Origin of the sequence: Chitinophaga skermanii, assembly GCF_003259335.1 — a bacterium.
GTDB classification, from domain to species: Bacteria; Bacteroidota; Bacteroidia; order Chitinophagales; family Chitinophagaceae; genus Chitinophaga; species Chitinophaga skermanii.
The window spans coordinates 288357-346027 of record NZ_QLLL01000006.1; the positions used below are offsets into that span (position 1 = coordinate 288357).

50 protein-coding genes and 5 tRNA genes (2 of these 55 cut by a window edge) are annotated in these 57671 nt (G+C 40.3%); 19 read left to right on the forward strand and 36 right to left on the reverse strand.

Annotated features, from left to right (window positions below):
- Window positions 1-1433: the 3' portion of an alkaline phosphatase PafA gene (gene pafA, locus LX64_RS16885; protein WP_111598860.1), read on the forward strand. 196 nt of this gene lie to the left of the window's left edge; 1433 of the gene's 1629 nt are visible here — the last part of the coding sequence; its start codon lies beyond the left edge, outside the window; the stop codon is at window positions 1431-1433.
- A gap of 65 nt (window positions 1434-1498) precedes the next feature.
- Here the strand turns inward: pafA and LX64_RS16890 are convergent, their stop codons facing one another.
- Window positions 1499-2341 (reverse strand): universal stress protein, encoded by an 843-nt coding sequence (locus LX64_RS16890; RefSeq protein ID WP_111598861.1) that lies wholly within the window; start codon window positions 2339-2341, stop codon window positions 1499-1501.
- Between the two features lie 225 nt (window positions 2342-2566).
- A tRNA-Met gene (locus tag LX64_RS16895) sits at window positions 2567-2638 on the reverse strand.
- Window positions 2639-3077: 439 nt separating this feature from the next.
- On the opposite strand from LX64_RS16895, the gene LX64_RS16900 reads away from it, so the two are divergent.
- The 5 genes from LX64_RS16900 to LX64_RS16920 all read left to right on the forward strand — a co-directional run bounded on the left by LX64_RS16900 (window position 3078) and on the right by LX64_RS16920 (window position 6523).
- Window positions 3078-3560 (forward strand): RidA family protein, encoded by a 483-nt coding sequence (locus tag LX64_RS16900; RefSeq protein WP_111598862.1) that lies wholly within the window; start codon window positions 3078-3080, stop codon window positions 3558-3560.
- A gap of 217 nt (window positions 3561-3777) precedes the next feature.
- Complete coding sequence (locus LX64_RS16905) at window positions 3778-4485, forward strand: DUF6090 family protein (RefSeq protein WP_111598863.1); 708 nt, start codon at window positions 3778-3780, stop codon at window positions 4483-4485.
- A gap of 51 nt (window positions 4486-4536) precedes the next feature.
- Window positions 4537-5355 carry a DUF5694 domain-containing protein gene (locus tag LX64_RS16910; RefSeq protein ID WP_111598864.1) on the forward strand — a complete coding sequence of 273 codons (819 nt, stop codon included), beginning with the start codon at window positions 4537-4539 and terminating at the stop codon, window positions 5353-5355.
- A gap of 128 nt (window positions 5356-5483) precedes the next feature.
- A complete protein-coding gene (locus LX64_RS16915) occupies window positions 5484-6056 on the forward strand; it encodes a Crp/Fnr family transcriptional regulator (protein WP_111598865.1) in 573 nt (190 codons plus the stop codon).
- Window positions 6057-6142: 86 nt separating this feature from the next.
- Complete coding sequence (locus LX64_RS16920; protein WP_111598866.1) at window positions 6143-6523, forward strand: nuclear transport factor 2 family protein; 381 nt, start codon at window positions 6143-6145, stop codon at window positions 6521-6523.
- 107 nt (window positions 6524-6630) lie between these two features.
- Here LX64_RS16920 and LX64_RS16925 read toward each other — a convergent pair.
- From LX64_RS16925 to LX64_RS16935, 3 genes are all read right to left on the reverse strand, one after another.
- Window positions 6631-6702 (reverse strand) — tRNA-Met (locus LX64_RS16925).
- A 209-nt stretch (window positions 6703-6911) separates the two neighbouring features.
- Entirely contained in the window at window positions 6912-10547 is a 3636-nt protein-coding gene (locus tag LX64_RS16930) for a M43 family zinc metalloprotease (RefSeq protein WP_111598867.1), read from the reverse strand.
- Window positions 10548-10759: 212 nt separating this feature from the next.
- Window positions 10760-11488, reverse strand: coding sequence for an IclR family transcriptional regulator (locus LX64_RS16935; RefSeq protein ID WP_111598868.1), 729 nt, complete (start codon window positions 11486-11488; stop codon window positions 10760-10762).
- A gap of 104 nt (window positions 11489-11592) precedes the next feature.
- On the opposite strand from LX64_RS16935, the gene LX64_RS16940 reads away from it, so the two are divergent.
- Both LX64_RS16940 and LX64_RS16945 read left to right on the forward strand, forming a co-directional pair.
- Window positions 11593-12768 carry an MFS transporter gene (locus LX64_RS16940; protein ID WP_111598869.1) on the forward strand — a complete coding sequence of 392 codons (1176 nt, stop codon included), beginning with the start codon at window positions 11593-11595 and terminating at the stop codon, window positions 12766-12768.
- Between the two features lie 773 nt (window positions 12769-13541).
- Window positions 13542-18851 carry an AAA domain-containing protein gene (locus tag LX64_RS16945; RefSeq protein ID WP_245952714.1) on the forward strand — a complete coding sequence of 1770 codons (5310 nt, stop codon included), beginning with the start codon at window positions 13542-13544 and terminating at the stop codon, window positions 18849-18851.
- A gap of 4 nt (window positions 18852-18855) precedes the next feature.
- Here LX64_RS16945 and LX64_RS16950 read toward each other — a convergent pair whose 3' ends face one another.
- The 9 genes from LX64_RS16950 to LX64_RS16990 form a co-directional block, all read right to left on the reverse strand.
- The gene (locus LX64_RS16950) at window positions 18856-20181 is read right to left on the reverse strand and encodes a BatD family protein (RefSeq protein WP_158538655.1); all 1326 of its coding nucleotides are present in this window, start codon (window positions 20179-20181) and stop codon (window positions 18856-18858) included.
- Between the two features lie 26 nt (window positions 20182-20207).
- Window positions 20208-21932 (reverse strand): VWA domain-containing protein, encoded by a 1725-nt coding sequence (locus LX64_RS16955; RefSeq protein ID WP_158538656.1) that lies wholly within the window; start codon window positions 21930-21932, stop codon window positions 20208-20210.
- A 5-nt stretch (window positions 21933-21937) separates the two neighbouring features.
- Window positions 21938-22927, reverse strand: coding sequence for a VWA domain-containing protein (locus LX64_RS16960; RefSeq protein WP_211324839.1), 990 nt, complete (start codon window positions 22925-22927; stop codon window positions 21938-21940).
- Complete coding sequence (locus LX64_RS16965) at window positions 22917-23414, reverse strand: DUF4381 domain-containing protein (RefSeq protein WP_111598873.1); 498 nt, start codon at window positions 23412-23414, stop codon at window positions 22917-22919. The genes LX64_RS16960 and LX64_RS16965 overlap by 11 nt, the downstream gene beginning before the upstream one ends.
- On the reverse strand, window positions 23411-24361 hold the full coding sequence (locus LX64_RS16970) for a DUF58 domain-containing protein (protein ID WP_111598874.1): 951 nt from the start codon (window positions 24359-24361) through the stop codon (window positions 23411-23413). Before LX64_RS16970 ends, LX64_RS16965 begins: the two co-directional genes overlap by 4 nt.
- Window positions 24358-25320, reverse strand: a complete 963-nt coding sequence (locus LX64_RS16975) for an AAA family ATPase (protein WP_111598875.1) — start codon at window positions 25318-25320, stop codon at window positions 24358-24360. Before LX64_RS16975 ends, LX64_RS16970 begins: the two co-directional genes overlap by 4 nt.
- Before the next feature lie 74 nt (window positions 25321-25394).
- Window positions 25395-26957, reverse strand: coding sequence for an arylsulfatase (locus LX64_RS16980; protein WP_111599099.1), 1563 nt, complete (start codon window positions 26955-26957; stop codon window positions 25395-25397).
- A gap of 136 nt (window positions 26958-27093) precedes the next feature.
- Window positions 27094-27531, reverse strand: coding sequence for a putative periplasmic lipoprotein (locus LX64_RS16985; protein ID WP_111598876.1), 438 nt, complete (start codon window positions 27529-27531; stop codon window positions 27094-27096).
- A 25-nt stretch (window positions 27532-27556) separates the two neighbouring features.
- Entirely contained in the window at window positions 27557-29821 is a 2265-nt protein-coding gene (locus LX64_RS16990; protein ID WP_158538657.1) for a serine hydrolase, read from the reverse strand.
- 155 nt (window positions 29822-29976) lie between these two features.
- Between LX64_RS16990 and LX64_RS16995 the strand changes: the two genes are divergently transcribed.
- From LX64_RS16995 to LX64_RS17015, 5 genes are all read left to right on the forward strand, one after another.
- Window positions 29977-31404: an amidohydrolase family protein gene (locus LX64_RS16995; RefSeq protein WP_111598878.1), complete on the forward strand. Its 1428-nt coding sequence runs from the start codon at window positions 29977-29979 to the stop codon at window positions 31402-31404.
- Between the two features lie 128 nt (window positions 31405-31532).
- Entirely contained in the window at window positions 31533-32120 is a 588-nt protein-coding gene (locus LX64_RS17000; RefSeq protein ID WP_111598879.1) for a TetR/AcrR family transcriptional regulator, read from the forward strand.
- Window positions 32121-32143: 23 nt separating this feature from the next.
- A complete protein-coding gene (locus LX64_RS17005; RefSeq protein WP_111598880.1) occupies window positions 32144-32497 on the forward strand; it encodes a GIY-YIG nuclease family protein in 354 nt (117 codons plus the stop codon).
- Window positions 32498-32894: 397 nt separating this feature from the next.
- On the forward strand, window positions 32895-33776 hold the full coding sequence (locus tag LX64_RS17010) for a phytanoyl-CoA dioxygenase family protein (RefSeq protein ID WP_111598881.1): 882 nt from the start codon (window positions 32895-32897) through the stop codon (window positions 33774-33776).
- 52 nt (window positions 33777-33828) lie between these two features.
- A complete protein-coding gene (locus LX64_RS17015; protein ID WP_111598882.1) occupies window positions 33829-34659 on the forward strand; it encodes an SDR family NAD(P)-dependent oxidoreductase in 831 nt (276 codons plus the stop codon).
- Window positions 34660-35612: 953 nt separating this feature from the next.
- On the opposite strand, the gene trxA is transcribed toward LX64_RS17015, so the two are convergent.
- The 4 genes from trxA to LX64_RS17035 form a co-directional block, all read right to left on the reverse strand.
- Window positions 35613-35930, reverse strand: a complete 318-nt coding sequence (gene trxA / locus LX64_RS17020; protein ID WP_111598883.1) for a thioredoxin — start codon at window positions 35928-35930, stop codon at window positions 35613-35615.
- A gap of 287 nt (window positions 35931-36217) precedes the next feature.
- Complete coding sequence (locus tag LX64_RS17025) at window positions 36218-37624, reverse strand: MBL fold metallo-hydrolase (RefSeq protein WP_111598884.1); 1407 nt, start codon at window positions 37622-37624, stop codon at window positions 36218-36220.
- 80 nt (window positions 37625-37704) lie between these two features.
- Window positions 37705-38487 (reverse strand): sulfite exporter TauE/SafE family protein, encoded by a 783-nt coding sequence (locus LX64_RS17030; RefSeq protein ID WP_111598885.1) that lies wholly within the window; start codon window positions 38485-38487, stop codon window positions 37705-37707.
- Between the two features lie 59 nt (window positions 38488-38546).
- The gene (locus LX64_RS17035; protein WP_111598886.1) at window positions 38547-39185 is read right to left on the reverse strand and encodes a Crp/Fnr family transcriptional regulator; all 639 of its coding nucleotides are present in this window, start codon (window positions 39183-39185) and stop codon (window positions 38547-38549) included.
- Window positions 39186-39364: 179 nt separating this feature from the next.
- On the opposite strand from LX64_RS17035, the gene LX64_RS17040 reads away from it, so the two are divergent.
- Window positions 39365-41341 (forward strand): GH116 family glycosyl-hydrolase, encoded by a 1977-nt coding sequence (locus tag LX64_RS17040; protein WP_148707357.1) that lies wholly within the window; start codon window positions 39365-39367, stop codon window positions 41339-41341.
- 55 nt (window positions 41342-41396) lie between these two features.
- On the opposite strand, the gene LX64_RS17045 is transcribed toward LX64_RS17040, so the two are convergent.
- Window positions 41397-41801, reverse strand: a complete 405-nt coding sequence (locus LX64_RS17045; RefSeq protein WP_111598888.1) for a hypothetical protein — start codon at window positions 41799-41801, stop codon at window positions 41397-41399.
- 379 nt (window positions 41802-42180) lie between these two features.
- Here LX64_RS17045 and LX64_RS17050 point away from each other — a divergent pair.
- The 3 genes from LX64_RS17050 (at window position 42181) to LX64_RS17060 (ending at window position 42587) form a co-directional block, all read left to right on the forward strand.
- A tRNA-Gly gene (locus LX64_RS17050) sits at window positions 42181-42253 on the forward strand.
- A gap of 55 nt (window positions 42254-42308) precedes the next feature.
- A tRNA-Gly gene (locus LX64_RS17055) sits at window positions 42309-42381 on the forward strand.
- A 133-nt stretch (window positions 42382-42514) separates the two neighbouring features.
- A tRNA-Gly gene (locus LX64_RS17060) sits at window positions 42515-42587 on the forward strand.
- A gap of 146 nt (window positions 42588-42733) precedes the next feature.
- Here LX64_RS17060 and LX64_RS17065 read toward each other — a convergent pair.
- Together LX64_RS17065 and LX64_RS17070 are read right to left on the reverse strand one after the other, a co-directional pair.
- The gene (locus LX64_RS17065; RefSeq protein ID WP_111598889.1) at window positions 42734-43009 is read right to left on the reverse strand and encodes an acylphosphatase; all 276 of its coding nucleotides are present in this window, start codon (window positions 43007-43009) and stop codon (window positions 42734-42736) included.
- Between the two features lie 73 nt (window positions 43010-43082).
- Window positions 43083-43382 carry a hypothetical protein gene (locus tag LX64_RS17070; RefSeq protein ID WP_111598890.1) on the reverse strand — a complete coding sequence of 100 codons (300 nt, stop codon included), beginning with the start codon at window positions 43380-43382 and terminating at the stop codon, window positions 43083-43085.
- Window positions 43383-43717: 335 nt separating this feature from the next.
- Between LX64_RS17070 and LX64_RS17075 the strand changes: the two genes are divergently transcribed.
- Window positions 43718-44119 carry a hypothetical protein gene (locus LX64_RS17075; RefSeq protein ID WP_148707358.1) on the forward strand — a complete coding sequence of 134 codons (402 nt, stop codon included), beginning with the start codon at window positions 43718-43720 and terminating at the stop codon, window positions 44117-44119.
- Between the two features lie 102 nt (window positions 44120-44221).
- Here LX64_RS17075 and LX64_RS17080 read toward each other — a convergent pair whose 3' ends face one another.
- The 12 genes from LX64_RS17080 to LX64_RS17135 form a co-directional block, all read right to left on the reverse strand.
- Window positions 44222-44815: a 2'-5' RNA ligase family protein gene (locus LX64_RS17080; protein ID WP_158538658.1), complete on the reverse strand. Its 594-nt coding sequence runs from the start codon at window positions 44813-44815 to the stop codon at window positions 44222-44224.
- Window positions 44816-44965: 150 nt separating this feature from the next.
- Window positions 44966-45724: a triose-phosphate isomerase gene (gene tpiA / locus LX64_RS17085; RefSeq protein WP_111598893.1), complete on the reverse strand. Its 759-nt coding sequence runs from the start codon at window positions 45722-45724 to the stop codon at window positions 44966-44968.
- Window positions 45725-45754: 30 nt separating this feature from the next.
- A complete protein-coding gene (locus LX64_RS17090; RefSeq protein WP_111598894.1) occupies window positions 45755-46936 on the reverse strand; it encodes a putative sugar nucleotidyl transferase in 1182 nt (393 codons plus the stop codon).
- A 69-nt stretch (window positions 46937-47005) separates the two neighbouring features.
- Window positions 47006-47257 (reverse strand): type B 50S ribosomal protein L31, encoded by a 252-nt coding sequence (locus tag LX64_RS17095; protein ID WP_111598895.1) that lies wholly within the window; start codon window positions 47255-47257, stop codon window positions 47006-47008.
- Between the two features lie 143 nt (window positions 47258-47400).
- Window positions 47401-47892, reverse strand: a complete 492-nt coding sequence (locus LX64_RS17100; RefSeq protein WP_111598896.1) for a YajQ family cyclic di-GMP-binding protein — start codon at window positions 47890-47892, stop codon at window positions 47401-47403.
- 105 nt (window positions 47893-47997) lie between these two features.
- Entirely contained in the window at window positions 47998-48729 is a 732-nt protein-coding gene (locus LX64_RS17105; RefSeq protein ID WP_148707359.1) for a GIN domain-containing protein, read from the reverse strand.
- A 122-nt stretch (window positions 48730-48851) separates the two neighbouring features.
- Entirely contained in the window at window positions 48852-49937 is a 1086-nt protein-coding gene (locus LX64_RS17110; protein ID WP_111598898.1) for a DUF4097 family beta strand repeat-containing protein, read from the reverse strand.
- Window positions 49921-50487 carry a hypothetical protein gene (locus tag LX64_RS17115; RefSeq protein ID WP_111598899.1) on the reverse strand — a complete coding sequence of 189 codons (567 nt, stop codon included), beginning with the start codon at window positions 50485-50487 and terminating at the stop codon, window positions 49921-49923. The genes LX64_RS17110 and LX64_RS17115 overlap by 17 nt, the downstream gene beginning before the upstream one ends.
- Window positions 50484-51032, reverse strand: a complete 549-nt coding sequence (locus tag LX64_RS17120) for an RNA polymerase sigma factor (RefSeq protein ID WP_111598900.1) — start codon at window positions 51030-51032, stop codon at window positions 50484-50486. Before LX64_RS17120 ends, LX64_RS17115 begins: the two co-directional genes overlap by 4 nt.
- Window positions 51033-51193: 161 nt before the next feature.
- A complete protein-coding gene (locus LX64_RS17125; RefSeq protein WP_111598901.1) occupies window positions 51194-52225 on the reverse strand; it encodes a DUF4421 domain-containing protein in 1032 nt (343 codons plus the stop codon).
- 30 nt (window positions 52226-52255) lie between these two features.
- A complete protein-coding gene (locus LX64_RS17130) occupies window positions 52256-52747 on the reverse strand; it encodes a metallophosphoesterase family protein (RefSeq protein ID WP_111598902.1) in 492 nt (163 codons plus the stop codon).
- 105 nt (window positions 52748-52852) lie between these two features.
- A complete protein-coding gene (locus tag LX64_RS17135; RefSeq protein ID WP_111598903.1) occupies window positions 52853-53461 on the reverse strand; it encodes a hypothetical protein in 609 nt (202 codons plus the stop codon).
- Window positions 53462-53751: 290 nt separating this feature from the next.
- Between LX64_RS17135 and LX64_RS17140 the strand changes: the two genes are divergently transcribed.
- A complete protein-coding gene (locus LX64_RS17140) occupies window positions 53752-54591 on the forward strand; it encodes a CHAD domain-containing protein (protein WP_111598904.1) in 840 nt (279 codons plus the stop codon).
- Here the strand turns inward: LX64_RS17140 and hutG are convergent.
- From hutG to hutU, 3 genes are all read right to left on the reverse strand, one after another.
- Entirely contained in the window at window positions 54574-55575 is a 1002-nt protein-coding gene (hutG, locus tag LX64_RS17145; protein ID WP_111598905.1) for a formimidoylglutamase, read from the reverse strand. The two genes, LX64_RS17140 and hutG, sit on opposite strands and share 18 nt — an antisense overlap.
- Before the next feature lie 31 nt (window positions 55576-55606).
- On the reverse strand, window positions 55607-56833 hold the full coding sequence (gene hutI, locus LX64_RS17150) for an imidazolonepropionase (RefSeq protein WP_111598906.1): 1227 nt from the start codon (window positions 56831-56833) through the stop codon (window positions 55607-55609).
- Between the two features lie 82 nt (window positions 56834-56915).
- A protein-coding gene (gene hutU, locus LX64_RS17155; protein WP_111598907.1) for a urocanate hydratase crosses the window boundary here: on the reverse strand, window positions 56916-57671 show its end. The gene runs 915 nt beyond the window's last position; only the last 756 of its 1671 coding nucleotides appear in the window; the start codon falls outside the window, past its right edge; it ends in the stop codon at window positions 56916-56918.

Here is a 57671-nt window from a genome sequence, read left to right on the forward strand (position 1 = left end):
GTGAAAATACATTGATCAACTACGCTCCCACTGTAACTGCATGTGGTCATACCTGTGTTTACACCGGCTCTGTACCGGCTATTCATGGCATTGTTGGGAATGAATGGTATAACAGGTCGACCGACAAAATCGTTTATTGTACTGACGATTCTACTGCCAAGCTTGTAGGCGGTAACAAGGAAAAGATTTCTATGAGCCCACGCAATATGTTAGCTACAACTGTAGGCGATGAATTACGTATGTCGACAAACTTTAAAAGTAAAGTAGTTAGTATTGCCTTGAAAGACCGTGCAGCAATTTTACCCGGTGGACACAGTGCGAATGCGGCCTTTTGGTATGATGATGCTTCTGGTCATTTCGTTACAAGTACCTATTACATGCCTACCTTGCCGCAATGGGCAACCAACTTCAATAACGCTAAAAACGTTAACAAATACCTCGCTAAAAACTGGGAAACATTATATCCTATCAACACATACGTTGAAAGTACAGCCGACGATAAACCATATGAAATTCCCAATAAAGGAGAAAACAAGCCCGTATTCATCCACAAGCTCGACAACTTTATTGATAAGGACTTCGGGATGATCAAAAACTCTCCATACGGCAACTCCCTTACATTCGATTTTGCAAAAGCTGCCATAGAGGGATTTCAACTAGGTGCAACCACTACGGATATGTTGGCAATTAGTTTTTCTAGTCCTGACATTATTGGCCATGCATTTGGTCCTAATTCCGTGGAAGTACAAGACGTTTACTTGCGTTTAGATAAAGAATTAGCTGCTTTCTTAACATACTTAGATGGAAAATATGGTAAGAATAATTACTTGATGTTCATCACAGCTGATCATGGTGTAGCGGAATCACCTGGGTATTTAAAGGAAAATGCATTACCTGGCGGCGCTTTGGAGCTTTCATTGGCCAACTCGTTAAATGAGAAATTAGCGAAGCGATTTGGTATTCCAAAAGCCATCTTATCTGATGAAGGAGCACAGATCTACTTAGATAAAGTAGCCATTGCAGCCGCTAAATTGAACCAGGTGGAGATCGAGAACTTCATCATCGACGAACTTCGTACGTATAACGATATCGCAGACGCAGTAAGTGTACAACAGCAACAGTTAAACTCATTACCGGCCCCATTTGCCCAGATGTACATCAATGGTAGAAATGCGAAACGTTGTGGCGACATCTTCATCATCCAAGCACCGGGGGTGAAAAACGGTTCTGCCATGGGTGCAACACATGGCAGCATGTATCCTTATGATGCACATATTCCATTATTATGGTTTGGTTGGAAAGTACCTACAGGTAAAAGCAACAGAACCATGGGCATGACAGACATTGCACCTACTGTAGCCGCATTTCTTCAAATACAAATGCCCAGCGGTAACGTAGGGCATCCTATCACAGAAATATTACCTACGAAATAAAATTGAAAAGCGGCTTCTACAATAAGTAGCGGCCGCTTTTCTTTATACAACAATCAACAACTATGTTATTTATTATGTGCCACGAATAATGGTGTATGTAGTTTTTCCATCAGTATATCGGCCATACTAGCACGGAACCAGCGGGAAACATTACTTCTACGGTAAGCGCCTAATACTACGAGAGTATTGCCTGTTTGGGATGCAAGATGCTTAATAATAGCGCCTTCAGGTTCGCCAGTAAAAACAGTGAACGTAGCATCTTTGAAGTGACGCACCATAAATTCCTTCATTAATTGGCCATCATCGTATTGTAGAAAATCTTCAGCAGCCTCGTTCACAGAGATCACTTCTGTTGTTAGGCTTTTCATAGCAGGTGCAAGATAGCTGTACATTTTAATAGCATACACTGCTGAGGGTGCTCCATCGTATAGCAACACCACTTTATCGATCGGTTTGTACTCCCCTTTAACCGCCAATACAGGACATTGCACATCGGATAATAAATTTCGAAGGAACGTGGTAGGTGGATTTTCTTTTTTCAGTTTAAAGGTTTCCTTTTGATCGATAATGAGCAGATCGGCATATATACTTTCGTGGATGATTTCTTGAATTGCGGGGTTCGATTTTCTATGTACTGCGTATGAAATACCAGCTTCTTTACATGCATTTTCGAACCTTTGTACTGATTCATTGCGTGTTTGATCGTCTTCTATTTCAAGCGACATAATATCGTTCGTAGCTGCACCTTGCTGTTTTACAATTTCGTAGATATCGAAACTATTGTATAGTTTATCATCTAGGAAAACGCCTACTAAGTGCGAATTAAGCTGTTTCGACATGGCCAGTGCATAATCGAGCGTTGTGGTTGAAAAAAAGAGTCCGTCAAAAACTGCAATAATTTTTTTCATACGATGTATATTAAATGATACTCAAAAATAGAAGCTAGCCCTGCGGCGAAGAATGACGTTAATGGGTATGTGGGCTGATTATGATCATGATTTTATCAATAGAATAACTGATTAATGGATGATTTGTTGTGTGCAGGCTGTGAAAGTTATGATAATATCAGTTAGCGGGAGAAGAATTGGGTTAAAACAAAAAAGGTTTCCATGTAGCATGAAAACCTTACTTAGTAGCGAGAAGCGGATTCGAACCACTGACCTTCGGGTTATGAGCCCGACGAGCTACCTCTGCTCTATCTCGCAATGTGGGTGCAATATTAGGCTTCTTTTTTGAAATAAAAAATAAAAACTCTTGAGAATGAAAAAATTATTGTGATTTAATCAACAAAAAGCTTCAATCAATACCTACAACTACATGCTAAAAACATTGCTAGCACACGATTTAACCATAGAATATGGTTACTAATGAAAGAAAGCGAAATATACGTGCAGTGGCAAATATTGTTGTAAGTGATTGAATTAGCGGGCTTTAATTTTATGGAAAAGCTATTTATAATATCCTTTAATGTTAGTCTAATGTTCTTCCAATGTTTGTTCAATGTTATCCCAATGTTTGGGATATATCCTGGATATATAGTGGATACATGTAGGAACCATCTCTAAAGAATCTATTCCTACCCTGCCCGTAAAACCTCTTAAATGATCATAAAATGCGCTATTTTAAAATAAACTATCCATTGCCATGAGAAAATACCATCTACTAAGTTTTATTTCTATGCTATTGGTTACCATGTTCGCCAATGCTCAAACTGCTACATCACCCGTTCAATTCGTAAATCCTGCTGGAGTGGCTAAGCCAAATGGGTACTCGCAATGTGCTGTTATCGACATGGGGAACAGTAAAATGCTTATCCTATCTGGGCAAGTGCCGCTGAATAATAAAGGTGAACTGGTTGGAAAAGACAATTTTGAACAACAAGCAGAGCAAGTATTTATCAATATCCAAAAAATTGTAGCAGCAGCCGGGGGTAAGATGCAAGATGTAGTAAAGCTTTCTTACTTCATAAGAGATACAAAAGATTTGAAAACACTTCGAGCCGTTCGGGATAGGTATATAAATACGCAACAGCCTCCGGCTAGCACCTTGGTTCAAGTAAATGGGTTGTATCGCGATGATATTTTATTAGAGATCGAGGCAACTGCCGTTATTGCCAAACAGCCCTAAATAAGGGGGAGATGCAATTAAAATACTACACAACCGTGTAAATTACACGGCCTTTATAATAATTTATAGTTGAAAATTATATTTTTGATACGAAATAATATCACACGTACCTAGCTAAGATTGGTCATTACGAGGGAATTTGCAGCCGAATTAATCATAAGTGTGCTATTTGAAAAAAAAGCAAATTAACTAAACAATATTTTAACAACTAAAATCTATGCACGAAGAAGTAAAAAAACATACAAAGAAAATCTATAATACTATGAAAAACCCTAAGCACACTTTTGCTGAAAAAATAAAAGAAGTGTTTATTGAAATATTCATCATCGTTTTTGCTGTAACACTCTCCATCTGGCTACATAGTTGGAGTGAACATAAACACCAACAACAAGAAGTTGCTGTTTTTCTTGGTAATCTAAAAAACGATTTGCAAGATGATATAAATGTGTTGGATCAAGAAAAAGAGGCATATGAAGAGGCTAATCTTGGTTATGAAACAATTTTAGGGTATACACCGATGCAACTCGACAGTATAGAAAAGGCTGCCGGTAAAGTTCATTTCCCAGTTCACTCTCAAGGCCCCAAAATAAATATTGGTAATTACGAAGGTTTTAAATCAAGTGGTAAAATCGGATACATTGAAGACGAGAAATTAAAACAAAAAATCTTGAATTATTACCAACGTTCCGTACCATCAATCAACGAAGTTGATAAAGTATATAATGATTTTCTCTTCAAGTGTTTTGATAAAATGATTGACAATGCAGACAAATCAGAAGTAAAACTGTATTCAGACCCCAAATTTAAAAAGTCGATCAGTTTTCTTATTATGATCGGTAAGAACAACATAAGGGTGTACGATAAAAATGTAAAACCAGATGCCAAGGAGTTGATTGAAGCAATTGAGAAAGAATTGAAAAACTAGCATGGGATACTCATTCTTATTTACATTTTTAAGAAACGACAATAATAAAAAATGACTTTCGTTAAAACAGTATCTACCTTTCTAGTTGCGCTTTTAATAGTAAACTCCGCTTGGGCACAAGCACCGAAACATAAGACTAAAATCTTATTAATTGGAACAATCCATTTCGAAACACCTCATACAGATGAATTTGAATTAAAGACAGACAATTTCCTATCTCCCAAAAGACAGTTGGAACTGGAAGCATTGACTGACATTTTAAAACGAACGAATGCTGATAAAGTAATGATCGAAAAGCCCTTAAAACAACAAGGGACAATCGATAGTTTGTATAATGCGTATGCACAAAACAAGTATAAACTAACCCTTTCCGAAAGAGAACAAATTGGATTTAGACTAGCGAAAAAATTAAACTTACAGCATATCAATTGTATTGATGCTTTTTATGGAATGACGCGTGACAGCTTGCTGGGCGTTACTGCAAAAGAAAAAAACCAGTTGTATCTATTCAATGATTTAAAAACTCATGGCAATGAGTTGCTAAAAGAAATTGACAGTGTTCTAAAACGAAATTCAATAACAGAAGTATTAAAGTTTATCAACACAAAAGAACTCTTACAAAAAAACTTAGCCATATACTTACAATATATAGTTAAAATTGGAGCGGGAGATAATTACATTGGTGCTGAAGCAGTTTCTGAATGGTATTTAAGAAACCTTGCTATTTACAGTAACATAATAACGCAAATAAATGCCAATGATAAATACGTAGTGCTCATATTTGGACAAGGGCATATTCCTATTTTAAAACACCTACTACAAAATAATAACGATTTTGAACTCGTTGAAGTAAATAGTGTGTTAAAATAAGACGCTCGTTCACCTATAATAGAAAGTAATAAAAGAAATGCCTCATCAAAAACTGGTGGGGCATTTTCTATAATAGGAATGTGGGGAATGTTGAACCAATTGCGCCAAGATTTATTTACTTTTAAAGTATGGACCCAAAACAACTTCTAAAAGAACACATGGCGAAAACCGTTAAGCTTTCTGATCATGAGTTCGACGAGTTCTTCGATTGCTTCACCACCAAATCTTACAAAAAGGGAGCGTATATTATTACCGCGGGCGAAAGAATAGATTGTGAGTATTTTGTACTGAGTGGCTGTATTAAAACTTTCTATGTAAACGATAATCAAAAAATGTTTGTATTACAGTTTGCCATGCCTACATGCTGGGCATCAGACTACAGTGCCTTGTATAGCGGCACAAGGGCGACTATTAATATAGGTTGTATTACAGACACAACCTTGTTGTGCCTGTCGCACAAAAACCGGGAGAACGCCTGTAAAAAGTTCCATGAGGTAGAACATTTTTTCCGCGCCCGTATGACCAATGAATATGTCGCTTCTCAAAAAAGATTACTCAGCACCATGAATAACGACGTAAAATATCGCTATGAAGAACTGGTAACTTTATTTCCAGAGTTGTATAATATGGTACCCAAACGACTGATAGCCGCATATTTAGGTGTTTCCCGGGAAACACTATACCGCCTGAATAACTCCTAAGTAACGTCCCTCAAAAGATGTGATCTGCATCACACAATTTACCTTCTCGTCCTTCCTACCTTCATGGCATACTAAACAAATAAAGTATGACAACTCAATTAACGTATGATGCCAGCATTACGCAGGCATTGGAGGAACTTTATTTCCATGCAAGTTATGTAGGTGATATAAGTAAGTTAAAAGAAATTTTTCACCCCGGTACAAGGCTATTCGGTGATGTTAAAGGGCAACCTTATAGCAAAACATTGGATGAATGGCTAGAAGTAGTAGCAAACCGGGAGAGCCCAAAAGATTCAGGCAAACCGTTTAAGGGAGAAATTTTAAGTATTAAAATGGTAAACTCTGTTGCGGTAGCAGAAGTACAGGTAAAAGCGTTCGATATGCTGTATCATGATTTTTTGTCGTTACACAGGATAGATGGCAAGTGGGTGATTGTTAGTAAAATCATGAGTGGCGTGCAACAGTAAACAAATATCGTCGCGGCCTGTGTTGAAGAACTGAAATAAAGATTTCTGTGATGAGTAATTTGTAACCAAAAAAGGCTTTCAGTATTACTGAAAGCCTTTTTGTTTTGTAGCGAGAAGCGGATTCGAACCACTGACCTTCGGGTTATGAGCCCGACGAGCTACCTCTGCTCTATCTCGCAATGTGATGCAATATTAGGTTAATTATCCTTCACAAAAAAACATACAACCCATTTATTTTCAAATTCATGTAAAAATCGTTTGAAAATAAATTGCAAATATAATTTTTATAGTAGCCACCACTATAGCTTTCAACAAACAGTGTAAGCATAAAAAAAAGTTTCACTTTTTTTTCAGTGAAACTTTTCCTATGAACGTACTGTAATACTGTTTATCGTACTAGCAAAACCGACCCTTTGAAGAGTTGTGTTTCGTTGTTATTGAATTGTAATTCGACCAAATAAATGAATGACCCGGCATCGGCAGGCATTCCATTTACTAATCCCTGCCAGCCATATTGCTTATCATTTGCCGGCACATCATGCACTTCGAACACCTTCTTACCCCACCTATCATACACTACAAAATTCTTCACTTTAGCAATATCCCGGCTACCAATTACATACAACACATCATTCACTCCATCATTATTCGGGGAGAATGCTGTGGGCATCAATAAACGATCATCCACAAACGTTTGAACATTAAGCGTTGCTATGCTGGTACAGAAATACTCGTTGGTAGCACGAACTTTGTAAACCTGGGACGCTCCTTTTCCTAGCACTACCGGCGTTTCACAATCCGAACAACTTAACCCTTCTGCCGGCAACCAAAAAAAGCTTCTCGCTGGGCCACCTTCAATTACAGGTTGTAATGTAGTAGTACCAAGTGGACGTTTTAGCGCTATAGTAGGTGGATCGAAACTTACCACGAATGGCACCGTACCCGTATGGGCTGTATTATTCGTATAATCCATTTCGTTGAAAGCCCGGCCCGCTTCGATATCCTTACTGCCCCCCGGATCATTTACAACGGCTGTCAACTGCTGCGTAATAGGTGTATTCAAAATGAAGGAGAACGTTCCACAATTCCCCCATGTAATTGCAGGTGTATAGTATGTAGCAATCAGCTTACCCGTGGAAGAATTACCATCGTAAAACGACACTGGCAATTTCTCGTACAAGTAATCGTAGTAATTGCCAATACACAACTCAAAATTCACGATCGTACTCGTGTTACTGTAACATTTCGCGGATAAAATATTCACCGTTAAGTCAGGCGGGAATTGCGTAGCTACAGCGTTCGCTTCAATTTTACAACCGTACCTATTTACAGTATTTACTTTCACTAACGATGTATCGTAGATGGTAACCTGCGCAGTTGGACAATTGGTACAACTAATATCTGAGTAACCAGAAACAATCTGCCAAGTTTGCACAACCGGGGTAAAATACTGCGTGGTAAAGGAAACAGGTAATGTCGTTTTTCGCCATACGGTGTTTTCTAAACCGGTGATTTGTATTTGCGGATCGTTGTACAATGCTTGGTGCAGGTTATTTGCGTAGTTTGTTTCCAAGGTATCTTTTGCTGGATTTACATGAGCGTACACTTTATGCGTAGCACTTCCATCTACATTTACCCCAAATTGCTGGCAATCACTTGCTGTACCTGCACTGGGAACTGTAAAGCTACCTAGGTAATTCGCTGTTTTAACTGCGGGGTCATCATCGTAAAAATCTACTTTTAGCAATCCCGGGATATTCCCTTTCGTATAAGCATTGCAGAGCGTAAAATCTATGTGTATACCATTATTAGCAGCACATTCGGTTCCATCAATCTTCACACTATAATCGTCTACCGTTGGAATTGTAAAATTTACATAGGCTCTATCTGTACATCCATATTTACTCATGGCTATTACCTCTTTACTTGTGGCCGTTTCACGGCGGTAAGCGGCGGTAAATAAAGGTTCTATGCAGTTGGTACAATCTAAGAAATCGGCATTTGTCCATGTAGCGGATGTAATATCGCCACCTTGTACCGACTTTGGCTGTAATCGTACAGTATCACCCGGTACTAAATTGTGTAAAGCCGGGGTGATAGCAATTTTGAATTGAAAATTCTTTTTCGACCTGAAATTATTGGTATAGCTTCTTTCTTCAACAGTAGTATTAGGTAATACAACAGGTATTGTTAAACCTACATCATTAAACACTGCAAATACTTGGTCCACCTTCGAACCTGTTGTTAAAATAATGTTTTCCAAGTAAGAAGAACACTTGCCTTTGATCTCATAAGGAATGATATATTCACCGATCTTTTTAGCACCTGGTAAACGAGGATCACTATCATAAAAACTTACAGGTACGTTTGCCGGGATTGTTTTATAGCCATCATTATGGAAGAAAAAGCTGATGCGCAATTTATCTTCTTGATAGCAATGAATGTCTTGCAAATAAACGGTTCCATCCGCTGTTGGGTCGTCTACTGTGAATGTAAATTCATCTGAAACATCCGTACAAGTGCCGTTTGTTGCTTCTAATCGAATTTTATATACCCCTGGTTCTTTGAATGTCCAAGTTAAATCTTTGCTGGTTGCTACTACTTGGTCGGCCATGCTTTTATCATTTGACATGTACCATGTAAAACTTGTAGCATTTTCAGAACGGTTAGTAAAAGTGATATCGTCTGTTTCTACGTTTTCTTTAGACGCAATTTTTCTTTTATCGGGGGTGAAACGTGCCACTACCCCGCAACTTACCTGCACAACATCGTAGGCACTAGCAAAGCATCCGCTGGCATCTTTTGCGCGCAATGTGATGTAATAATTCTTTTTCGCTGTTGGTGTGAAGGTTAAATCGGCTGTAGTAGCAGTTAATACATCGTCTATGTACCATTCAAAGTCGGTGGTGCCTGTAGAAGTATTCGTGAACGTAACTGCATCGCCGATAAGCGGGAAAGTATTCGTTCTTGTAAAGCCGGCAGTAACAGCACCAGTACATGGTTCATTACATACCGTTGTACTAATCATTCCCGTCAATGAAGTAGCAATAAAATTGCGCATCCGCGCTGCTTGTCCTTCTGTGAAAGAAGATATACATCCTGTTCCCCCACCATAATCCATGAAGTTATCTGGCAAATCGGGTACATCTGTTGTAAAACCCGATAATGTATCAGTATCGCAAGAGTTCTCAGGGTTACTACAATCAAAACCACCTTTAATCGATTTATCTGGTGGCGTATCACATACCATGTCGCCATCTACGGCACAATCATTATTCTTACAATCCATTGCGGCGAACGTATGCATCAAACTCAAATAATGGCCCATTTCATGCGCCAGCACACCTACGCCTAAACCCGCCACTACAATATCTCCACCTGCACTAGCGTAACCGCCCATTTTTAACCGTTGCCATTTTCCACATTCGAAACTCTGCATGAATTCCGATTTAATATCTTCCACAACCCAGATATTAATATAACGCGACCCGTCCCACTTGCCTAGGTTCACAATATCATCGCCTTCCATGTCGGCGTCGAAATCGCCGAGATATGTTTTATTACGTAAGATGCCTGTTGTTTTTCCACCATTCGGGTCGGTTTTAGCTAGGCAAAACTGGATTTGCGTGTTTGTTCTCGCCCCGGCAAATGGACCTGACTGGCCATATGCATCGTTTAACATTTGTAATGCAGCTATTACATCGGCATCGGTAATGGAAGATGGATCTTGGTGAATAATATGAAATACAACCGGCAAGGTGTATGTAGAAGGAGCCATCAAGGCTGTTTTGTAAGATTGCTGGCGAATCCGGCGATTCATCTCCGCTTCGTAAATACGGAATGCTTGGTTATCGCGGAGCTTGTTCTGCAATACGTCGGTACCGCAAGAAAACACTTGTTGCCCGCCTACATTTACCATGGCGCCACGTGGCGAAGGTTGCGGCGTTTGTGCGCGTAAAAAAAGTGGAATACAAAGGAATAATAGCGTCAACCAAATGTTGGCAAAGCGATGTTGGAAATCCATCTAAAATCGGTCTTTCAATAAATAAATTAGGCGAAATTTTGGTTAAAATAAATCAATGCCTCCAGTATAGCATACGTGGAAACAATATATCCTGTTACTTTTGGTGTACTTACGCAGCTCTCTAAAACAGTTTGATAATTGTGCCAGCCTCGACTTAATTATCAACAAATTTACTAATATAACAAACTTGGCAAAATAATTTTTATAGATGGTTAGGATGGATGACTGCCCTTCAATTTCTCGCAAACAGGTGCTAACATGGCTTTTAATGACTGGTACGCTTTCTTCATAGCTTTATCCTGAAAACGGTATGCCGGTCCAGATACACCAATAACAGCTACTACCCTTTTTTGGTAAAAGAAAGGCACGGCAATACAATGTAAATCGGGTTCGAATTGCTCGATATCGAGTGCATAACCTTGCTTTCGGATCTCCGCTATTTCTTTGCGTAATGCATTAGCTTTAGCAGGACTAAGATTTTTAAGCGTTTGGGATTGAAGGTGATCTGAATAGGCTAAGAAAACTTTGCCGATGGCCGTGTTGGTCATTTCGTATTCCTTAGCAAGATCCAAAGAAATACGCACCGCGCGTTCTGGTTCACATTTCAGTTCATACCGAAAATAAGCACCCATTTGCACCGCCAAATGCGAGGTTTCCTTTGTTGTTTGTGTAATATTCTCTAAAACAGGTTTCAGTTCCTTTTTAAGGATGGGTAGTGAAATAGCGGGAGAATATAAGCATTGCAGCTTATTGGTGACTTTGTAACGAGGCGTCATCTCGTCTTGTTCTACATACCCTAAATCCTTCAAAGTATCCAAGATATTATGCACCGTGGTTCTTTGTAACCCCATGGCGTCGGCAATATCACTTAATCGCACCATGTTTCCATTTTGCGCGATGTATTCTACTATTTCAAAAGCACGTTGTACCGATTGTATCATACAAAAAATTCAATAATATTGAATTAATTCACATTTCTTCTCTTAAAATTAACAATAAATTCAAAATTAGGCGAATTTTGCATGCTCCAAAATTCAATTACGAGATGCAAAAAGGTTTATTAGCCCTCGCTGTAGGAGGGTTTGGTATAGGAATGACCGAGTTCGTGATGATGGGTATTTTGCCCGATCTAGCCAGCTCCTTGCATATCACTATCCCCCAAGCTGGTCATTTTATTTCAGCATATGCTTTAGGTGTTGTTGTAGGTGCTCCATTACTAACTGCTATTGGTGCGAAATACACACCCAACAAAGTATTAATCATGCTTATGTTGTGGTTCACGGTGTTCAACACTTTATCGGCTTTTTCTCCGAATTATTACACATTGCTAACCATGCGCTTCTTATCAGGCTTGCCACATGGTGCCTTCTTTGGTATTGGTGCGGTGGTAGCTGGAAAGTTAGCGGCTGAAGGGAAAGCGGCGCAAGCTATTTCTATCATGTTCACTGGTTTAACGGTGGCCAATATTATTGGTGTGCCATTAGGTACTTACATTGGGCATAGTTTTGATTGGCGAATCACCTTTGGAGCAGTAGGCATAATTGGGATATTGGCCATGTTAAGCATCTACAGTTGGATGCCGGCTATGGAAAAGGAAAAACAATCCCAAGACGGCAGCAGCTTCCAAGTGTTTAAACAAGTGGAATTATGGCTGATTGTGCTATTGACAACTATAGGCACAGGTGGCTTCTTTGCTTGGTATAGTTATATTGCTCCATTGTTAACCGACATTACACATATCGACCCAAGCATGGTCACATATGTGTTAGTAATTGCCGGTGTGGGTATGTCGTTCGGGAATATTGCCGGTGCAAAATTAGCCGATAAATATTCGCCCGTGGTAGCTGTTATTTTCTTGCTATTATTTATGACAGCCGTTTTATTAACATTAACATTCGTTGCAAGTAGTAAACCACTTACATTCATCATGACCTTCATTATAGGTGCCACAGCATTTTCTATTGTAGCTCCTATTCAAATGATGATGATTAAATCCGCGAAAGGTGCTGAAATGTTGGGATCCAGCATTACACAAGGTGCCTTTAACATTGGAAACGCATTAGGTGCTTATCTTGGCGGTATTCCATTAACATTGGGCTATAGCTTTACCAGCCCCGATGTTGTTGGGGCCGGCATGGCACTTGGCGGGGTTTTAATTGCTGTTACAATCTTAGTACTTAGAAACAAAAAAGTAAGTACGCCTGTATGTGCCGAGTGCTAACAATTTTATAGATAAATAAGTGAAGAGCTGATCTTAAAAGTGCAAAGACTTCGGGATCAGCTTTTTCAATTATGGTAGATTCACTAGTAGTATTTTCAACATTCCCCCAACTCTCCCAAACAGCTATTAATACATCCGTTTAAACCCAACTCAGCCAACCTATCCAATAAATCAAATTTACGCGCCATTTTAGGCAGCCTTCACCACCTTTTCCCCCTTAAGCAAACCGATATTCCAAGCATTAAAAAAACCGCCTAAACAAGCCTTATTTTAAGAATCGAAAGCAACCTCATTTAAATACAGTCAAACAACCACCTTAACACCCATATTTGCGACAAACATCATGAAAATCCTCAAAAAATGCCCCGCTGAAACGCAATAGGCATAGGGGTCATCTCGACAACATGTCGACAAATAGCATACTAAGTGCCGATAAACACTGGGGGGTTGTCGGAGAAATGTCGGTAGAGAGTCGGCAAAAGGCTTACTAAACCCTTACAAATACTGGGAGTGAGTCGGTAAACAGTCGGTGAAGAGTCGGTAATCTCCCGAAAAATGGGCGACTTCTCCTCAAAAGTATGTAACACTGCTACAAGAGTTAAAATACTATCAGAAAACTAGTCATGCACCGCCTGTTGGCAACATCTTTGCATGTATTAAGTTGGCAAGTAAGGTAACATAACTGTTAAGATGAGGCTTCCAAATAAGCCTATTTTTTCAACCTATCTACCTGTATTTACTGTACTTTTAACCTCCGAATTATATATAGAATCATGTCCCAAGTTTCATTCCCTACATATCTAGAAACCGCTTTTGAACAAGGCCCCTGGTCAACCGATGAAATAGTTGCCTTTTTATTACCCATTTTCGAAGAAGTTTTTCATCTCCATGAGCATGGATTGGTTGCACCTTTCGAGGTTAAAGAAAGTGTATTTGTATACGATGCAAACTTGGATATTGATGAACAAAGTGCACATGTGCCCGCTCTTAATTTAGCAGCTATAAGTGTTCTTTTACAGAAGAATAAATCCCGCGCATTTGACATAACAGGTACATGGATTGAAGATGAGGAGTTGCCGGAAATGGTGAATGCAGAGGTGCATACGGATGAGCATGAGAGCCCTACTAGGCCGGCTTACCTATTGGGGTATCAATGTTATGAACACCATTTCGGTCACCACGATGTACAAAGTGATATTTTCTGTTTGGGATTATACCTTGGTTCCTTAGTGATGGGATTAAACCTTTACCAGGTAAAAGATGTACAAAAGTTCGCCCAATACCGTAAGCGTTCAATTACGTTGAACAAGCGCGTACACCCAACCATCCATGCCCTGGTTGCTGAAATGACTCATCTAGACAGGCGAGCAAGGCCACGAGATCTCTCAGAAGTGCTTCACCGGTTAAGATATTACCGCGATTATGATCCATTAAAGCAAACAGATTTAGCATCTGAAGCAATTTTTGAAATCAAGCAACCTAATAACCGGAAAAGCTTTATTCTTTCAAAATTACGCAACCGTTTGTTCGATACGAGTCGCCGTAATCGCTTGTTGTATTATAAGCCGAATGCCCGGTTTGTAAACTTAACGATCAGTAGTGTTCCGAATGTATTGAATTACCAAAGCATTGAACCGGCATTATTGTTTACTTGGAGCGGGGCTTTACATGATCGTATTATTGGGATGAAGGATATTTCTTTGAACAAGCAATTACAATTCATCGATCATCCCTATCTGAATTCACAACTCAATACCGTTCGTATTTCCGTTGATAACGACGAGAAAGAATATGGGTTCAGCCAATTAAAACTAGTGGTGGCATTTTTCAATTGGTATAATCTAAAGGAGGATGATCAAGAACTTATACAAAGCCCCCTGCTACTGCTTCCAGTTAAATTAAAGCGCACAAAATCGCTGCAACACGAGCAATTTACATTAGCGTTAATCGACAATGAAGCAATCATTAACCCTGTACTTGCTAACTACTTAAAGGATTTATATGGTATTCAACTACCGGCTAGCATAGATTTTGAGAAAACAAGCATGGAGCAATTCTATGAAGCCTTGCGAGCAAAAATAGAAGGCGCACAAGAAGGTATTACATTACAATACATAAGCAAACCAAGAATTAAAATTATTCACAGCATTGCCAAAAGAACGATTCAACAATACGAGAAAAAGCTAAAATCAAATGGCAATGGATATGCTAACAGGGTTTTTGCACCGCTGAGTTTGGCTATCCACTATCAAAAAATCATTTTTGCGAAAGAAGATTTTGCTCAATGCACACTAAGTAATCCACATCGCAAATATGTACTCGAGGGGAAGCAAAGCACGCCAACTTTTGCTTTCGATCAAGGAGAGAACAACCCGTATGCTTGGGAGTTTGATGTGTGTAATATTGTACTCGGCAATTTCAACTATAAAAAAATGAGCTTGGTACGTGATTACCAGCAAGTAGAAGAAATGGATATTGAACACCCCGTGTTCAACGAATTGTTCAGCAATTTACCCAAAACAATTGTTAAGCCGCTTCCCGCCTACCAACCTTCCGACTGGTTCCAAGTAATTACTGCCGACCCTACACAAACAAGGGCCATATTACAGGCTAGAACAGGGAAAAGTTACATTATCCAAGGTCCTCCAGGTACAGGAAAAAGTCAAACCATTACGAATTTAATAGCCGACTTTCTTGCTCTTGGGAAAACGGTGTTATTTGTATGTGAGAAAAGAGCTGCCTTAGATGTTGTATATCACCGCTTACAACAGAACCATTTGGCAGAATTGTGCTGTTATATCCACGATAGCCAAGACGATAAAAAAGAGTTCGTAAGAGATTTAAAAGCTGTATACGACGATTTTCTTCACAAAAAAATGGACCTACAGCAAATTACGTTTGATAGAAAAATAGCGATGGAGCGCTTACAAGATAAATTAGATGTACTGGAGAATTATCACTTTCAACAAAACAATATTCATGAACATGCGGGCACGAGTACGCGTAAGTTGATAGAACAATTGCTCGTATTAAGAGAAGATTTACCGACCTTAACTACCCAACAGCAAGATAAAGTGCCTAGTTACAGCCATTGGCAGCGTTTTGGAAGTACCCTCACACAACTAAGTGAAGTACTTGCCGGTACAGGTGCAGAAAAAGCTTTGGCGCTTCACCCGTTCAGCAATTTATCTTCACACATTATCCAATCTGCTAACCCATTCCAATTATTCAATCAAATATATGACAGTGCTTGCCAAGCATTGGAACAGTTTCAACAATTGGTACAGGAGCAAAGTATCCCAGCTACCTATGCCACGAAAATTGCACAATTTGCGCAACTCATCACCGATGCTGTTATCCTTTCTCCACTTGCCAACACCGGTAATTTAGACTTAGTTGATCCATCGAACGAAGCAGCGAAAGTGTTCGATGCGCAATACCAAACGTTCCAATATCTTGCTGAACAGTATCAACAAACCATTCGGCAAAATAACAACTGGGCAAAGAAATTTAGCGAGCAGGAAACTCGACAAGCCGTAGATATTGCTGCTAAATACGAATCATCCTTCTTCAAGTTCTTATCCGGTAGTTGGCGAAGGTTGAAGCGTGAAATGAAAATTGCCTACAACTTCGACGCACATGTTTTGCCGCCTACTATAAGCATGGTATTACAAGAACTGCAAGCAGAATACGATGCGCAAGCAAAAATGCTTCAACAGCAACAACTATTAAAACAGGATTACCACGTTGATAACATACATACTGTAAAAATAGGCATTGAAGCATTGCGTAGGAAATTAGGTGATGCCGATGTTGATTATCTTTTACATCATCCACATGCAAATACATTAGTACTACAACTAAACCAGCTGGCCACCACTTTCCAAAAATTAGATCTTCAATTAAAACAAACCTTGTATAACTATGCAGAAAAATCATTCCTGCAATTGCAAGATGAATTAGTAACAATCGAAAGTAACCTTGAAACGCTACGAGAACTACTTCCAGCATTGAAGGATTTTACATTATTACCGGAAGAACTTCAATCTACAATAAGACAAATTCCGCTTACACCGGCGCAAGCCGCAGCCGCCATGGCCCTTCGTTCATATGATTTAATATTAACCCAAAGTCGCGGCTTTGCCAATACGCAACAAGAAAACCTTCATCAAACAGTAAACGATATAGCGCGCATTTACCAACAAGTATTACATTTAAATAGCGACTTCATTCGCGCCACTCGCCGATCTACCTTCCTTACACATTACGAAATCAGCGCGGCTAAAGATGCCATACTAGATGAAGATGAGAAAGCCTACAAAAAATCTTACCTCGAGGGAAGAAAAATATTAGAACATGAAATGAGTAAAACCATGCGATACAAAAGTATCCGTGAAATGGCTTCCGATGACAGTGGACGCGTATTGAAAGATATTAAACCCGTGTGGCTGATGAGTCCATTAAGTGTAAGTGATAGTTTGCCACTCGACATACAATCGTTTGATGTAGTGATTTTCGATGAAGCAAGCCAAATACCGTTAGAAGAAGGCATACCGGCTTTGTTCCGTGCGCCACAAACAATTATTGTTGGTGACGACAAACAAATGCCACCAAGCAATTTCTTCAATACTAAAACAGAAGACCCGAACGATTTAGAGAGCTTTGAAGGAGAAAAAGAAGATGAAATATTAAGTAGTGAATCGGATAGTTTACTTATTCAAGGAGCCAGGAAACTACCCAGTACTATGCTTCGCTGGCACTATAGAAGCAGGTATGAAACATTGATTAGCTATAGCAACCATGCATTCTATGCAGGTGAATTATTAACAATTCCCGACCGCACATCGCATTTGGTTACCACCGTCATTCCCCCTATTACGCAAACAATTGACGGGCTATTACATGCACCTAAACTATTGCAACAAAGCATTTCTTATCATTACTTACCGAATAGCCTATATGCTTCCCGGAAGAATGTGATGGAAGCAGAATACATAGCGTATGTACTAAAGCAATTATTAACGAATAGAATTGAAGAGTCAATTGGCATCGTGGCTTTTAGCCAAGAGCAACAACTCACCATTGAAACAGCGATTGAAAAACTAGCAGACAAGGACAAAACGTTTGAATCCTTATTGGAAGCTGCTTATAATAGAAAAGAAGAAGGACAATTCACAGGACTATTCGTTAAGAACCTAGAAAATGTACAGGGCGACGAGCGAGATATTATCATTATAAGTACATGCTATGGTCGTGATGCGAAGGGTAAAATGCTCATGAATTTCGGTCCTATTAACAGGAAAGGAGGTGAGAAGAGATTAAACGTGATATTCAGTCGTGCTAAAAAGCACATGGCTGTTGTTTCAAGCATGAAATATCAAGACATTACAAACGACTACAATGAAGGTGCTAACTACTTAAAGCGATTCCTACATTATGCAGAAACAGTGAGTAATGGGCAACTCCAAGAAGCCAAAATAATACTGAAAAGCCTTTTACCTACTACGCAATTAAGCAAGCAAAGTTTACCAGCCCAATACGCTATAGTTACCCAACAAATAAGTGATGCTCTAATAGCTGCAGGATACGAAGCTGACACTTACATTGGTCAAAGTAGTTTTAAATGTTCGATAGCTGTAAAAAGAAAAGGAGAAAAAGATTTTAGTTTAGGTATTCTAGTAGATGAAGACCAACACTACGACAACCCCGATGTGCTAGAACAGTATTACCAACGACCAGCAACATTGCGTGCATTCGGTTGGCCTTTACTACAAGTGTATGCAAAGGATTGGTTGCAAAATAGGGATAACATCTTACAAAGTATCTTGCAACTATTACAACATCCCGTTCAGCAAAATCGAACGGTAAACGGAGCAAACACCCAGTTAATTTACCTCGAAAACCGTGCACAACAAAAATTTTGGGAGATTTCTCCATTTGGAACTAAGCTTAAAACACGCTTCGGGAAAATTGGTTCTGCAGGACAATCAAACGTGCAAACATATTTAAATAACCAGGAAGCCTTACAGGAAATGGAGCAATTAATTGCTGTTAAGAAAGATGAAGGGTATAGCGAATTATGATCATCTATTCTTTCCAAGGTAATTGATCACTGGGAATATGATCATCTTTGAATGATTGGTTGATCTGTGGCACATCTTTCCTGTGGTATGTGAAAACTTGGGTTTTAATTTTTTGTACAGTTTCTTCGGCGGGTTGTTGCCCTTGGTAAACTTGTTGGTTATATGTATCGAAAGTGTCTTTCATTTCTTCCTTGCCTTGCGATTCGAAGGTGGAGGAAATAGAAGCCTGCTTACCGGTAATAAAAACCCGGTCCCACCATTGGTAAAGTCGTTTCATAAATTCGTTTGCCGAAGAAGGTGATTTCATCACGCGTTTTAGCCAATAATGTTCGCTTTGCAGGTAATATTTCCGTGTACTTATAATTCTCCGGGTTAATTCAATAGCAAACTTGCTCACGATCCAGAGTAAGGCGATTAGTAATAAACATGCGCATAAGGCTGTGTACCAAGGCATGCCCATTATCATTCGTGGGCCTTTTTCCTTGGTGGTTTGCAAAGGTCTGATTGTATTATTCAAACTATCTTGCAAAGTGGTTAGCATGCCTAAATTTGGATTATCGGCGATATGGATTTTAGTATCGGGCGTTTTCCTTGAAAACATCTTGGAAGAATACGGGTTCCACCATTGCAATGCAATACCGGGTATTGTAAAATCTCCTGCGTCGGTTAGCAAGTAAGTTACTTTTTCTATTCTTTCACCATTGGCATCATATTCTGTGCGCGTATCTTTTGTTACGGAGCTTTGTGGGTACACGCTGGCCCAAGGCAATTTCTCGGCTGTAAATTCCGGTATAAATTGGGGTAATGTTCCCATAGCATCAATGGTAACAGTTCTTTCAATCACATCACCTACCTTAAGGTTTGATAACGGCTTATTCCATTTCTCATGTAACACCACGTCTTTCGCTACCATCCACGATGTATTCGTTGGAAATTCTTTCGGGATAGGTTTAACAACAAAATGCAAAACCGGTGTTTTAATGGTAACCTTCACACTTTCCGAGCTACCCTCGGGTGGCGTAGTAGCTACAATGTTGATAGATGGCACACTGAAGCTGCCGGCTTTATAGGGGAAAACAAGGTAGTAGAATTGAATGCCGGGGTAAGACTTCCCGTTTACATCGTATCTACCAGTTTGAGCATCGGTAAAAGGAATAATAAATGCATTGGGAACTTGGATGTTATCAAACTCCAAAGGTTCTGTGTACCAAGTGGCTGTTAATACCGTGTAAGTTACTTTAAAAGGCTGTTGCACATACACAGCGCTACGGTCTAATGTAGCCCGGGCAAAGCAGTTCACCTGTGCATGTAACACCTGTACATGGCACATCAAACAAAAGCATATGATATACAATCTTACCATGCTTCTTTTCCTTGTTGTACATGTTTATAATACCTGTTCTTCTGCAATACAAATCGTTTATGAAGAAACTCACCTGGGTCGGCAGGTGGTTTGCGCATAATTATATCTTTGACGGCCTGATCAGGATCTTCTTTTTGCGGCTTTTTACCATCGGGTTGTTCGGCTTCTTGTGCACGGTGAATATTAGATTTCACGGTTTCCGTTGCACGATCGCCATTCTTTGGCATCTTATCTACTTTGGTTTCACTTGCCAGTTTTTCGTCTTCCGATGCCGGTTTATGTTCTTTTAACGGGTCTTTTTTGTCTTTCTTCTCATGTAAATCCTTAGCAGGTTGTTTTAGACTAGCTAAGGAATCTACTTCTTCTTTGGCATGTTGTGCCTTGGTAAAGTTTTGTTTCACTTTTACTTTTAGTGTTGAATCTAGTGACTCTGCATGTGAGAAGGCATCCATGGCTTCATCGTAACGGCCCAACTTAGCCAATGCAAGACCATGGTTGTACGTGCCCGTGGCACTGGTATCTAATGCAAATAATGCTTCGGCAGATACAAAGTCGCCCGCTTTGAAATAAGCAATGGCTTTTCGTTGATCATCGGTATAATGTGCTGCGGCTTCGTTGTAGTGATGTTGATGGGAAAGTACTTGTCCTTGGTAGTCTTTCGAATACCACCAATCTGCTTCTTTACTATTCACACTACAACTGCTCGTTAACACCGGTAATAATAGTAGCCATTGGATTTGCCATCCTCTTCTAAACCAAAATAGTGCAATAACTATTGTTGGTATAATGAGTAAAAATCCCATATCGTCCCATTCTTTGTCGTCTTGCTTTTTATCCTTTTCAAACACAAGATGGTCGCTGATTCTTTTAGCTATACCGCCCACATCTGTTGTATCGAGCGTCATGGGGGTTATGGTGATTTTGGGGTGATTCGATATGTCTTTCAATATTGCTGGATCTTGTTGCGAGTGAACGCCTTTAAATCCCGGAACAGCTGCACCGCCCGGTGAGGATACCAGCAATACTTCCATGCTATGAATGTTCGCATTTACATAGTTCGTAAAGTATGCAGCGTCTTCTGCAGTAATTTCGTCGGTCATTACAAGTACTGTACTGGGTGCCAATACGGGTTGCATGAGCGTATCAATCTCTTGAAACAATAGTTTTGTATTGCTGCCTTGTACAGGCATTTCCCTGTTTTCTAAGCTATTGGCATGTAAGCGAATAATTTTATAATCGCTGGTGAAAGGTAAAACGAGGTGTGGCGTTCCTGCGTATGCTAATAAGCCTGCACGCGCTTTGGGGTTTGCTGCAAGAAAGTCGCTTATTTTTAGTTTTGCTCTATCTAACCTTGTTGGCTGAATATCTGTAGCTAACATCGATTTCGACACATCCAATGCTACCAATACAACAGCTTGGATTTTCTGACCCGGTATTGTTTTTTTCTTCCAAGTAGGACCTGCAACACCCATAATGGCACAAACACAGCCCACAACAAAAAACAACAAAGGTAATATCATGGACCAACGACTTCCTTTCACAAACATAAACGGTCGTAAATGTGCCGCTATTACCTTTTTCCATTTACCGTTTTCTCTATTCCCAATTATCAATAACAACACAATAAACCCTAGGACATATAACAAATACAGCACCTTCGGGCGAATAAAATGAAATTCCGTCCAGTTAATATGCCAATCAATATTTGAAATATCCATCCACATTATAGCGCACCTTTGAGCCTTGTTAAATGAATTGTTCCCATTATAAATTGTACTAACAATGCTATTAGTACTGCCGCTAGTAAAGGATAATAATAGAGTAACTGGGTTGGGCGGTAACTTTCTTCTTCATATACAACGGGCGTTAACTTATCCAATGTTTTATACACGTTTGTCATATCACCTTCATTCATAGCATTGAAATATTGCCCGCCTGTAGCTTGTGCAACATCTCGCAATGTACGTTCATCCAAATCATAGCCTCCAGTACCGGTTGCTTTGCCAATACCCATGGTATAAATTGTAATGGAGTCCTTATGGGCTACGTTCGCAGCATCAACCGGCGCCAATTCGGTACCGGTATCTACCCCATCTGTTAACAAAAACATGATCTTTTGCTTAATAGTATCTGCTTTTAATATGTTGGAGCTAAAGGCAATGGCATCACCAATATTTGTCATTTGCCCTGCCATTCCCACGGCTGTTTGATCTAATAACCATGTAATGGTCGATAAATCTGTTGTAAGTGGAGCTTGCAAATATGCATCGCTTCCAAAAACAACCAATCCAATTTGGTCGCTCTTCCGTTTCGCTACGAAATCTTTCATGAGTGATTTCACCGCATTCCAACGACTCATACGTTGCCCACGCACTAGCCAATCGGTTTGATCCATACTGAATGAGATATCGGCTACAATGAGGAAGCTGCGTACAGTTTTGGCTTTCTTGCCTGGTTTACCCACGTATTGTGGCATAGAAGCTGCTCCTAATAAACACAACCAACAAAGCATCAATCCTAACCACGTAAAAAAATTCCTTCTCGATACCCAAGCGCTCCGTTTTGCACGTTGCCCAGATACTTGCTTGGCGCGATCAAAAAAAGGCGCCAGCAAGCTCAACCGTTTCCTATGCATCGGTGGTAGTAATAAATACACGAGCAAAGGTAACGGTAGCAAGAAAAACACCCATTTATATGCGATTTCAAACTGCATGTTTATGATGAATAATCCAACGTTTTGTTTTTTCAATAAAGCCGTTAGCTATATTTTTATCTACTTGTGTAGGCTTTCGATATAAAGTATCGAATAACATCTGGCCTTCTTCTTCTGTAAAAGAATGTTCCTTCCATGTAGTATTCAAAAAATTGATCCAATCTTTACCATATAGATACGCCACTGTACCTCTTCCATAATTACGCATCGACAAACGTTTTAACAGCATACTCGTTTCATAAATCAGCGGTACATCTTGCTGCTGTTCTTTCCAATACTTTTCTCTTTCTTGTAAGTAACGTAAAGCTGATTTTCGATAGCGGTTTCGTTTATAATATTGATATACTAAATAAACGCACAATGCCACAATCAATACAAATAGAACACCTACTACGTACCATCCCGGCTCATTGAAGCTAAACTTCACAGGTGGTGGTTCAATAACATCGTCGAACTGTTGTGTTGTATGTTGAAAAAGTAATATCATCGTTTAGTGAGTTTTCCCATGTGTTGCATCACTTGTTGTTCAACAGGTAAAGTTGTATCCATTTGCACCACTGGGATATGGTACATCCTGAACTCATCGGATAAACCACGTAATAACTTACTGTATGCTTCTTCGTATTTTTCGCCCCAATGATGCTTATTGTTCTGCCATGTAATTTGCCTTTTTCCATTGCTCAATACAATACGACCATTAGGTAGTGCTCCATCAAATGGGTCTGAAATATGTACTAGCATTACATCATTATGCTGTGAAAGATTGCGCAGATGCTTCTTCGTATCTTGATTAATTGTACTAAAGTCACTAATTACAGTAATAACATAATCATGCGTAATAACCGACCTTGCTTGTTGCAGAATTTCATTTAAAGGCAATATGTTACTGGTGATTGCTTTACGTTGAGGTAGTAATGTGTTCATATCAGCAATCGCTTGTAACACGTATTGAACATGACTTTTGCTTCTCTTAGGAGATATGTATTGATGTGTTGCATCATTGAAAACAATACCCCCTACTCGATCTCCCCGTTTTACAATATAGAATGCACTGAGGGCCGCTGCTTGTGCAGCAATAACCGACTTTGTATACATTTTCGATCCAAAAAAAAGAAAACTAGTTTGATCAACTATGATAAACCCTGGGCGTTCTTTCTCTTCATTGAATACTTTAGAATGTGTAATACCCGTTCTTGCTGTAACCCGCCAATCGATATTTCTAACATCGTCACCTGGCACATATACACGTACTTCTTCAAAATCCAATCCTCGTCCACGTAATTTCGATGCATGCCGACCAGCCAATAACGAGTACACAGGATGTTGCGGTAAAATGGGCATGTCTTGCACATAATACTCGTAGCGCATCAACTCCTTCAAGGAAATCGTTACCCCGGTTGGATATGCTTCGTTATGTTGCTTTTGGGAACTCATGCCGGAACAGCTACTTGTTTTAATAATTCATCGATCACTTGGTTCGTTGTTACCTTTGAAACGTTTGCTTCGTAGCTTGTTATAATTCGATGGCGTAATACGTCATGCACAATATACCGAATATCATCGGGCGTTACAAAATCGCGGCCATCGAGCCATGCTACTACACGCGAGCATTTATCTAAACTGATCGTGCCACGGGGACTGGCACCGTAGTTAATCCAGCGACCTAAATCTTCTCCAAAATTTGATGGATAGCGCGTAGCTGTAATAATATCGGCAATGTATTTCTCTGCAGCTTCATTTACTTGAATTTGATTAATCTCTTTTCTAGCATCGAATACAACTTGTTGAGGAATACTTGTAATTTTTGCCGGTGCTTCCTTGGATTCGTTCCGTACCAATCGCATAATAGCGATTTCGTCATCATGATTGGGATAATCGATTTCTATTTTCATGATGAATCGATCGAGTTGCGCTTCGGGTAAAGGATAAGTACCTTCTTGCTCAATGGGGTTTTGCGTAGCTAACACCATGAATAGCGGTTCTAACTGGTGTGTTTTACCGGCCACCGACACTTGTCGTTCTTCCATCGCTTCTAACAAAGCTGCTTGAACTTTAGCGGGCGCGCGGTTTATTTCATCGGCAAGAATTAGGTTTGAAAAAATGGGGCCGGGTTGAAACATAAACTTTTGCTCTGCCTGGGGTTGGTACACTTCGGTACCGGTAATATCGGATGGTAACAAATCGGGGGTGAATTGAATCCTGCTCAACTTGCAATCCAAGTGTTTCGCTAGGCTTTTTACTGCACGGGTTTTCGCAAGCCCGGGTAAACCTTCTAACAACACATTCCCATCCGTTAGGAGCCCAATAATTATTTTACGAATTTCATCATCTTGACCGATGATATTCTCGCTCATGCCTTTAATGAGCGCTTGTATTTGTTCGCGGTTCGTCATGGTGAAAATGCTATACCGTGAAAAGAAGCCCTTGTTGCTGTATAAGCAACAAGGGCGATATCTACATGAAAGATTTATCTACCGGGGTGACCGCCCGCTGCTGATTTTAATGCTTCGGTGAAGGCATCAATATTAAAGCTTGCAGGTCGTTGTCGTGGAGGGAATTGCTTATAGGTAGCAAGGTATTCTCCCACGCGGTTTGCAGAAGGTAATATTAAGAAAGCACGATCCATAAACCATTTATCGTAGTAAGCAGAGGCATGGTCGAATGCATACTCGAATGGATCAGACCTTAGATCTTCTAATAATGGCGCTCTCAATTTTATCATTGGGTCGCGCCAAACAGCTACACCTTTAGATAATTGTAGTTGGTAGTTGAATTTCCAGCGGCCTTGACGGAATGCTACTAATTCCCCATCATCATTAAAGTAGAAGAAATCTTCCCTGGCACCTTTTTCTGTTTTGCCAGTTAATAATGGCAATTGGTTATATCCATCTAGATGTACTTTAAAATTCTTGCCCCCGGCATTATATCCACCCCTTACTTTTTCAACAAGGTTAGCATCGCCACCTGCAGCAGCTACTAAAGTAGGTAGCCAATCTTCTGCTGAAAAAATTTCATTAATGACGGTTCCGGGTTTTATCTGACCAGGCCAACGAACCACGCAAGGCACACGAAATGCACCTTCCCAGTTCATATCTTTTTCACCTTTAAAGGGAGATGCACCGCCATCAGGCCATTCGCACTTCATGGCACCATTATCAGTACTATAAATAACAATGGTATTATCTGTTAGCCCTTGATCATCTAAAAATTTGAGTAATTCACCTACCATAGCATCATGTTCTACCATACCATCGGCTTGTAAACCAAGGCCGGTTTTACCTTTTGAACCAGGCTTTAGATGTGTATTAACGTGCATTCTTGTTGAATTAAACCAAACGAAGAATGGCTTACCTGCGTCTTTTTGACGTTTCATAAAATCGATAGAAGCTTTATAGAACTCTTCATCGACTGTTTCCATTCTTTTAATCGTAAGTGGGCCTGTATCTTCAATTTTGCCATCTGCGGTAGATTTCAAAACACCTCTAGGTCCATATCTTTTCTTAAATGCAGGATCTTTGGGGTAATCTTCATGTTCTGGTTCTTCTTCGGCATTGAGGTGATAGAGGTTGCCAAAAAACTCGTCGAATCCATGCCTAGTGGGTAAGAACTCATCGCGATCACCAAGGTGATTCTTACCAAACTGCCCTGTGGCATACCCTAATGGTTTCAAGAATTCTGCGATGGTGGGGTCTTCTTTCTGTAAGCCAACAGTGGCACCAGGCAAGCCAACTTTTGTTAATCCTGTTCTAAATGGACATTGCCCAGTAATGAAAGCGGCGCGCCCCGCTGTACAGCTTTGTTGCCCATAATAATCTGTAAACATCAGCCCTTCGTTGGCAATCCGGTCTATGTTCGGCGTTTTAAAGCCCATCATACCACGATTCCAACAGCTTAGGTTCCAAAACCCAATATCATCACCGAAAATCACGAGAATATTAGGTTTCTTTTGGGCGAAGGAAGCATTTGCACTGGCTACACTAAAAACAGCCAGCAGCAAGCATAAACGGTAAGTAGCTTGTAGAATTTTCATACGATTCAAGGAATTAAAGCGTGTAGCACAAGGCATTGCTTGCACATGAATATTTTCCGAATCGATGAGTGCTTGAAAATATGCTTAGAGAGAGTGAATCAATAAAATAACATGAATGACGATAAATGGTTCACAACTATTTTTTTACCAGGGAGATTTTATTCAGCAATTTTTTCCCATTTTCATATACCAACATGGTACAACCGCTACTATCACATGCTTCTACCGTTAATAAATATTTACCATCACGTAGTTGTTGGTACTGGCCGGTTTCATTAGGCCCTTTACGTGGATTATAGTAGTATTGCACAAATACCCCGTTTCTTTCCAAGGTAAAAATCATACTCAAATCGCCATTAGTAGCCTTCGCTACATTGAAATTACTTGACTTTACACGGTATACACTATCAATTTTAAAATGGGTTGACCTTGTTGCATTAATCGCCTGTAAAGCCTGCTGTTCTGGTATTTGGAGGGTATCCATGTGTGAATCTACCGCGATTTTGGGCCCTGTGGTAGCTTGACAAGCTGCAAATAATATAGCTATTCCTATGATAATGAATGATTTCCGCATATTACTTGAAGATATAACAATTTCCCTAATTTAGAATATCCAGCAGTAAACTAGTCATATCAAATCTTGGGAAGTCGCCATTATTACTCAATAGAATTATGTTAATGTCTTTTGTAGGCTCTTGTACGAACATGGAGTAAAAACCGCCATCGGTACCGGGGTGGTATCTAATTTCATGCTTCTTTGACACATAAAACATTGTTTTATCAATCATCCAACCAAAACCATAATTAGCATCCCAATCTTCGTAAAAACTTCTTGGGGTATACATTTCACCAGTTCTATCGGTATTCAAAATTTTAAAGTCTCTTAGGCCTTTATACCAATTCAATAAGTCTTTTGCATTAGACGTTATCGCGGCGGCACCCGTTAAATTGCCAATTGGGTATCGTAGTTCAGGCTGAAAGCCTTCGTAACCTTTTGCCATTAAAGTATCGGAAGGAGTTGCCGGTCCCCAAAAACTGTGTGTCATTTGTAATGGTTGGAATACCTTTTCCGATAGTAAGGTTTGTAATGATTTGCCTGTTACAGCCTCCAAAGCTGCCGCTAATACGATATAATTAGAATTACTGTATTGAAATGATTGACCAGGATGAAACTGGAGTTCATCGCTACAAAACTGTGTAACCATCTCTTTTGTACTATACGACTTTCCCATGTACTTGCTAAGTTTTTCCATGTCGTTGGTTAGATTGGGGATACCGCTTTGATGCGATAACAATTGGCTAATTGTAATGTTGCCATGTGCGAACCATGGCAAAAACTTACCGATTGAATCTGAAGTTTGCCAAATGCCGTCTTGTACTAATTGCATACAGAGTATAGCTGTGAATGGCTTAGCGAGGGAACCAATTCTAAATTGTGTATGAAGGCTATTGGGGATTTTCTTCTCAATATCTGCATAACCCAATCCTTTGCTATAAATAACTTCTCCGTTTTTATACACAAGTGCTACACCATTGAACTGCTTTTTTTGATAGTAAAATTGCAGCACGGAATCGATGCGAATAGCTGGATCTTTCGGCCATTTAGGTATGCGGTTAGATAAAAGCTTCTTATAGTTAGCACTCTCGCGGTGCGCTTTTATGCTGGCAGCTACGGAATCTACATCATAATCGGCCGGTATCAAATTATATTCCTTCCAAAAATCATCTACCGTAGCACTACTCTTAAATTCAATGTAACGATTGTCACCCATCGTTTCATTAGATGGGAAAGTTGCTGTTGCTAAAGTATCGATAGATGTTACCAAGTAATCAATTTTACTGAGGGCATTCACATCGAAATGTACACGTGGACTATGGATTCTCCAGTTCGCCCTTTCTTGCACTTTATTCAAAAAGTACCGCCCGTTCAAATTTTGATAAGCAATACTGATAGTATCTTGGAGAATGGTTTCATATACATTCAACATCTTCATTAATGCGCGTTGACTTAAGCTTTTCACCATCCAATATTTCAAGCCTTTAGGGCTTAAACTATATTCACAAAAAGTAATGGCATAATTATCTACATGAATGTACATGTGGCCTTTGTACAGGGCTTGCTTGATATCATCGCGTTGGTCGAAGCTAATATCATACACTTCTTCCCCGTTGTACATCCTAGTTCCATTGAGTTTAAATTGGTGTTGCTTCAACCCTTTATTGGTTAAGAAATCTGAATTATCTACATTCTTCACTACATCATATTCGTATACATTTTCCGGTTTTAAACCGAAGAGGATATAACTCGTTCCTTTAAAGGGTGAATTATCCGTTTCCATCCTTGCCTTTTGCAATTTAAAGCGGGCTCTATTGTAGTTAGCACCTTCTTGGTATACGTCAAACACCGCTTCCGACAAATGGATATAATCGTTACTCTTGCGGGCTGCATACCTATAAAAACCACGTGTAACGTGTGGTTTTGTATAATAGTTCTGTGAGAAATTTGTAATGGCGCGACGAACAATATCGACAGGCGCTACGGCTTTTATTTCAACGTTTTGTAGTTGAATGGTGAGTGGTGAAAGAAAAATAGGATCACGGGTAATAGCATTTACATGAACTTTCAAAGGTTCAAAGCTAATGTGCGTTATTAGTACGGAGTCAACCTCTTTAGCTGCATCTACTTTTAATTCAAAGCGACCTTGTTGATCGGTAACTGTATTAATACGCAACCCGGGTATGCTAATGGTGGCGGCTGGAATAGGTTGTGCATTTGCTGCATTTTTTACAAAGCCAGAAATTACGCGTTGCGCTTGTAGTTGAAGTGTACAACACAATAATAAAATAGGTAAAAATGGTTTCATGGAGTTTGCATTAACAGCCGTGAAATTATACGATCGATCGTTAACCAAATGTGAATTAACAAATCTTTGCCCGGTGAAATATACCTGTATAGTTTCAAAAAGTACCAGCCAACGCCCTTCAATCATGGTACTTTTATTGTCGATATTTTACACACATGAAATTGAAAAATCTCTTTGTAGCAGGCGCTAGCTTGTTATCTCTTTCCCTTGCTGCTCAGCAAAAGCAAGTGGATGTACTGATTAAATCGGGTAACATTATTGATGTTAAAACTGGGCAAGTCTTGAAAGGTCGCACTGTTGCGATTGAGAAAGATAAAATTATAGCTGTGGTAGCAGATAAGGATGCGAAACAATTCCGCGCTGCTAAAACACTCAACGCCCGCGGTAAATACATCATGCCGGGTTTATGGGATATGCACATGCACTTTGGTGGTGGTGATTCTATTATCCACGAAAACAAGAACTTCTTGCCGCTTTACTTAGCGCATGGAGTTACAAGCATCCGCGATGCGGCGGCTGATATTAGTCCTGCTGTGCTAGCATGGCGTGATTCTATTAACAAAGGTACCTTGCAAGGTCCTACGATTTATACTTCTGGTCCTAAATTAGAAGGTTATAAATCAATCTGGCGTGGTGATATAGAAATTGGCACTAGCGAAGAACTCCAACAAGCGTTAGACTCTCTACAAAAACTGAAAGTCGATTTCATAAAGATCACAGACAATACCCTATCTCCTGCATTGTACATGGAAAGTATCCGCGAAGCGAGAAAACGTGGCTATAAAGTATCTGCGCATATTCCTAATTCCATTCCCATGAAAGACATTGTGGATGCCGGGTTAAGTTCTGTGGAACATTTAGGTTACATGGTAAAAGCAGGTATTAATAATGAAGCAGAGATCTCTCATCAAATTGCCAACGGCACACTGAAAGGTAAAGACATAAGCGCTGCTATCCGGGCGAATTATGATACCAGTGCTGCCATGGCCATGTATCGTTACATGGCAGAACATGGCACCGCAGTTACACCCACCTTGAATGGCAGCTACGCTATAGCCTACCTTGATCAAAATAACCATGCTAACGATCCATATTTACTGTACCTCGGTAAAGGATTATTAAATACCTACACTTGGCGCGTAGAAATGGCTAATAAAGCCGATGCTGCCGCTATTAAAGCTCGCCACGAGAATTTTGAGCGTACAGCAGCTGTGCTGCCTCTTCTACAAAAAGCAGGTGTAATGATTCTAGCTGGCACGGATGCCGGTTATTTGAATTCCTACAATTACCCAGGTATCGGTATCCACAGTGAGTTGGCATTATTTGTCAAATATGGTTTAACACCCTTACAAGCATTACAAGCATCTGTAATAAATGGACCGGCTTTTATGAATAAATCCCAATACGGCAGCATCGAAACAGGTAAGCTGGCCGATGTATTAATCTTAGATGCAAACCCATTGGAGAACATCAGCGCTACGGAGAAAATCCATGCTGTTGTAACGAAAGGTAGCTTGCTAACAAGGTCGGATTTAGATAAAATGTTGACTGAAATTAAACGTAAAACCGCGATGGGATTGTAATTCCACCATATCCAAACACTAAAAAGGTCGCCCCTAAAGGCGGCCTTTTTTATTTTATTTCTGAACAATATTTTATTTTATGAACAGTGTTCAGTAATTTTACACCCGTTCATACAATAACAAGCTTTATGGATAAAAAGGAATTGCAAGAGCAAAGAATGAAAGGTTATTTCATCGATGCTACAAAAGAAATATTAAAGAGCGAAGGATTAAAAAGCCTCAGTGTGCGAAATATCGCGGAGAAAGCGGGGTATTCTTTTGCCACACTATACAATTACTTCCCAGATGTAAAACACCTGGTTTTCTATTGTGTACGCGACTTTAGAGAAGAATGCCGTGCCTATGTACAATCGCGGTTAGAAGGTGTTACCAAAGGGAAAAAACGTATCCGTGCTATTGTATTGGCGTACATGGAGTACTTCGTGCAATACCCCGGTATTTTCGAACTTTTCTTCATCGAAAAGCTATCAGACATCGATCATCAAAAGGAAACCGCGGGTTTAATCGTGCACTTCTTGCAGGAGCTTTGCGAGGAAGATTGGGCTGTATGTGCCGCGAAAAAAGTATATACCGATGTTGATATTCAACTCAAACAATCCCAATTATCCATTATTACAACGGGCATTTTAGTATTGTACATGCATAGAAACACACCAGGTAATTACAAAGCCTGTATATCGCTCGTAAATGCACAAATGGATCAAATACTAAATTGACAAACAAATAATTGATATATAACATGTCGAACCGTAAAGAATTAATTAATGCTTATAAACAACGGGACCCGCAAATTGGAATATACCAGGTGCGTAACACCGTGAATAACAAGGTATATGTTGCCAGCAGCATGTCGCTAGAAACCGTATGGAATTCACAACAGTTCCAATTACGTAGTAATGGTCACCCTTTCGAGGCACTACAGGTGGAGTGGAACGAGTTTGGTGCGGATAAATTCGTATTCGAAATTCTTGCTACGCTGAAGCCCGAACCTACCATGAATGTAAAATTTGAGCTGAAAGCATTGGAAAAGAAATACATCGACCAATTGCAACCTTACGGTGCAAAAGGCTACCATAGTACGTTGTACCAATGAATGACGGATTTCTTATTCACTTATTAGTTGTTTATACTTCCATAATAGCTGCCGTTATTTTTCATGATAGAAATGTGGGATTTTATTTTGTGAATTGAAAATCCCACTTTATATTTGTCTACAATTCCGATAGACTTTAAATAGTTAACATCATGAAAAAGCCAATCAACAAGCATGTAGCTATTCGTGCTACTCAACAAGATATACTTTTTCCTATCCAGCCAATGGTTGCCCCTTCCTGCTGTTGTCGAATGTGTTGCTAATAACATTCGGCGATTTACTCTGCCTATTTTCGCTTCAACATCATTCAAACCTACAATTTACCAATAACCAACCGTCCCCTGCAGATGTTTGCAGGCAGGCCATTTCGTGTCACTCCATCACAAAAACAACCATCATGAAACAGATCGACCAAGTGACTTTCCGCTTTGGGAAAGCGCTCAATAACGAACAAAAAAATTACTTCAATAAATACGGCATCCTACATTTCAAACAATTCATTGATAAAGAAACCGTACAACAATATATTGCCGAAATTGCCGGTGTAGAGCGTTTGCTACTGCAAAACGAGATTCAGAAAGTAAATGGTATTCCGTTGAAATTTGGCCAAGACATTAACGGTGCGCCACTCATACAGCGTATTGCTTTTGCTTCTCATTACAGTAAACCATTGCGTGATTTTTTGAAAGATGTCAGGTTACAATTGCTCACGCAACTGCTTTCTCCCTATGCCGGCCGAATTGGCGAAAATGAAAAAGATGGCTTAGTGGTTAACCACTATGTTAATGCTGAAACCAGCAATTACAAACAACTAGGCTGGCATACCGATAGCCCACGAGATTTATTCCTCGGCTCGCGCATATTGCCTATGCTGAATGTGGGTTTGCATTTGGATGATTGTCCTTATGAAAACGGCGGGCTGCGTGTATTAGCGGGTACACATCATCAGAACATCTTCTCGTTGTTATTCAAGAAAAAATATTTCATTGATCATAAAGCGGACCCCAATGAAGTAGGCTTCGATATTGAAGCGGGTGATCTTACTGTGCACGACGGCAGGCTTTGGCACCGAGTTCAACAGTCGCCACTAGTGGGTGAAGAAAGCAGGCGCAGGGTGATGTATATTCCTATTATTACAGGGGAATATCAACCCAAACACGCTGAAAGTCCTACCCCGTTCTATCATAAACTTTCGCAAATAAAATTATCACAATATCTACAACGACCCGCCACGCTTAATGCGAAAAAAGCAAAGCATTTAGCAGACATCAAGGGCTAATTCCAATTTGTTACTATCCTATTTACTATTCGTTTATTCAAAAATTACAATCATGAGTTATGCTCTCGTAACCGGCGCGGCTAAAGGCATTGGTAGAGGAATTGCCCAATCGTTGGCAGCAAAAAAATACGATTTATTATTAGTGGATATTGATGCCCAACAATTGCAAACAACAGCCGATAACATTCACACACAATACGGTGTAGATGTGCAAACCTTGCATATCGACTTGTCGAAAGAAGATGCGATTGAAGAGATTTTTGTTTGGTCGACGCCATACCAACGAAGGTTACACATTGTGGTAAGCAATGCTGGGTATGGATTAAACGGGCGATTTGATACGCTTGCGCTCGACGAGCAATTGAACATGATAGATGTAAATATCAAAGCACAAGTAAAATTAGCTTATCGCTTCATCCCGGTTTTAAAAGGTTTCAAACAGTCCTATTTATTACATGTAGGCAGTACAACTGCCTACCAACCTGTACCCTACTTGAATATTTATGCAGCAACGAAAGCATTTGTTGTTCAGTTCACGCGCGGCTTGCGGCATGAACTCCGCTCGTCCAACATTTCTGTAAGTTGCTTAATTCCAGGCAGTACAGATACCGATTTTGTACACCGTGCGAACATGCAGGCACATACGAAAAAGACGGCGGAGAAATTTAACATGTCGCCGGAGGAAGTAGGAAAGATTGCTGTTCGTGGGTTATTACAAAGGAAAGCTGAAATCATTCCGGGCTTTACCAATAAATTAAATGCGTTGTTACCTAGGTTCTTTCCACACCAATTCGTGGCAAAAATCGCTGCGCGCATTTATAAACCTATAGAAAAAACGCAACCCGCGGAAACGCGATATGCGACCGGGGTTACGCTAGTTTAAATCGCTGCTGTTTTAGTTTCTCTCTCTACGCACCTCTCGTTGACAATGCATCAATGTTGGGGTGCGTTATAGGGAGCATTTTATCAACCATTATCCTTTTACTTATGCTGATTGCACTTGCTGCTATTTACTTGGTTAAAACATGGAAACGATTAAGGGGTAACTTAGTGAAAGCCTAAGTTGTTCATATTCAGCTTTTGAAGGTTTTTCCTATACATCACCATCACCAGTTTTGCCACCTGCTTACATTAATACACCTTTACTCTTGCGGCTCAACAGGTCGACACCTGCATTTATTGGCATTATTTAGTGTCAATTTACGGCTTACCCTTAAAAAAGAGGCAACAACTTCACTTATACAAATTGAAGCCGTAATCAAGCCCATTTCCAACATTTTCATTCCTTCACTATGGTATTTGTATAAAAAATACAAACAACACCACTCACGAGCTAAATGCGACACTAAAATCATGTAAATAGTTGTTCTATAATGTTTTACAAAGCACGCATCTAGCTCTATTTTTACTAATACATTATAAATCATCCTGTTATAAGGTGGGGGGATAGGCTTAGGATAGGCTTGAGATAGGCTTAGGATAGGCTTGAGATAGGCTTGGGATAGGCTTGGGATAGGCTTGGGATAGGCTTAGGATAGGGTAAGGATAGGGTAAGGATAGGCAAAAGATAGGGTCGGGATAGGGTAACGATAAGGAAAAGTAAGGTATATCGATGGAACACCTGTAAATACTGTAGTAACGCATCTATTAGCGTTGAAACACGATGTAATTACATGGTGGTTGCATGAAAACTACATGAAAACTACTTGGTAGACACATGGGGATTACATGACAAAAGCATCATTCGAAAGTAATGGGAAGATTGGGTTAACTATTAGCGGCTTAGGGGATAGCTAATGTGTAATGCATTCTTTTACAAAGAAAACGGGATGTTTATCATCCCGCTGCAACTTGATCTAATACGTTTTTGAGTGAATTAGCATCGAGTACACCAGATTGTCGCCATTTGGGTTGGCCATTTTTGAATACAATCATTGTTGGAATGCTTTGTATTTGATAGGCTTGTGCGATTGCTGGGTTCTTATCGACGTCTATTTTTATGATGGTAGCGTTTTCGCCTACGATAGATTTAACTTTTTGAAGAATAGGTGCCATAGTTTTACATGGCCCACACCATTCTGCGAAGAAATCTACCAGTACCGGTTTATCACTTTGAATCACATCATTAAAGCTCTTTTTGGGTTGATTTTCCATATTTCTCCTGTTTTATATGAAAAGAAGGGTGCAAATACCCTGCCGAGGGAAAAGGGCTGTTGTTATGGCATATTACCTATGTACACACGGCAATTGTTACATGTAATTTACTTAGAATGGTACTTTATGGCATACAAAAACAACAAGCCGCCTAATTTCCCTAAAATGCTTAACCAGTACCGGCGGCTTGTTGTTGATCGGCCCATTGACCGACCTTACATCACTATTTCTCTGTCGCGTTTCTACTATAATAACAACCTGTTTATTGCAAGGTTATGTTAAAACTTTTATAACATCGTGGTAGGACAAACAAACGCGCTAATGTTAAAATTCCCACTCTCTTTTATCGATTTAAAGCCTCCTTGTACGTCTACCAAGTTATCATATCCTCGGGCCCGTAAAATCGAATTAAAGATCATTGAACGGTAACCGCCTGCGCAATGCACATAATAGGTTTTTTGCTTATCTAAAATGGGCAATTCGTCGTTAATATAATCGAGTGGCACATTTGTAGCCCCAATGATGTGTTCGCTGTTAAATTCGCTAGCTTTCCGCACATCTAGGATGTTTGCTGGATCAATATCTTTCAATTCAATTGCTGGAACCGATGGAATAGCATCTATTTCCTTACCGGCGCTTTGCCAAGCTGCAAACCCACCTTTCAAATAGCCTATAGTGTAATCATATCCTACGCGTGCTAAGCGTGTAATTACCTCTTCTTCACGACCCGGCTCTGTAATCAATAAAATCTCTTGTTTCACACTTGGTATAAGTGTTCCTACCCAAGGCGCGAAGTTGCCATCAATCCCGATATTGATCGAATTGGGGATAAAACCTTTCGCGAACGTTTGCGGATCACGGGTATCTAATAACAATGCGCCCGTTTCATTAGCAATGGCTTCAAATTGAGCTACATCGAGGGCTTGTTGGCCTCTTTTCAGTACATCTTCAATTTTATCATAGCCTTGTTTATTCATCATTACATTCAATGGGAAATAAGCCGGTGGCGGTGTAAGGCCTGTTGTTACTTCTTTAATGAATGTTGCTTTATCGAGATCAGCGCGAAGCGCATAGTTCGTATCAAGTTGATGTTGTAATGTATCGGAGGTTTCTTTACTCATGTTTTTACCACAGGCGCTACCTGCACCATGCGCGGGATACACGATGATATCACCGGGTAATGTCATGATTTTATCGCGGAGTGAATCATATAATAAGCCGGCTAGCTCTTCTTGGGTTTTATTGGCTGCTTTTTGTGCCAAATCTGGTCGACCTACATCACCAATGAACAATGTATCACCGGAGAAGAGTGCTTTGGGTGTATGTTCTTCATCCAACAACAAGTACGAAGTACTTTCCATTGTATGCCCGGGCGTATGTATCACCTTGATAAAGATGTTCCCTAAAGGCAATATCTCACCATCTTTTGCTACGTATGCATCGAAAGCAGGTTGTGCTAGTGGTCCGTATACAATCTTAGCACCTGTTTCAGCGGCTAAATCTATATGGCCCGACACAAAATCTGCATGGAAGTGTGTTTCTAAAACGTATTTAATAGTAGCCTTATTTTTCACCGCTTTTTGCAGGTAAGGTTTTACCTCCCGTAATGGGTCAATCACAGCGGCTTCACCATTACTTTCAATATAATAAGCGCCTTGCGCTAAACAACCTGTATAAATTTGTTCTATGATCATGTTAAAATTGGTTTTCGATTATGTAAATTTCTTATTCTTTTGAAGGAAAAAACGTGACCAAAATCACGTCCCTACCCGTTTTAAATCATTTCTATCAAGAAAATAAACGCCGCAACAGCCACTAGGAAAAAGCCAAAAAGCATTTTCAATTGGGCTGCAGGTACACGTTTTCCCCATTTCCAACCCGCCAGCATACCGGCGAAGGCAATGGCCGTAAGGAAAAACAAGAATGTCCAATGCAAATCAATGTGCGTAATATCAATAACGAAGCCGGTTAACGTGTTTAAGGCGATAAGGAAAAGTGATGTTCCCAGGGCCTGCTGGATCGGCATACCAATAATAAGTACTAAAGCAGGCATCAATATAAACCCTCCTCCTGCGCCTAGCAAGCCCGTAATGAGCCCAGTTGCAATGCCATATATTATTAACAAACTATTGCTATGCTTAGTTGTATGGGCCGGTTTTTCTGCTCGGTCCCTTAGCATCGCGATACCTGCTACACACATCAAAGCGGCAAACAACAGCATAGTTACATGGGCGGAAGAAATGGTAATATGTTCATTGGAAAATAGAATGGTAGGAATGTGCGGAACAAGGAATTTCCGAACTAAAAACACCACGAACATCGATACACCACCAAACAGCATAATTACCCTACCGTTGGTTCGTAATTGTGGTTTATGTAATACAGCCCCTACTGCACTCGAAACACCTACGATGAACAACGAGTACGTGGTGGCTAACATGGGCGGAATCCCTAGTAAATATACTAATACCGGCATGGTTAGAATAGCTCCCCCACCACCGATCATACCCAGTGAAATACCAATAAAAAATGCTGCTATAATGCCTACTATGAACATGCCGAATAATTTTATACGGCAAATGTTCCATTTAATCAACCATTAAAACGTGACCAACATCACGCTTCGAGCTGAATAATTTCAATTTGAGCATTTTTGAGTAGGCGGATCATGCCTTTTTCCGATAATTTTTTCATCAGGCGGGAGATAACTTCACGGCTGGAATTTAGTTCTTGGGCGATCTCGGTATTGCTGATGGTGAGGATATTTGTTTGGTGCGTGTCCTGGTAACGCTTTAAAAAGAAAATTAGGCGTTCATCCATATTACGGAATACTACATGGTCGATGGTTTGCAATAACTCTTCGAAACGCATCCGGTAGCTTTCGAGTACAAAATAATACCAAGAACGATAATTTAACATCCATTGATCCATATATTCCAAGGGGATGCTGACTACATTTACGAGCGTTTCTGCTTTGGCCATTACTTCACTGGCTTGTTGACGGGTAGCACAAATCATCGATAATGCACAAGCTTGCCCACCTTGTAGGTAATACATAAGGAATTCGTTGCCTTCATCATCTTCCCGGTAAACTTTTACGGTTCCGTCTAAAATAAGCATGGTACTACGGAAATATTGGCCTGTGCGCATAAGCTGTTCGCCTGGTTCGAACGTGTGAAACGTGGCGTGTTGAAGGATTTCTTCTGTGAGGGAAGGATCGAATTGTGGGAATTTCTCTTGAATAATATTTGCCATGCCGTTGGAATTTGTAATGATAAAGTTACGGAATATTAAAACCTTGATATATGAAACCCATGAAAACCAGTATCATGGCAGCTTAACACGATAATTCGCAGAATAAAACAAATATTATTCGTAATATTATCCCCTTTCCGCCTAGCGGTAGATTATAGCATATAAAATAGTAGGAACCATTGGACACAACATCCCTAACGCCTAGCGATATTAAACAACTATATCAAAAGGGGAGCGTTAGCACGTATTATAAAAGCCGGCAAGAGTTACAGCACATCCGCATGCCTGTGGGTGGGCTGTTCTGTGGTGGCGTTTATTTACGTGGCGATGGGGTATTGGTGGATTGGGATATTGATCCGAATTTCCAACATTTACGGAACATCTTACAAGGCTTTTCTATTCATATTCAACACCCTAGTGGAAATATTACCCGGCCATTTGATGAAGATAGCTGGCCTGAAATTGCCTTCGAAGCAACTTACCCCGTAGCAACAATTGCTTATATCGACCCATCTTTACCTGTTACCATAAAGCTGGAAGTATATTCTCCATTAATTCCCTTGAACGAAACGGATAGTAGCTTACCATTAACGGTATTCAATTTCCATGTTCAGAATAACGATTCCCAACCTATTTCTGCCCATATAACCGGTTGGTTAGAAAATAAATTAGGTGGGGTAAGAATCAATACGGCACTGGTACATAAGAAATGGAAAGGTGTGCATTTACAAGGTACGGCAGAGGGCGAGATGAATTTTTGTATTGCCGCCATTCGAAACGATGCCATCGTTCAAACTCAACAACAACAGCAGCATTCTATTCCATGCGTAGACACTTATTCCACGCAACAAGAAAGTGAAACATTATTGGCGGGTGTTACAACGCAATTACAAGTATTACCGGGCCAGCATGCTGCTACGAGTTTTGTGAATGCTTGGTATTACCCAGGTATGCCGCATTACCATTTCCAGTTCCCGCATCTTGAAAGTATTGTAGAATACTTCGCTGAAAACTTTCAACGCCTACAATATCAAACACAATTGTGGAAGAAAAATATGGCCGATACCACTTTACCCAATTGGTTAGTGGAACGGTGCTTCATGCAATTAGCTACATTAACAAACTATACTTTATCGGATTATAAATTTGGCGGCGTTCATTCACTAGGAGGTGTGAAAGAACATGACTTCCCATGTGAGCAATTAATTGGTCGTTTATTTCCCACTGTATCGCAACAAATTCGTTTGTTGGATGGAGAAGTACATCCATTCAACAACATGAACGAAATATCGACGTTCATATTACGCTGTTACCGCGAGCATTTACTTAGCTATGGCAATATGCAAAGCGTGGATCAGAAATTCATAATTGAAGTGTATCCATATGTACAGAAAGCTATCAAACAATTAATTGAGCAATACGATCATGATCAATTATCTAGCCTGGCTTTAAAAGCGGCCTATCAATTGGCCAAATTAATGCATGACGAGCCATTAGCTGTTGCATGCCTAGGACATGATATTGTGTTTGAAGAAATGGATATGGCGGCCGCGGCATGGTCGACTCAATTACAATTACAGCATCCTGTAATAGGCCTACAAAGCTTGTACGAAACGTATTTAGAAACGCCTATTACAGAAAATGCTTACCCCTACCAGTTAGCCATGATGCTAATACACCGGGGTATGCATGGCGAGGCATTAAATGTGCTGCATTTATTACACGAACATTATCATCCATCAGCACGAAACCCGTTCAATATAAGTGAACCGGGCTCCTTAGCTAGTTGGGGGGTGATGGTGAACATAATGGGATTTGTGTATGATGGTCAACGTGGTTTTATTAGTTTTGCACCGGTATGGGGAGCCGATCAATTTAAGGCACCTTTTATAGTGGCGGAGGGTTGGGGTAGTTATAAACAGCTACAACAAAGGAAAAAGCAAGTACACGAAGTATTTATAAAGTATGGTATGTTAGAAGTTACAACATTACGTTTTCAGCATGACGATCCTACCAATATACATATCGCAACGGTGGCATTAGAGGGGAAGAAAGTACCGGCGAAAATGCAAAAAGATGGAAGACATATTATCATTTTATTGAGTAAACCGGTGATTATACCGGCCAACCAAGCACTTACAGTTACCTTAACATAAAAAAAGCCTCTCTAAGATCATAGAGAGGCTTTTCTTTTATAGATAAAAACGTTTATTAAGATACGTTAGACGATTGTACGATCACGATTTTCACGCGCAAGTTTGCATTCGGGAATGCTGGTTGCCCACCGCCAACAGGTTGTGATTCGATCGTTAGTTTACCTTGAGAATAGGTGTACGTTAATGATACATTACTGTATACGTTAGGTAAAGCTTCATACAAAGTTCTATCACCACTAATTGCAACCAATATACCATCGATATCTCTTACAGCAGCGTCAATTTCAGGCACATCGAAAGTGATGAAATAGCTATTAGTACTTTGAGAGAAAGTCCAAGAACTTGGGGTAATATCAATCAAAATGGTTTGGTTAGGTTGAACGTACTCGTTTGTAGTTTTTGTACAGCTAGTAAACAACAAGGTTAAAAGCAGGATTGGAATAGATAAAAACGCTTTCATATCATTGGTTTAAGTGATGAAATAGTTGATGATGATTAGTACTACATTTATGTAGCCCTGTTTGTTTAACCTATACCAAATAGTATACCATATTAAGGGAATGTTAAAACATTTGTATAGAAGGTTTTAAAACGGGTTACAAGGAAATGTGACCTATGAACTGTATTAGGCTTGATTTCCAAGATATATAACGTTGAAAATCGTTTTTCATTATGTGATTGAAAAAAGAGAGAAAAGATTTATCTAATAAAAAACGATTATGTAAGTGCGTGAGTGTGCGCAAAAATATTTTTGAAAAAATCCTAAAAAAATTTTGCAAAATGATTCACTTTCATATCTTTGCAATCCCAAACGAAACGGGACAGTTCTTAATAAACAAGCGGAAGTAGCTCATTTGGTAGAGCACAACCTTGCCAAGGTTGGGGTGGCCGGTTCGAGCCCGGTCTTCCGCTCAAGTTTTACTAGCGAAAGGTTAGTAATTGTATTTTCTTTTTTTGATATTTTTTTGCGGAAGTAGCTCATTTGGTAGAGCACAACCTTGCCAAGGTTGGGGTGGCCGGTTCGAGCCCGGTCTTCCGCTCTAAGAAATCCAAGTTGTCATCATTGCAGCTTGGATTTTTTTTGCACTGCTTGTGAAAGGAAACTTTTAGGACTCGTGCAAGAAATTACTAGTAAAAGGCTGGTAATTGTATTTTCTTTTTAGATGTTTTTTTGCGGAAGTAGCTCATTTGGTAGAGCACAACCTTGCCAAGGTTGGGGTGGCCGGTTCGAGCCCGGTCTTCCGCTCTAAGAATCCAAGTTGTCATCATTGCAGCTTGGATTTTTTTTTGCCATAATGTGAACACCTCCCACTGACAGCTAAGTTATTTCACGAAAAAGCCGCTTACACAAAAACGTGTAAACGGCCTTTATACAAACACTAAAGAAGTTGATTAATAATCGATTTCGAAGTTCGTGTAATGACGTATTTCCCCATTCTTGATTTCCAATTCTGCTACCTTGGCCTTTGTGGGGCCTATCCTGCACCAAGCTACGAACTGTTCTACTACGTGGGGCACACCTTCAGCGACAATAAATACATTCCCATCAGGCATATTTTTCACAATCCCGAAAACACCCATTTTATCAGCTACAGATTTCGTAGTGGCCCGAAAATACACACCTTGAACAAGTCCTTTTACGATGATTTCCTTGTTGACGATATTCATAACAAATACTAACGATTATAAGAATAAAAGAAAGTGATACTACAATTTACTAATCAAATCATTACAAACCATTTTACAGTCCAAGTTGCTGTAATTTAACTTCCAATTCGTTTACCCCGGATGCATAAGCAGTGCTACCTCCAGGTAAAAAAAGGTAAAAGTTGGCAATGCCCTGGCCGGCAGCACATACTTCATGCACTTGTATATAGCGAGAAGGATGAAAGTAAAAGCTTTCCACCGTATCAAGCGTATTATCGCGGTGCATCTGCTCTAAGTAGAAACCGGCTTTGGTTAGCCGTGAATAAACGAGTTGTTCCCGTGATGGCTTTAATCTACCATCTTTGTACACGGGTTTAATAGATACCCATTCCATTAGCACAAATTTTAATCGTTTATAAACACTGCCAGGTTAGTATTTATGAAAAAGGGGTTAACAAGGGGCAAAGAAGCTCTTTGGTTATAACAATGAACAAAAAGGGTTAACGCACAATGCTGTGGCTTATCGTTCGAGAAAAAATAAACTGGATCGCCATGTGCAAACTTGCACATATATAAATTCATCGCGCCAAAATGGGCAATAAAAGGTGTTAACACCAATGGTGAAAAAATTGACATCTACACGCCTGGTGCCAACACCTAGTATATACACACCTTGGAGAATGTACACTACAATGTTGGAACAATCAACGAACATCTACAGATTGCCTTATGGCAATGATTAGCACAATTCCTTTGTACAATTCCCCACTACTCCACTACGCCTATCTTTCGATTCTAATAACAATGGTGGTTGAAGAATATCTCCCCATATTACCGCTTAGTAACCACCCCAAGCAGCAATCATTTACGATGCATCCATTCAACCTCGAGAGGCTTGCATTGCTTGCTCACCACGCCGGTAAAACAAAACAAGTACCTATCGATTTTCTATCAATTACATTTTTACAATTAAAATTGGCATATATTATCCTTGAGATCTATTGTTCATTAAAAAATGAATATGCTTCTACCACGCTACATACACACTTATCATCTTTTCAAAACCAATACAATCCCAATCCGGCAAATTTCTTTACCGGTGACGATGTTGTTCTAAGAAATATGAAATAACAAGGAAAAACGAGAGAAGCTGTTACTGAATTCGCATACGCGAATAGAACACGTTCAACCTTTTTGAATTATATACAGTTCAATTAATTGACTTATCAATTATTAAGCAGCTCTATGAAATAATGGTCCATCATGTGGATCATCCATCCCGAAACTGAATTCACGTACTACTTCGTAATCGCCGCCCATGGCAGGCTTACGCAATAGTAAAAAGCTATGGCAATAAAAACTTCTTACAAACAATTTGTTATCTATTTGTTTTAAGACCTTTTCAAATGCCGGGGAAGATAAGCCCCTTGCTAATGTAATTTGTGGTCGATAATGCTGCGCATCCACTTCGAATGCATTCATAATACGGGAATGCAATGCCTCCACCGGCCTTGGATTTGCTACATTTACGAATATCGTATGTTTCTGTTCTCCCACTTCAGAATGATCAATCCTGGAAGTATATATAGTGAAAGCACTTTGCAATTGAGCTAAGTAGGCTAACACCCCTATAAAATCCTCTTCATAACAACCGGGGAATTCGGAGCGAAATAATGGAATATACGCCGGTGAAAACGACTGACGAGGTTCGCCCAATTCATGAGCAATCATATACTTGTAGTGCGTTACATCCCTGGCAATATGAGCATCCGGGTTAATCACTACTAAGTAATCGTACGTAATTGTGGTAGCTTCATTTTTTTCCATAACCATCCATTTTTATCGATGAATGTTTTCCATTTAATAACACCACAAATATACTAACTATTTTGGCAAATGCTAATAATTTTAGCATTATTTACTAAAAAAATTGCGCCCTTGAGCGCAATTTTCACTAACATATTGCCAGTTAAATACTTAGAAGCTTTTAACGATCGCTGTAAAATCGGCCGCCACCAAAGAAGCGCCACCGATCAATCCACCATCTACGTCTTCACATGCGAACAATTCTTGTGCATTGCTTGGCTTAGCAGAACCACCGTATAAAATGGTTAAATGCATAGCCACTTCCCTACCATACTTCGCAGCAATTTGGGAACGGATATACGCATGCATATCTTGTGCTTGTTGTGCAGATGCTGTTAAACCGGTACCAATAGCCCAAATTGGTTCGTATGCGATGACCACTTTAGAAAATTCTTCAGCCGGTAAATGATATAAACTTTCTTCCAATTGCTTAGCAACGTAATCGTTTTGTGTACCTGCTTCACGGATAGCCAAAGGCTCGCCACAACAGAAAATTGGCTTCATACCATTCGCTAATACTAAGTCAGTTTTCTTCGCCAATGTTGCATTGCTTTCAGCAAAGTATTCGCGGCGTTCGCTATGACCTAAAATCACGTAATCAACACCAATTGATTTCAACATTTCTGCCGATACTTCACCTGTGTATGCACCAGACTTTTCAGCAGCACAGTTCTGTGCAGCAATAAAAAATCCTTCAGTGTGTTGCGTAAGAGATTTTGCTTTTTGCAAATAAGGGAACGGTGGTGCAATTACCACGGCTTGATTGTCTTCCAATTTCAAACCTGCATTAACGATATCGTTAATCAATTGCTCGCCTTGTGCGAGTGTAAGGTTCATTTTCCAGTTACCTGCTACAATTTTCTTTCTCATTTTATTATGATACGTTTTTACTATTTACCGTTATACGTTACCACTATTTTGCGTCTCAAAAATATATCTTAGTATTTGCTTTTCTGAATCTTGCATAGTTTTCTTTTTAAATTCCATCCAAGATCCCGCATCGCGAAGCGCCTCTTCTAGCCTATAAAGCTCTGTAGTAGCCGATCCACCCCATGTGAACGAGCGCAGATATTTTCCGGGAAATCCTCCCCCAAATAAATTGCACGACACGCCCACAACTGTTCCCGTATTAAACATGGTATTAATACCGGCCCTTGAATAATCGCCCATTAACACCCCGCATTTTAATCCAGCATCCCAAGCCTCGCCTTTCGCCTCCATCCAAATCCGCACATTTTTACCATTATTTTTTAAGTTAGAGCAGTTGGTTCCAGCCCCAAGATTACACCATTCACCTATCACAGCATCCCCAATATAGCCATCATGAGCTTTGTTAGCATAATCAAAGAAAATCGCATTCTTGATTTCTCCTCCTATTATAGTTGCTTTTCCCAAGGAAACCGCACCATAAATTTTCGTACCCATCTTCATTACAGCACTTTCTTTCATGCCCAAACCACCCCTTATTAAGCAGCCTTCCATCACCAGCGCGTTTTTCCCGATATAAATCGGCCCGTTGGTGGCATTTAGTACACTACAAGTAACACTTGCTCCTTCCTCAATAAATATTTGTGAAGGATTCACCACCTGGTTAGAAGGATCGACGGTTGCAGATGTTCTACCGGCTGTTAACAAGGCAAAATCTTCGCGGATAGCCCAGTCATTTAGATGAATAAAATCCCAAGGATGATCTATTCTATAAATTTCGCCGGCAAAATCGAGCCGATCTGCCGCCGCAACTGCCCCGAAGAAGTCTTCGCCTGTTACAGATTTTACAACCAGGCTCTTATTCTTATATAATTCCTGCCCGGGTTGTAGGTTCTGAATAGCAGCTACAAGCTCTTTCGTAGGCATTACATGCCCATTAATCAGCACGTTTAGACCTTCCTTATTAGAATGTAGGGGGTATTTTTCTTGGAGATAAGCTGCAGTGAAGTGAGATACAGGGGTTTGCAACCAGTGTTCCCATTTTTCTTGAATGGTTAATATCCCAATACTGCAAGCTGCCACGGGTCTTGTATGCGTAAAAGGTAGCAACAAATCGCGGCCGGGTGTATCAAAGAGGATGTAATTTGGTTTCATGGTTGCTAAAAATAAAAAATCCCGCCGATTAACCGGCGGGACTTTATAAAAAATATTTCTCCAAAAGCATTATGCTTTCTTAGCGTAACGTTTGTTGAATTTGTCGATACGACCTGCAGTATCAACCAATACATTTTTACCAGTGTAGAACGGATGTGATGTATTAGAGATCTCCAATTTGATCAATGGGTACTCATTACCGTCTTCCCAAGTAGCAGTTTCTTTAGAAGGAGCGGTAGAACGGCTTAAAAAGCTAACACCGTTTGACATATCTTTGAAGATCACGAATCTATAACTTTCCGGATGAATTCCCTGTTTCATATCAATAAATTGTAAATACAGAGCGCAAAGGTAAAGGATATTTTCAAAAGATCAAACATTTGGAAGCAGGATTTTTAAGAAAAATCCCAAGTTCGCTTTAAAGCCTTATCCAGTATACCTTTCACTCAATTGGTGAAATAATACTAATTTTTCATATTTACGTATTGCAACGGAATTCCCAAGTTTGCCTCGCGGCACTTAGCAATCACTGCTTGCAAATCGTCGATTTTTTTTGCTGTTACGCGTACAATATCGTCCATAATAGCCGCTTGTACCTTGATGCCCGAATCTTTGATCAATTTCACCAATTTCTTCGCATCCTCTTGTTTAATACCGTTGCGGATAGGAATGGTCTGTTTCACCACTTTACCGCTTTGAAACGGCTCCTTACTGGTGTCATAAATGCTAGCATCCAAGCCCTGGCGCATGCTTCTACTAATCAAAACATCCATTACTTGACCTAATTTCATCTCGCTATCCACCTCCAAATTCAACACAAAATCTTTCTTATTCAAATCCAATTCAACATGTGAATCCTTGAAATCGAACCTGTTAGTGATTTCCTTCTTCACTGTGTTAATCGCATTATCGAGCGTCTGTAAATCCACTTTGCTAACAATATCAAAGGACGGCATACTTATTATTTTAAAATTCCAAGAACTCTCGCCGAAGCGATAATTTGTGCAAATATAAAGAGAAAATAGGCTGTGTAAAAAGTGGAATTTTAATTTCAGCCACCATTATTCATATTTTCTTCTCAAACGACCATTCCCACCCGGTTTTTCTTTTACACTCGAAATCCCTGCATATTCCAACGAAGCTTGCTCAAATACCCCAACCGTCAATTTCTCTATAGCATGTACAATCACTTTCGCCTTGCCCTTTACCTCTACTTCCACGTCGTGCACATGCAACGCCTCGGCATCCAGCTTGCTTTTATCGGCGGCTTGGTAATTGGCGAAAGTACTGGTCCCCATCAACTGTAACTCGCTATTACCCGATAAAACTGCGTGTAGTGTATTGGTTATTACTTCCAACTCGGCTTTACTATCTCCTGAAAGGTCGATTTGTAGGTCATTACTATTAATTACGGTGTTCCCACTTAGAATAACTTGTCCCGAACATTGCACTTGGTGAAATTGTTGGGCGGATATGTAAATCTTAATGCCCATTTTCTTCGATGGCTTTAGGACCAAGCCGTCTTTATTATGAATTTGCAGCTTCGTTCCAACCACTTTCGTTTCGATAAAAGGCAGCAAATTACTGTCAGTTTCGACCTGGATTTCGTTGGTTTGCGTGTTTTGAAGGTAAATCCTGAATTCCCCGTCGATTTGTAGTTGGTTAATTTCGGGAAGCTTTTGAAGGGTGCGCTTTATTTGTCCGTCTCCTTTAATAGGTTCTTGTACATTGCGGAAAGAAATGCACGCGCATACGCATGCCAAAGCGACTAGTCGTTGCCAGCTTGTTTTCATGGTCAGTATATAGTTTTGGTTAAATGTTTCTCTCTCAATAATCAAAAAAAGCAGGCATCAAAGTATGCTTGTAAACGAATTCGTGCACACCTCTCCGCCTGCTCATGCAATACAAGACTGCATCAATCTACGTTACTGATTTTAACGTCAGTATAAGCTCCATTAATTTGGATCGTAGGTAAACCATTGTCGTTCTGCTGCGTAGCTCCTTTATAACGCATGCTACCGTGTTTCTTTTCGCTTACCACGTTATGCATTTGGAAACCGTCCACTTTCACGTCGCCATAGGTTAAAGCTGCATTCACTGCAAAGTTTACCCTCGAAGGAATGTTTAATTTAACATCCGTATAATTTGCGTCAACCCTAAATGATTTAAAGGCAGTACTTACTCTTTTCACGATAATATCAGCATAGTTCGTTGCAAAAATGCCCGTTTCTCCTAGTTCATCAAGTTTGACGTTTATATAGTTTGAATTTGCTTTCACGTAGGTTACTTTACCTACAAAATAATCATCGTAGTTCGATTTCATGGTAATTGAATTCACCCTATCGATGCGGTATTTACAGCTATTAGAAGCTACCGTTAAGTTGCCAACAGTTCCAATCGTAAGGGTTGAATAATTACTTTCTACCACTACCTCATCAGCCTTGTCGATCTTTCCTTTATCGCAATAATTCATGCGAAGGGTGAGTTTCTCTTTTGCACTTCCAATATTGTAATAGCCGTAGTTAAGGTTAATAACTGTGCGGTTGGCCAATTCTTCGGCTAACACGTCGCCGAAGTTATTAGCGATTTCCAAGGTACCAATTGAACGCGGGATATACACATCGTAATCGATCGTTACTTGGTCGCGGGTATTTCTTGACCCAAAATTGCGTAGCCATTTCTTTGCATTATTGGCATTATAATCCGTTTGAACGCGCACAGAGGAAGGACTCATAATGTCTTTAATTTGTACGGCGTTCGCTATGTCGGAAGCTTCTTTATCTGAGTTACCGAAGCCGGTGATGGTAACTGTTGTTTTGAACTCGTTTTTATCCCAGTATACGATGTTCACCTTTCCGAATTTGTTGATCACGGCGATGTTCGCACCTTGGCTGAGAGCAGTTTCCTTTACCACGGTGCGTTTTATCGCCACGGCGCCTTTCTTGGCGTAAGTGAATAGCGGAAGGAGAAGTAAAAATATTAGCTTATAATGTTTTAACATATGGTTCTTGCTTTTCTAGTGAATCAAATCGTTCCTGCTCTTCTAGTATCCGGTCGAGCAACTCTAGTTTAAGTTGATAATACCGGATGAGGGCGGCGCGGATTCTTTCGTTGCCTGGGTTATTGGCCAGTTCCTTCTCTAACAGTTTATAGGTATCGTTCTTTAATTCTAGTTCTCGTCGTGCTGTGCTATCGAGCCCGATTTTATCGGCTGGGATAGCTTTGATTTGCTGTAGTTTGTCTTCAATTTGTGATGTATAATAGTTTTGTGCTTCTTGTAATTCCGGGATCAAGGCTACGGCGTTGATCGATTCTTCTTTTTTCGTTTTATGTTGAAAAAAGAAGGTAAGGAGCACACCATTGAGCACGAGTAATACCACCACGGCCACTTTAAGCCAATGCTTGGTGAACATTTTCACCACGTTGGTTGTCGGCTGTTGCGGGATTTCTTTTTCCAAAGCTGCCCACAAGCCCGGTGGTGGACCGTCGTCTTCAAATGCGGCCCTGTTCTGCCGGATAAATGATTCCAAGCGATCGTCCTGCTGCATCATAACACTACTTGTTTATCTTTTATAATTTGACGTACCTTTTCTTTTGCCCGCATAAATTGGGTTTTGGCGGTCGACTCGCTTATTCCCAGCATCGTAGCAATTTCACGGTGCGAATATTCTTCGAATAAATAGAGGTTGAGTACGGTTCTGTAACCTTCGGGAAGTTCGCTAATGGCAGATTTAACATTGGCTACGGTTAAGGCGTGCTGTGTTTCATCTATTTGTTGCTCTTCTTCCACTTCTACCCTTTCCACATCTTCGAAATACATTTTCTTTTTGCGCAAATGATTCAAACAATGATTAACCACGATTCGTTTCACCCAAGCCGATAATGTTTGTTCTTCTTTCAGCTGCGCAATATTTTTAAATACCTGCGTAAAAGCTTCTTGCAATACATCTTCAGCATCCGCTGCGTGGTTGCACATTCTCAGGCAGATATTGTACATCGCTTTCGCATAAGCATTGTATAGCTCTTGGAAAGCACGTACATCGCCTTTACGGCAACGCACCACGAGGTTCGTCGTATCTTGGTTTGATTGATGCAATGTATTGGTTGAATTCGTTTAAATTAAGAAAGACAGCAACCTTGTTCATTAGTTGCACGGCTTACAGCAAAAAAATACATTTTTCTTTCATCTTTCTTTAAAGAATAACATAAATGACTGTAAAACAGTCATTTGTGTTTATAAAAAAATAGGATGATTTTTTAGAAAAGCGGCTTTTTTAACCCAAACCGGCGGGCAATACTCACCCGGAAGTTACCTGTTCCAAAGGTTTGGTAAGTACGTTGTATTGGCGTTTCACTACGGGTTTTCATGTCAACATAATGTACACCTGCGAAAAACTTGCTCGAATTATACCCTGCGGAAAAGCGAACAGTTGTATTCAATTGCCACCCCATTTCCGTGGTATGGGTTCCTCCTGGAAAATATAAGCGCGTAGAGTTCATGCCTACGGCTCCGCTTAAAGATGCGGTAATAAAGAAATGAGAATCAAATACAAGTGTATAGGCATAGCCACCATTAACGGCTAGGCTAAATACTTTGGTTTTATCGTAATGAATGCCATCATAGAAGTTTTCGTTCTGCATGTTCCTTGGTATCAAGGAGGAGTCGCCCCGTACCATAAAGGCGAAGACTTCGCCCCCGAGCATAAAAGAACCGGCACTTTTCTTCTGGTATTCGTTTTGAAGGTAGGCAGCGCGGTAAGAGAATCTTTTATTATTGAAGATATATTGGGCACTAGCGCCAATATCCAAGTTGTAAATATCTGGACGTTTAGGAAAGCCATCGGCCGGCATGTAATTAGAAATGGTGCCTTTGGGGTTGGCGAGATAGTAACCTTTGTAATATTGGCCGTAGAAGTCGATCACCATTTTGCGCAAATACAGGTGTGATTGTAGATCCAAGTACTTCGTTTTCCCATAACGATCGTCATCGTCGTTTATGAAGGGTAGATTGAAACCGATATTGATCCCGATAAATTTGTAATTGAAGCCTACACCCACGTTCATGTTGCTATTGGGTTTGTACAATAGTTCCGACTTCTCCCCGTGATCAACAATATCGAAATAGGTATATTTCCGCGAGCCGTACAAGCGCACCGTTAGGTCTTCCGTATGGTCTTCCACGTAATTGGAGTCCATCGGTGAATTGAACCAATTTGTTTTTCTATCTGTTTGCGCTTGGCAATTGAATACTAGCAACAATAACAGTGCAACAATGAAGCATCCCCGCATGTGTGTTCTGAATAAAATCGATAATCTTAATTATTTCGGTAATTCAATGACTTCCAATGCCTGGATGCGACCTTCGGATAATTCGAATCGCAGCAGGGTTTTCACTTTATGCCAGCCTTGGGTGCCACAAGCTCCGGGATTCATATGTAACAGGCTTAGCGCCGGATCGTTCATCACTTTTAAAATATGTGAGTGCCCACAGATGAATAATTTCGGTGGGTTCGACTTGATCTGCTGTTTTATATGAGGAGCGTATTTCCCAGGATAGCCCCCAATGTGGGTAATCCAAACATCCACACCTTCCAATGTAAAGCGTTGATCTTCGGGGTATAACGCTCTTAACTCCGGTCCATCAATATTCCCCGTTACCATCCGCAAAGGTTTCATTTTTTCCAGTGCTTCCGCAACAGCTACGGTACCAATATCGCCGGCATGCCAGATTTCGTCTACGTTTGCAAAGTATTTCTCTACTAACGGATGCAAATATCCATGCGTATCCGACATTAACCCGATTTTCTTCATATACCTGCAAATTGTGGAAACTTTGGAAGTTTATCAATTTTAACCAAAAAAAATGCCATCTCTACGGTTAGAGACGGCATTTACCATATTCTAATAGGATTCTTATTACTTCACTTTCTTAGTCAACCATTGGCCAACAGCCTTCCCTGCATCGGCATAACACTCCGATAAACGAGCACCGGTGTCGTAATCGTCGCCACCCCATGTTCTACCCAAAGCATCTTCCATGTCAATCTCAACTAAAACTTTGCTTTTATCGGCTGTTTCTACGATTTTGATTTTACCGTTAATGCGTGCATTCTTACGGGTAACATATACGTTAAAGCCTGGTTCCATGAAGGTTGTTTCCAAAATCATGGTGTATTTAGCCTTCGGGTTATCAGCCGATACTTTTACATCATCCCAATACTTTGCTAATAAATCTTCAAATTTGCGGGGAAAACGGGTTTGCTTGTCTTCTTCCCAAGCTCTTACCCAACGGTCGCCACGACCATCATCTTTTTTGTTGTATTCTGCTTTCTTTTTGTCGAGGTATTCACTTTCATGTTTGAATTTGCCAACCGGGGGATCATTGTAAACTAGTTCCACATTCACATCTTTAACATCTTTCAAAGCAGAGAATTCACCGGAAGTAAGTGACAATTTTTGTGCAGAGACGTGGGCTGTTGTGAACAGCATAGCGGATGTAGCCAGCGCTACGAATAAGGACTTCATGTGTTTATGTGTTTGGTTTTAAACGCGGTTTATGCATGCAGTGTACGGTTGCATGGAGAGCTATATCACGGGGCCTAGCATTAGGTTTAAATAGTTTTTCTATCGAATCCTTGTACGATCTTTTCGAGGAACAAATGTATGTTTTTAATGGAATTTCCAACTACGTATTTACCATGATAAATTGCCTTTAAAAAGGGATTGATTTACAACCCTATTTCTATTTCGTTGTTAGGATGACATGAATTTACATTGCTGTTAATCAGCGTATATTTAAGTTACGAATCCTTTTTATGCACTTAGTCACAGATATTATACATCCTTTCACCCGTCATCAATATAAAAAAATCCGGCGCTCCAGTTCATTATTACACTTAGCCATTACAATGAACGAGCTTCACCGTGGAAGAATAGCCATTAAACAATGGAAAGCCGGCGTTGCACTTTTATCGATTGCTGGGCGGCATACGCCGGTGGGAAAGAAAACGAAATGGAACGTGAAGCAATGGCAAGCAGCCACAGGTAATAGCCGAGATCATCGTTTGTATTTGGACTTATTAGACGTATACGAAACCAAAGCCCGCGTACAGCTTCCTTCTATACGCACTTCCCTAGAAAGCATTATAGAACAAGCCGACCAAGTGGTGCAAGCATTACCGGTATTACCCAACGCACACCTTAAAAGGAAAATATTACTACAAGGGAAACACCATTGGCGCCGACTTAAAATCTATTTCAAACAACATAGTTGCGCGATTAGCGACCGTATTTTACAAGATCATCAACAGTTGCGAACGAGTGCTGCTTGGCATAACATACGTAAGGATTTAAAACGCATGTATTTCCAACTAAAGCTTGTCAAGAAAAGCGTGAAGGATAAAGATGGGAATGTTGCAAAATGGTTAGCTTATACACAGCATATTGCTTCGCAGATTGGGGATTGGCACGACAAGCAGAATTTCATAATGTTTTTACAGCAACGCATGAAAAAGTTGGAAAGCACAAATGGCGGGATAGCCATAAAAATCAAGAAAATACTCGTACAAATACGTGCCGATAATCGCCTGCTAATGGCGACTATCAAGCACGATGTAGTGAATTTATTGCCATTGCCTTTAGAACTGCATACCTAGATGAGCGCTTACTACTTCAAACATAAGAGAAGCTCCAAGCTTCGCCGTTCTGTTATCGATATCTAAACTAGGATTCAACTCAGCAATATCAATCGACATTACTTTCCCACTTCTCAACAAGTATCGGAAACATTCTAAGAAATTTTCGCCGGGTGTAATACCATTATAAGCCGTGGCACTTACGCCAGGAGCAAAAGCAGCAGAAAACACATCGAGATCTACGGTAATATACAACCCATCGGTATTGTTAATGAATGCTTTGATTGTTTGTAATAAAGCGTCCATTTTTGCATGATTAAAGTAATCGGCCGGTAGATATTCTCCCCCATGTTCTTTCACCGTTTCAAACAACAAACCAGTATTACTATTCGGCTGTATACCCAGTGCTAAAAAGCGCAATTGTTCTGCCCGTGCTTTCGCATCCATGGCTAATTGGTAAAAACCCGTTCCGCTAGAAGGCCCAGCAGGTCCAGGTTTACGAATATCAAAATGAGCATCAAAATTAATAATCCCTAATTGGCGCTCACTTGCTTTTAATATGTTATAGCAAGCACATGCATGACCATATGTAATTTCATGTCCCCCGCCTAATAAAAGCGGCATGTATCCATGTAATAACAAGTTTTCTACGGTTGCACGTAAAGCATCTTGTGAAGCTTCTAAATTCCCATCATCACACACTATATCACCTACATCTACCAACAAGTTTTTGCGAAAATGTACAGGAAAATTAGCACATGCTTTACGTAATGCACCTGGCCCGGCTACAGCACCGATACGACCAAGGTTTCTACGTACACCTTCATCGCAAGCAAAGCCCAGTAAGGCAATACCACGGCGACCATTATGTAGCTTAGGTAGCTCATTCTTGCTTAGGTCAATACATTGCATAGCTTGGTGCCAGCGTTGTGTATTCTCCTCTTCGCCGTCGATTCGGCCTTGCCAAACATTTTCCTTGGTTGGATAATAATATTTTGAGTTCATATGTTGGTCGGTACTGACCGCATTTTGGGTGTTAAAATATTGGGTGCCCGTGCTTCCAAACTTGCACAGGTTTCAATTTGCCTTGGTAATATAAGATATCGCGGTAATCGGAACAAGGGTAAGCTTGTAAATCGGCATCCATACCGGTAGCAATGGTACCTACATTTTGTAGCGACAAAGCTTTGGCAGCCCTTACTGTAACACCGGCAAAGACTTCGGCTGCTGATAATTTTTGCGCAGCACTCATTACAGCAGCTTGTAGCAATAAATCGCCCATAGGAGCAGAACCTGGATTCCAATCACTCGCAATCGCTACGCAAGCACCGCCATCCAATAATTGCCTAGCTGGAGCATATTGCATCCCCAATCCCAATGAAGCACCTGGTAATACAACCGCTACGGTATTCGATTCCGCTAATAAAGCTACTTCAGCATCGGTACTAGCTTCGAGGTGGTCGGCAGATACAGCATTTACAGCCACGGCTACTTGAGAGCCACCCGTTGTAAATTGGTCGGCATGTACCGTAATTTCAAACCCTTTAGCTGCAGCGGCTGCTAGGAAGGTTTGTGCTACTTGGGTATTGAAAGCGGTTTCTTCGATGAAGATATCTACGCGGTTGGTTAAATTTTCGGCTTGCAAAGTGGGTAATAATTCATCGAGTACCCATTGCAAATACGCTTCTTCTGTGCCTTCATAATCTTTAGGTTTCATGTGGGCAGCTAAGCAGGTTGATATGATGGTAGCTTCTGTTCGCATCGATGCTTCGTTGATAGCGCGTAGCATTTTCAATTCATTTTCACCATCTAAACCATAACCACTCTTTACTTCAATAGTAGTAACGCCTTCGTGTAAATGACGGTTGGCGCGGGCCACTGTATTATTTATCAATACTTCTTCGGAAGCTTGGCGTGTTTTGGTCACAGAATCCCAAATACCGCCGCCTGCACGGGCAATCTCTAAATAAGATTTACCGGCAATACGCATAGCATAATCGCGGCTGCGGTTGCCATCGAAGCAAATATGTGTATGACAATCTATAAAACCGGGTACCAGCACGGCGGGATAATCGATATGCTGCATATTCGCCTGGGGGTATTCTTCTTGCAATGCATGAAACGAACCTACTGCCACTACGTGCCTTCCATCTACAATTACACCACCTTCTTCAATGATCTTTAGTTGTTCATCCTTTAACGCTCCTTTCAACGGCAAACCTGTTAAAGGAAGTATTTGTTTAAACGGGCCGATTAATTGCATAAGATTCGTTTTAAAAAAAAGATGGAAGGGAGATAGTGTATATCGCTATGCACTACTCCCTTCCCAGTTTTGATAGTAATTATTAGAAATTTAGATTGAAGTCGCTTTGATATTGTTGCGCTGTTTCGTAACCGGCATCAGCATGACGGAAAATACCCAATGCAGGATCATTGTGCAATACCCTTCTTAAACACTCAGCTGCACGGTCGGTACCATCGGCTAACACTACCATACCGGCGTGTTGCGAATAGCCCATACCAACGCCACCACCGTGGTGGAAAGATACCCATGTAGCACCACCAGCGGTGTTGCTCATTAAGTTAAGCAGTGTCCAGTCAGATACCGCGTCGGAACCATCTTTCATAGATTCAGTTTCGCGGTTTGGAGAAGCTACGGAACCACAGTCTAAGTGATCGCGACCAATTACAATAGGTGCTTTTACTTTGCCTGTTCTTACTAATTCGTTGAAGATTAAACCGGCCTTTTCACGGTCGCCCATACCTAACCAGCAAATACGTGCCGGTAAACCTTGGAAGGCTACGCGTTCTTGGGCTTTCGTTAACCAGTTATGTAAAGGTTTATTATCGGGGAATGCTTCCATTAAAGCACGGTCGGTTGTGTATATATCTTCTGGATCGCCAGATAATGCTACCCAACGGAACGGTCCTTTACCTTCGCAGAATAATGGGCGGATATAAGCCGGTGTAAAACCAGGGAAATTAAATGCATTCGGTTCACCGCCTTCTTTTGCGAATTCGCGGATGTTGTTACCGTAATCGAATGTTACTGCACCACGTTTTTGTAATTCAAGCATTAAGCTTACATGGCGTGCCATGCT

Bases quoted from the DNA above. Each gene is read 5' to 3' on its own strand.
- LX64_RS17075 (WP_148707358.1), top strand. From the start codon at position 43,718: ATGGCAATGATTAGCACAATTCCTTTGTACAATTCCCCACTACTCCAC.
- LX64_RS17000 (WP_111598879.1), top strand. From the start codon at position 31,533: ATGGATAAAAAGGAATTGCAAGAGCAAAGAATGAAAGGTTATTTCATC.
- LX64_RS16995 (WP_111598878.1), top strand. From the start codon at position 29,977: ATGAAATTGAAAAATCTCTTTGTAGCAGGCGCTAGCTTGTTATCTCTT.
- LX64_RS16965 (WP_111598873.1), bottom strand. From the start codon at position 23,414: ATGATATTACTTTTTCAACATACAACACAACAGTTCGACGATGTTATT.
- LX64_RS16905 (WP_111598863.1), top strand. From the start codon at position 3,778: ATGCACGAAGAAGTAAAAAAACATACAAAGAAAATCTATAATACTATG.
- LX64_RS17100 (WP_111598896.1), bottom strand. From the start codon at position 47,892: ATGCCGTCCTTTGATATTGTTAGCAAAGTGGATTTACAGACGCTCGAT.
- LX64_RS16950 (WP_158538655.1), bottom strand. From the start codon at position 20,181: ATGTGCCATGTACAGGTGTTACATGCACAGGTGAACTGCTTTGCCCGG.
- LX64_RS16970 (WP_111598874.1), bottom strand. From the start codon at position 24,361: ATGAGTTCCCAAAAGCAACATAACGAAGCATATCCAACCGGGGTAACG.
- LX64_RS16910 (WP_111598864.1), top strand. From the start codon at position 4,537: ATGACTTTCGTTAAAACAGTATCTACCTTTCTAGTTGCGCTTTTAATA.
- LX64_RS17025 (WP_111598884.1), bottom strand. From the start codon at position 37,624: ATGATCATAGAACAAATTTATACAGGTTGTTTAGCGCAAGGCGCTTAT.
- LX64_RS17035 (WP_111598886.1), bottom strand. From the start codon at position 39,185: ATGGCAAATATTATTCAAGAGAAATTCCCACAATTCGATCCTTCCCTC.
- LX64_RS16955 (WP_158538656.1), bottom strand. From the start codon at position 21,932: ATGGATATTTCAAATATTGATTGGCATATTAACTGGACGGAATTTCAT.
- LX64_RS16990 (WP_158538657.1), bottom strand. From the start codon at position 29,821: ATGAAACCATTTTTACCTATTTTATTATTGTGTTGTACACTTCAACTA.
- LX64_RS17095 (WP_111598895.1), bottom strand. From the start codon at position 47,257: ATGAAACAGGGAATTCATCCGGAAAGTTATAGATTCGTGATCTTCAAA.
- LX64_RS16915 (WP_111598865.1), top strand. From the start codon at position 5,484: ATGGACCCAAAACAACTTCTAAAAGAACACATGGCGAAAACCGTTAAG.
- LX64_RS16980 (WP_111599099.1), bottom strand. From the start codon at position 26,957: ATGAAAATTCTACAAGCTACTTACCGTTTATGCTTGCTGCTGGCTGTT.
- LX64_RS17140 (WP_111598904.1), top strand. From the start codon at position 53,752: ATGCACTTAGTCACAGATATTATACATCCTTTCACCCGTCATCAATAT.
- LX64_RS16890 (WP_111598861.1), bottom strand. From the start codon at position 2,341: ATGAAAAAAATTATTGCAGTTTTTGACGGACTCTTTTTTTCAACCACA.
- LX64_RS17030 (WP_111598885.1), bottom strand. From the start codon at position 38,487: ATGTTCATAGTAGGCATTATAGCAGCATTTTTTATTGGTATTTCACTG.
- LX64_RS17125 (WP_111598901.1), bottom strand. From the start codon at position 52,225: ATGCGGGGATGCTTCATTGTTGCACTGTTATTGTTGCTAGTATTCAAT.
- LX64_RS17115 (WP_111598899.1), bottom strand. From the start codon at position 50,487: ATGATGCAGCAGGACGATCGCTTGGAATCATTTATCCGGCAGAACAGG.
- LX64_RS16930 (WP_111598867.1), bottom strand. From the start codon at position 10,547: ATGGATTTCCAACATCGCTTTGCCAACATTTGGTTGACGCTATTATTC.
- hutI (WP_111598906.1), bottom strand. From the start codon at position 56,833: ATGCAATTAATCGGCCCGTTTAAACAAATACTTCCTTTAACAGGTTTG.
- LX64_RS17090 (WP_111598894.1), bottom strand. From the start codon at position 46,936: ATGAAACCAAATTACATCCTCTTTGATACACCCGGCCGCGATTTGTTG.
- hutG (WP_111598905.1), bottom strand. From the start codon at position 55,575: ATGAACTCAAAATATTATTATCCAACCAAGGAAAATGTTTGGCAAGGC.
- LX64_RS16935 (WP_111598868.1), bottom strand. From the start codon at position 11,488: ATGATACAATCGGTACAACGTGCTTTTGAAATAGTAGAATACATCGCG.
- LX64_RS17065 (WP_111598889.1), bottom strand. From the start codon at position 43,009: ATGAATATCGTCAACAAGGAAATCATCGTAAAAGGACTTGTTCAAGGT.
- LX64_RS16960 (WP_211324839.1), bottom strand. From the start codon at position 22,927: ATGCAGTTTGAAATCGCATATAAATGGGTGTTTTTCTTGCTACCGTTA.
- LX64_RS16940 (WP_111598869.1), top strand. From the start codon at position 11,593: ATGCAAAAAGGTTTATTAGCCCTCGCTGTAGGAGGGTTTGGTATAGGA.
- LX64_RS17130 (WP_111598902.1), bottom strand. From the start codon at position 52,747: ATGAAGAAAATCGGGTTAATGTCGGATACGCATGGATATTTGCATCCG.
- LX64_RS17045 (WP_111598888.1), bottom strand. From the start codon at position 41,801: ATGAAAGCGTTTTTATCTATTCCAATCCTGCTTTTAACCTTGTTGTTT.
- LX64_RS17015 (WP_111598882.1), top strand. From the start codon at position 33,829: ATGAGTTATGCTCTCGTAACCGGCGCGGCTAAAGGCATTGGTAGAGGA.
- LX64_RS17110 (WP_111598898.1), bottom strand. From the start codon at position 49,937: ATGTTAAAACATTATAAGCTAATATTTTTACTTCTCCTTCCGCTATTC.
- LX64_RS16985 (WP_111598876.1), bottom strand. From the start codon at position 27,531: ATGCGGAAATCATTCATTATCATAGGAATAGCTATATTATTTGCAGCT.
- LX64_RS17010 (WP_111598881.1), top strand. From the start codon at position 32,895: ATGAAACAGATCGACCAAGTGACTTTCCGCTTTGGGAAAGCGCTCAAT.
- LX64_RS16975 (WP_111598875.1), bottom strand. From the start codon at position 25,320: ATGACGAACCGCGAACAAATACAAGCGCTCATTAAAGGCATGAGCGAG.
- LX64_RS17070 (WP_111598890.1), bottom strand. From the start codon at position 43,382: ATGGAATGGGTATCTATTAAACCCGTGTACAAAGATGGTAGATTAAAG.
- tpiA (WP_111598893.1), bottom strand. From the start codon at position 45,724: ATGAGAAAGAAAATTGTAGCAGGTAACTGGAAAATGAACCTTACACTC.
- LX64_RS17080 (WP_158538658.1), bottom strand. From the start codon at position 44,815: ATGGAAAAAAATGAAGCTACCACAATTACGTACGATTACTTAGTAGTG.
- LX64_RS17005 (WP_111598880.1), top strand. From the start codon at position 32,144: ATGTCGAACCGTAAAGAATTAATTAATGCTTATAAACAACGGGACCCG.
- LX64_RS16900 (WP_111598862.1), top strand. From the start codon at position 3,078: ATGAGAAAATACCATCTACTAAGTTTTATTTCTATGCTATTGGTTACC.
- LX64_RS17135 (WP_111598903.1), bottom strand. From the start codon at position 53,461: ATGAAGTCCTTATTCGTAGCGCTGGCTACATCCGCTATGCTGTTCACA.
- trxA (WP_111598883.1), bottom strand. From the start codon at position 35,930: ATGGAAAATCAACCCAAAAAGAGCTTTAATGATGTGATTCAAAGTGAT.
- LX64_RS17105 (WP_148707359.1), bottom strand. From the start codon at position 48,729: ATGAAAACAAGCTGGCAACGACTAGTCGCTTTGGCATGCGTATGCGCG.
- LX64_RS16920 (WP_111598866.1), top strand. From the start codon at position 6,143: ATGACAACTCAATTAACGTATGATGCCAGCATTACGCAGGCATTGGAG.
- LX64_RS16945 (WP_245952714.1), top strand. From the start codon at position 13,542: ATGTCCCAAGTTTCATTCCCTACATATCTAGAAACCGCTTTTGAACAA.